This is a genomic window from Enterobacter sp. 4974935, assembly GCF_058661735.1.
In genome coordinates, this window is the sequence record NZ_JBZWGT010000003.1 from 452517 (window position 1) to 509536 (window position 57020).

Sequence of the window (57020 nt, forward strand, 5' to 3'; positions counted from 1 at the left end):
CGGTGTGACGCGCGGAATGGAGGAGGGTTTTCTCAGGGGTATAACAAAACTGGAGGGCAAGCGTGGCCTGCCAGCCTTTGTATGAATTATCAGTGACCTGAGTTGCTAACATGGTGCTTCCACTTCCGCACTATCGGGATACGTTTCAGTATGCCCTGGCGGAAATGAAGGCTGTCATATGAGTCGCTTATGGATAAAAAACCGGCTCATGTGAGCCGGTTTCAGTAGTGTAGGCCGGGTAAGCGCAGCGACACCCGGCAAGAAAGGCTAGCGATAATCCTCTGCATCCACATCATACCCCGACGGCTCCCAGCGGATCGCCAGCAGCGATACCAGGCCGATAAACGGCGCCAGCGCAATCACCCAGAACACGGCGGTATCCAGCGATGCGACCAGTAGCGGGAACAGAAACAGTGACAGCGTTGAACTGCTGCGCATCAGCGTCTGGTTAAGCCCCACGCCCACGCCGCGCAGCGAGGTCGGGTAGCTCAAGGAGGCAAACGTCATGGTATGCGCACCCGGACCAAAACCCTGGCCAAACAGGAACAGCGCCAGCATCGCGACGGCGACCACGCCTTCCGTGGCCCCGTCAGGGCGGCCAATCAGCGCCAGACCGAGCAGCGCCACCAGCTGGCAGGCGTAACCCGCCAGTGACATTCGCCACGCGCCGAAGCGCGGAACATAGCGCACTGCCAGCAGCCCGCCGACAAACGCAAACAGCAGGTTAAGCGCCAGCGAGATCAGAATGGTGGTCAGCATCGACTGCACAAAGAAGCTGGAGATGATCACCGGCAGGCCAAAGGCTACGGCGTTATAGGCGAACGAGGAGACGACCGACAGCATCGTGGCGAGCGTGGTACGCCGCAGATAGATACCGCGGAACAGGTTCAGGTAGTTCGACCATTTTGCCTTATTGACCACCGGCGCGGGCTGGTCAAGCGCATCCTGTGGCACGTGGGCATTAATGTTGTACGACTGCCGCAGGATGGACGCCGCCTCCTTCAGATTGCCCTGATTCGCCGCCCAGACCGGGGATTCGCTCATATAGCGGCTGCGGATGGCGATAATCACCAGCGCGGGCACCGCGCCGAAGCCAAGGATCAGACGCCAGAGCCAGTCGCTGTGGCCTTCCGGCAGCACGGCGTAGAAGAAGAGCACCAGAAGATAAGAGATGCTGATGGCCGCATACCAGGTGGGGCACCACATTGCCACGCTGGAGGCTTTATTCCCCGGGCCTTTCAGCCTGGCGAACTCGCTGAGAAACGCCATCGCCACGGGAAGGTCGATCCCGACGCCAAGACCCATCACAAAGCGTGCGCCCGCCAGCACATATTCGTTCGGAGCCAGCGCACAGGCGATGGCGGCGACGACAAAGAACACCATGTCGGCCATAAAGACGCGGTAGCGCCCGATTTTATCCGTAAGATAGCCGCCAAGCAGCGCCCCGACAATGGCACCAAAGGTAATGGCTGAAGCCACCATGCCGGTACCAGCGGGCGTCAGGTTAAATTCGCGGGTGATGTCTTTGATGCCGAATGCCAGCGCGCCGAGATCGTAGGCATCGAGAAAAATTCCCCCGAGCGCGATACCGACCACGATGCGGGCATTGGCCCGGCCCTGAGAGCCGTCATTAACGAGACGTGAAACGTCCGATGCGCTGCGTACCCACTTGATGTCGCCATCCGGGGTGTTTCCTGCCGTTGGGAGGGGAGTTGTGTCTGTGATTTCTGCCATTTTCTTTTATGTGGTTGTGTTGTGTACCTAACAGTTACCACAGGCAGAAGGGGACAAAAATCACATTTGGTTATAAGGCATAACGAACGGTTTACTGAGAGTCTTTCTTTTTACGCTTGAGCTTCGTCCAGATCTTGGTTTCCTGGCGACGCCACAGGCGCTGAATGTTGTCATGATGACGCAGCAGGATCAGGCACGAGAGCATCGATACCGGGAAGGTAAACTGCGGTTTAAACCACCAGACATAGAACGGGGCGATCAGCGCGCTGACGATGGCGCCCAGCGATGAATAGCCGCTCAGCAGGATGGTCAGCAGCCAGGTGCCCGCCATCACGCCAGTGAGATCCCAGCCGATCGGCGCAATCGCGCCAAACGCGGTTGCAACGCCTTTACCGCCTTTAAAACCAAAGAAAACGGGCCAGATATGGCCGACGCAGGCGGCGATAGCAATCAGCCCCAGCCAGAAGGGTGTGACGCCCAGCGCATACGCACCCCAGACGGGGAGCATTCCTTTCAGAACATCAAAAATCAAAACCGCTACGGCTGCTCCCTTGCCGCCAATTCGTAGTACATTGGTCGCCCCCGGATTCCCGGAACCACTTTCACGCGGGTCAGGCAACCCGGCGATGCGGCAGACCAGAATGGCGCTGGAGATTGAGCCGCAAAGGTAGGCGAGGATAATCATTCCAGGCGCGATTGCACTCATAACGCTGTTCCGTTTTGAAAATGTATCTGTATTCTCAGCATCTGTGGATAATACGCATAATTCGCCGGAAGTGGTATCCGGTTTAGCCAAAAAGCAGGCAGGTCGTGATGGATATTGTATTTATAGAGCAACTTTCGGTAATCACCACAATTGGTGTTTACGACTGGGAACAGACCATCGAGCAGAAACTGGTGTTCGATATCGAAATGGGCTGGGATAACCGCAAGTCAGCAAAAAGCGATGATGTGAATGACTGTCTGAGCTACGCCGACATCAGTGAAACGGTCATCGCCCATGTGGAAGGGCAACGATTTGCGCTGGTGGAACGCGTGGCGGAAGAGGTAGCGGACCTGCTACTGAGCAAATTTAACTCCCCGTGGGTGCGCATCAAACTAAGCAAGCCGGGCGCGGTGGCGCGCGCCGCCAATGTGGGCGTGATTATCGAGCGTGGCACAAATCTGAAAGGAAAGATTTAACGTCATAATTGCTAAACCATTTTAGGTTATATCGGTCTTAAAGCTGTATCTTTCACGGTTGTCCGCGTGGGACACCGTTTTTTTATATCTTTTTAGGGGTTTATAGATGAGCGATATGCACTCGCTGCTGGTGGCGGCAATTCTGGGTGTGGTCGAAGGATTGACGGAGTTTTTGCCGGTGTCCAGTACGGGCCATATGATTATCGTTGGCCATCTCCTGGGCTTTGAAGGCGATACCGCAAAGACGTTTGAGGTGGTGATTCAGCTGGGCTCTATTCTGGCGGTGGTCGTCATGTTCTGGCGTCGTCTGTTTGGTCTGATCGGCATCCACTTCGGGCGTTTACCGCAGCGTGAAGGAGAGGGCAAGGGGCGCCTGACGCTGATTCATATTCTGCTGGGGATGATCCCGGCGGTGGTGCTGGGGCTGGTGTTCCACGACACCATAAAATCGCTTTTCAACCCGATTAACGTGATGTACGCGCTGGTTGTCGGCGGCTTCCTGCTGATTGCCGCCGAAGTGCTGAAGCCAAAAACCCCGCGTGCAGAAGGTCTGGACGATATGACGTATCGCCAGGCGTTTATGATTGGCTGCTTCCAGTGTCTGGCGCTGTGGCCGGGCTTCTCCCGTTCAGGGGCAACCATTTCCGGCGGGATGCTGATGGGCGTGAGCCGTTACGCGGCGTCTGAGTTCTCGTTCCTGCTGGCGGTACCAATGATGATGGGCGCCACCGCACTGGATCTCTACAAAAGCATCGGCTTCCTGACCGTAGGCGACATTCCGATGTTCGCCGTGGGCTTTATCACCGCCTTTATCGTGGCGCTGATTGCCATCAAAACCTTCCTGCAACTGATTAAGCGTATCTCGTTTATTCCGTTCGCGATCTACCGCTTTATCGTCGCGGCTGCCGTGTACGTGGTCTTCTTCTGATGACCGACCGCCCTCAGTCTTTCGGCTGAGGGCAACGTTTTTCCTTCCACGCCGCAACCGCATCAATCCGCCGTTTCGTCAGCTCTTCGCGGATCTCCGGGCCTTTAAACCCTGCCTCCACCACCTCTTTCGTTGGCACCGCTTTTGCGATTTCCCACGCCTCGCGCAGCAAACGACCCTGCGGATAATCGGACGCTTCAAACCCGGTACGGCCGCGCACGTCCGCTTCGCTGGTCAGCGCAATTTGCTCCACGCGCTGCGGCTTGCGCCAGGCGTCGATGTTATCGAACAGCCTGACGATGGTGGCGGGTTTCAGGATCGGAAAGGTGTGGATCAGGTCGTGGAACTCGGCGACCAGTTTTGCCAGATCGCGAATGTCATTCGGCACGCGCAGGCGCTGGCAAAGCCCTTCAACCAGCTTTACGCCAGCCGGACCGTGCCCGTGGTGGCGTGGCCACAACTCCTTTGGCGTTAACCCCTTGCCGAGGTCATGGCAGAGGGTGGAAAAGCGCACGTCCACTTCAGGGCTGAGCATGGCGGCCATGCTCAGGGTCATCAGGGTGTGAATGCCGGTATCAATTTCCGGGTGCCATTTCGCCGGGGCGGGCACGCCAAACAGCGCGTCTATTTCCGGGAACAGCACTTTCAGCGCCCCGCAGTCGCGCAGAACCTGGAAAAAGACCTGTGGGTTGCGGGTGGTCAGGGCGTTTTCGGTCTCTTTCCAGACGCGTTCTGGCGTCAGGTGTTCCAGCTCGCCCGCGTCGGTCATGGCCGTCATCAGCGCCATCGTCTCGTCGGCGATACGGAAGCTCAGATGGGCATAACGGGCGGCAAAACGCGCCACGCGCAGTACGCGAAGCGGATCTTCAGAAAAGGCGGGGGAAATATGGCGTAAAAGACGATCTCGCAGATCGTTCTGGCCGCCGTAGGCGTCGATGATATGTCCGTTTTCGTCCTGCGCCAGGGCGTTAATGGTGAGATCGCGGCGCAGTAAGTCCTGCTCCAGCGTGACATCCGGCGCGGCATAGCAGGTGAAGCCGGTATAACCGGAACCCGATTTCCGTTCGGTACGCGCCAGGGCGTACTCTTCGCGGCTTTTCGGATGGAGGAACACAGGAAAATCGCGGCCTACCTGCTGGTAGCCCGCGTCAATCATCGCTTCGGGCGTGGCACCGACCACGACCCAATCTTTATCTTTGACCGGCAGACCTAATAACGCATCACGTACCGCACCACCGACCAGATAACTCTTCACGCCAACACTCCCGTTTTCTCTTTTCGCAAGATGATACGTAAGTGTGGCAGAGAAGACGAGTTAGTTCATCCAGCGGTCTTTACGTTTACGGCTTGGGATAAGGTGAGGAAGCACCAGACCCAGCACCAGACCGACGCCCAGTACGCCGCCGCCATACATAAACCACTGCATGATGATGGTGCGTTGTTTGTCATCCAGCTGTAGATTAGCGGCGTTTACTTTCTTCTGTGCGACGATCAGCTCATTTTTCAGCTTCTGATTTTCGTCTTTCAGACCGGCGATCACGCTGTCGCTTTGCGCCACTTTCTGCTGCATCTCTGCGGTGCGCTGGTTCCAGGTACCGTCAATGTTGTTCAGCTTATCGGTCAGGGTTTTCACCTGATTTTCCAGATCCGGCACGCGGGTGCGCAGGCTTGGCACTGTGCTTAGCTCTTTCAGCGGGATCCATGAGGTGCGGCCAGAGCTGTCACGAACCTGACCGTAATTGGTGTCTGCGTTAGTTTGCAGCAGAGTCACTTCCTCGCCGGCATTTACCGTACCCACGAGGCGATAATTGTCTCCAGGGCCGCTGCGTACCCAGGTATTCAGTTCATCAGAAACGTAACGTTTCTCTTCAGCGTGGACCGCGGTTGCGGCGCTAAAAGCAAGTAAAGTAAGTCCAATCAGGCGTAATTTAAGCATATCAGTCGTTATTTTCATAAAAAGTGGAACGATAGTAGTGGTATCAGTGTCGCTACGCAAAGGATTCATCATCAATCGGAATCATCTGTGTCATGATTTCCACCGCTTTAAACTTTTACGCCCGTCAAATTGCTCATTGCGTGGCAATTTGGCGCAAAATACTATGTACTGACAAACAAATGGCGAGGAAGTTCGCCTTCATCGACGCGTCTGTGACGCACGCAAAAGTACAAGGCTATGGCACAAGAGATCGAATTAAAGTTTATCGTCGAAAAAGACAGCGCTGACGCGCTCCGCCAGCATCTGAACACGCTGTCCGGCGAGCACCATGAACCCGTACAGCTGCTCAACATCTATTACGAAACGCCGGACAACTGGCTGCGCAACCACGATATGGGCCTGCGCATCCGTGGTGCGAACGGGCGCTACGAGATGACGATGAAAATCGCCGGTCGCGTGGTGGGCGGTTTGCACCAGCGTCCGGAATACAATATCGACATCAGTAAGCCAGAACTTGAGCTGGATCGTTTTCCGGCGGAAGTGTGGCCGGAAGGGACGCTGCCCGCAACGCTGTCGGCAGAGGCGCAACCGCTTTTCAGCACCGATTTCTGGCGCGAGAAATGGCTGGTGACGGAAGGCAAGAGCCGCATTGAGATTGCGTTTGATCGAGGTGAAATTAAGGCTGGTGAAGAGCAGGAGCCGATCTGCGAATTGGAACTCGAACTGCTGGAAGGTGAGGCGAGCGACGTGCTGAAGCTGGCGCACAAGCTGGTGAACCAGCCTGGCCTGCGTCAGGGCAGCCTGAGTAAAGCGGCACGCGGCTATCACCTGGCCGCCGGGAATGCGCCGCGCGTGCTGCGAGAAACCCCGATTCTGCGCGTTGTGCCGAAAGCCTCCGTTGAGCAGGGCATGGAAGCGGCGCTGGAGCTGGCGCTCTCTCAGTGGCAGTACCACGAGGAGCTGTGGGCGCGTAACGTGAAAAATGCCAAAAAACAGGTGCTCGCTGCTATGGGGCTGGTGCGTCACACCCTGGCACTGTTCGGCGGTATTGTACCGCGTAAAGCCAGTGCTCACTTACGTGATCTGCTCACTCAAACCGAAACGCTGATGCTTTCTGACGTGTCGGCACAAACGGCGATCTACAGCCCGCAAAACGCCAGCGCGAAACTGGCGTTGACCGAATTTCTGGTGACGCGCGGCTGGCGCATTTTCCTCGATGCGAAAGGGCAGACTAAAATCGCGGAAAACTTCAAACGTTTTGCGGATATCCACCTCTCCCGTCACGCGGCCGAGCTGCGAACCACCTTCGCGCATCCGCTGGGCGATCAGTATGGCGATCAGCTTCCCCGCCTGGCGCGTAACATCGACAGCATGTTGCTGCTGTCAGGTGCGTATGAGGGCGTGAAGGCGCAGGCCTGGCTGGAGAACTGGCAGGGGCTTAAGCATGCCATCGAGACCCGTCAGCAGATTGAGATCGAGCATTTCCGCAACGAGGCCATTTCGCAGGATCCGTACTGGCTGCACAGCGGAAAACGTTAATTCTGGCAAGGAACCCCTGATATGCCGCTTTCTTCGCAGTTACAGCAGCACTGGCAGACCGTTTGTGAACGCCTGCCTGAGTCGTTACCCGCGTCGTCGTTAAGCGAGCAGGCGAAAAGCGTGCTCACGTTCAGTGATTTTGTGCAGGAGAGCGTCAGCGCTAACCCGGACTGGCTGGCAGCGCTGGAAAGCGCGCCGCCGCAGGCTGACGAGTGGCGGCATTATGCTGGCTGGCTGCAAACCGCGCTGGCAGAGGTGGCAGATGAACCCACGCTGATGCGCGTTCTGCGTCAGTTCCGCCGCCGGGTGATGGTACGCATTGCCTGGGCGCAGGCGCTGGAGCTGGTGAGTGAAGAGAGCACCTTGCAGCAGTTGAGCGAGCTGGCGCAGACGCTGATCGTCGCCGCGCGGGATTGGCTCTACGCCGCCTGCTGTAAAGAGTGGGGCACGCCGTGCAGCGAAGACGGGGTTCCGCAACCGCTGTTGATACTGGGGATGGGCAAGCTGGGCGGCTGCGAGCTCAATTTTTCCTCAGACATCGATCTGATTTTTGCCTGGCCGGAAAACGGCTCCACGCGCGGCGGTCGTCGCGAGCTGGACAACGCCCAGTTCTTTACCCGCCTCGGCCAGCGGCTGATTAAGGCGCTGGATCAGCCCACCCAGGATGGTTTTGTCTACCGCGTGGACATGCGTCTGCGTCCGTTTGGCGACAGCGGGCCACTGGTGCTGAGCTTTGCCGCGCTGGAAGATTATTACCAGGAGCAGGGGCGCGACTGGGAGCGTTACGCGATGGTCAAAGCGCGGATCATGGGCGACAGCGACGATGCCTACGCCAACGAGCTGCGCGCCATGCTGCGCCCGTTCGTGTTCCGCCGCTACATCGACTTTAGCGTGATCCAGTCCCTGCGAAATATGAAAGGGATGATTGCCCGCGAGGTGCGTCGCCGTGGCCTGAAGGACAACATCAAGCTCGGCGCGGGCGGTATTCGTGAGATCGAATTTATCGTCCAGGTCTTCCAGCTGATACGCGGCGGGCGCGAACCTTCTCTGCAATCCCGCTCGCTGCTGCCAACGCTCAGCGCTATCGATCAGCTGCATCTGCTGCCGGAAGGCGACGCGCAAACGCTGCGTGACGCTTATCTCTTCCTGCGTCGTCTGGAAAATTTGCTGCAAAGTATCAACGACGAACAAACCCAGACGTTACCGGGCGATGAGCTGAACCGGGCGCGTCTGGCCTGGGGGATGCGGGTGGATGACTGGGCAGCGCTGACGGAACGGCTGGAAGCGCATATGGCGGGCGTGCGCCGCATCTTTAACGATCTGATCGGCGACGACGAAAGTGAATCGCAGGACGATGCGCTCTCCGAGCACTGGCGCGAACTGTGGCAGGACGCGCTTCAGGAAGATGACACCACGCCGGTGCTGGCGCACTTAAGCGACGATGCCCGCCATCGCGTGGTGGCGTTGATTGCTGATTTCCGTCTCGAACTGAACAAACGCGCCATTGGCCCGCGCGGTCGTCAGGTGCTGGATCAACTGATGCCGCATCTGCTAAGCGATGTCTGCTCCCGCGAGGATGCGCCGGTGCCGCTGTCGCGCATGATGCCGCTCCTGAGCGGGATCGTCACGCGTACCACCTACCTTGAACTGTTAAGTGAGTTTCCCGGCGCGCTGAAGCATCTGATTTCCCTTTGCGCCGCCTCCCCGATGGTGGCGAACAAGCTGGCGCGTTATCCGCTGCTGCTCGACGAACTGCTCGACCCGAATACGCTCTATCAGCCGACGGCGACGGATGCTTACCGCGACGAGCTGCGTCAGTATTTGCTGCGCGTGCCGGAAGAGGACGAAGAGCAACAGCTTGAGGCGCTGCGTCAGTTTAAGCAGGCACAGATGTTGCGCGTGGCGGCGGCAGATATCGCCGGTACTCTGCCGGTAATGAAAGTGAGCGATCACTTAACCTGGCTGGCGGAAGCGATCATCGACGCGGTGGTCCACCAGGCGTGGGTGCAGATGGTGGCCCGCTACGGGCAGCCGAAGCACCTTGCTGACCGTGAAGGCCGCGGTTTTGCGGTGGTGGGGTACGGCAAGCTGGGCGGCTGGGAGCTGGGCTACAGCTCCGATCTGGATCTGATTTTCCTGCACGACTGTCCGGTTGACGTGATGACCGACGGCGAGCGCGAAATCGACGGGCGGCAGTTCTACCTGCGCCTGGCCCAGCGCATCATGCACCTGTTCAGCACTCGCACCTCATCCGGCATTCTGTATGAAGTGGATGCGCGTCTGCGCCCGTCCGGCGCGGCAGGCATGCTGGTTACCTCCACGGAGGCTTTTGCCGACTATCAGAAGAACGAAGCCTGGACGTGGGAGCATCAGGCGCTGGTGCGCGCCCGCGTGGTGTACGGCGATCCGCAGCTCAAAACGCAGTTCGATGCGATCCGCAAGGCGGTCATGACGACCCCGCGCGAAGGCTGTACGCTGCAAACCGAAGTGCGGGAAATGCGTGAGAAAATGCGCGCGCACCTTGGCAACAAACATCGCGATCGCTTTGATATCAAAGCTGATGAGGGCGGGATTACCGATATTGAGTTTATCACTCAGTATCTGGTGCTGTTGCACGCGCACGATAAGCCGAAGCTGACCCGCTGGTCGGATAACGTGCGCATACTGGAACTGCTGGCGCAGAACGACATTATGGATGAGCAGGAGGCGCAGGCATTAACCCGCGCCTACACCACGCTGCGTGACGAGCTGCACCATCTGGCCTTACAGGAACAGCCGGGCCATGTGGCGCTGGACGGTTTCACCGATGAACGCGCGCAGGTGACCGCAAGCTGGCAGAAGTGGCTGGTGGAACCGTGCGTAACAAAACAAGTGTGATATTATCGCGCGCAAATTGTGAATCTTTCTGGAGTCAGGAATGAAAGTAACACTGCCAGAGTTTGAACGTGCTGGAGTTATGGTTGTCGGGGATGTGATGCTGGATCGCTACTGGTATGGGCCGACCAGCCGTATCTCTCCGGAAGCGCCGGTGCCGGTAGTTAAGGTCGACACCATTGAAGAACGTCCAGGCGGCGCGGCAAACGTGGCGATGAACATAGCCTCGCTGGGCGCGCATTCGCGTCTGGTGGGCCTGACCGGCATTGACGATGCGGCGCGTGCGCTGAGCCAGTCGCTGGCGGACGTGAACGTGAAGTGCGACTTCGTTTCTGTTCCGACCCACCCAACCATCACCAAGCTGCGCGTGCTGTCGCGTAACCAGCAGCTGATCCGCCTCGACTTTGAAGAAGGGTTCGAAGGCGTTGATCCTGAGCCGCTGCATGAGCGCATTAGCCAGGCGCTGGGCAATATCGGCGCGCTGGTGCTGTCTGATTATGCCAAAGGCGCGCTGGCGAGCGTACAGACCATGATCCAGCTGGCGCGCAAAGCCAGCGTTCCGGTGCTGATCGACCCGAAAGGCACCGATTTCGAGCGCTATCGCGGCGCAACCCTGCTGACGCCCAACCTCTCTGAGTTCGAAGCGGTGGCGGGCAAGTGCAAAACTGAAGAAGAGCTGGTTGAGCGCGGCATGAAAATCATCGCTGATTTCGAGCTGTCTGCGCTGCTGGTGACCCGTTCCGAACAGGGCATGACGCTGCTGCAACCGGGCAAGGCGCCGCTGCATATGCCAACCCAGGCGCAGGAAGTGTACGACGTGACCGGTGCCGGTGATACGGTGATCGGCGTGCTGGCGGCGACGCTGGCGGCGGGTAACACTCTGGAAGAAGCGTGCTACTTCGCGAACGCCGCGGCGGGCGTGGTCGTCGGTAAACTCGGAACCTCCACCGTTTCGCCAATCGAGCTGGAAAATGCGGTGCGTGGGCGTGCGGATACCGGCTTTGGCGTCATGACCGAACACGAGCTGAAAGTGGCCGTTGCCGCCGCGCGCAAACGCGGTGAAAAAGTGGTGATGACGAACGGCGTGTTCGACATCCTGCATGCGGGTCATGTCTCGTATCTGGCGAATGCGCGCAAGCTGGGCGACCGCCTGATTGTGGCGGTCAACAGCGATGCCTCAACCAAACGTCTGAAGGGTGAAACGCGTCCGGTGAACCCGCTGGAGCAGCGCATGATAGTGCTCGGCGCGCTGGAAGCGGTGGACTGGGTGGTCTCATTTGAAGAAGACACCCCGCAGCGCCTGATTGCCGGAATTCTGCCTGACCTGCTGGTGAAGGGCGGTGATTACAAACCAGAGCAAATCGCAGGTAGCGAAGAGGTCTGGGCGAATGGCGGTGAAGTGATGGTGCTCAACTTTGAGGACGGGTGTTCAACCACCAACATCATTAAGAAGATCCAGAAAGACAGTCAGTAAAAAACGGGCCAGTTGGCCCGTTTTTTTATGTCGGGTGGCGGCTGCGCCTTACCCGACCTACGCGTTCATGTAGGCCCGGTAAGGCGTAGCCGCCACCGGGCACAACAGGCCGCACTATGCCTGGTCATCCACCGGTGGAATAGCTGGCGCTGGCTTCACCTCTTCCGGCGCATTGCGGCTCTCCAGCTCGCTCAGACGCTGTTCCAGCAGCGCCAGCTTCTCGCGGGTGCGCAGCAGCACCTGCGTCTGCACGTCAAACTCTTCGCGGCTGACTAAATCAAGGCGAACCAACTGTGCCTGCAACGTCTGGCGAATTTTCTTCTCAACGTCATCACCAAACTCACGAATACCTTTCGGCATGGACTCATGAACCTGACGCGCGATCTGCTCAATTTTCTTTGGGTCAATCATTGTCGTTTCCCTTGATGAAAAGGTGTTAGTGCCTATTGTAGCGCGTCATGCCGCGGGTTAAACAAAATTGTTTGAAGCTTATGCATTGCCCAGGGTAATCAATAGCGTTATAGTTATCTCGCTTATTCTCAGGGCGGGGCGAAATTCCCCACCGGCGGTAAATCAGCTTAACGCTGAAAGCCCGCGAGCGCTTTGGGTGAATTCTCAAAGGTCAGCAGATCCGGTGTAATTCCGGGGCCGACGGTTAGAGTCCGGATGGGAGAGAGTAACGATCCAGTCGGGCAAGGCCCGCTCACGTTATTTTTTTGCCGCTTGTACGGCGCTCCTAAGACTGCCCTGATTCTGGTAACCATAAAGTTAATGAGGTTTTTTTACCATGAATCAGACGCTACTTTCCTCTTTTGGCACTTCAACTCAACGTGTTGAACATGCACTGGATGCACTGCGCGAAGGCCGCGGTGTGATGGTGCTTGACGATGAAAACCGTGAAAACGAAGGCGACATGATTTTTGCCGCCGAGAACATGACCGTTGAGCAGATGGCGCTGACCATCCGTCACGGTAGCGGCATCGTATGCCTGTGCATCACCGAAGACCGTCGCCAGCAGCTTGATCTGCCGATGATGGTTGAAAACAACACCAGCGCCTTTGGTACCGGCTTCACCGTGACCATTGAAGCGGCACATGGCGTCACCACCGGGGTGTCGGCGGCTGACCGCCTGACTACCGTGCGTGCAGCGATTGCTGATGGTGCAAAACCCTCCGATCTGCACCGCCCTGGTCATGTCTTCCCGCTGCGCGCGCAGCCGGGCGGCGTGCTGACCCGTGGTGGTCATACCGAAGCGACCATCGATCTGGTGACGCTGGCTGGCTTCAAACCCGCAGGCGTGCTGTGCGAACTGACCAACGATGATGGCACCATGGCGCGCGCGCCGGAGTGCATCACCTTTGCGCGTCTGCACAATATGCCAGTGGTGACGATTGAAGATCTGGTTGAATACCGCCGGGCGCATGAGCGTAAAGCCAGCTGAACATGCTGATGTGAAAAAGCCGGGGAAACCCGGCTTTTTTGTTTCTAGTGGTAGTTAATTTTGAACAGTACCACGGTTTCAAACGGCCCGGACTGAATCGCTTTTCCTTCATCCCGCGAAAGTTCAGCCGTGTAGTTTTGCTCAAGATTCATCATATCGCCCGTAAAATCGGCGTATTCCTTGTACTGGTTGAATGTGTAAGGCTCCGTTCCGTTAAGAATACGCAGCTTTAACCCATTCCCTATCAGTACCGCGGTGTCGTCTGCGCTGAGCGTTTCGGTTGTGTAAAATGACGAGTCCATCTTAAATCCGTCCGAGCACTGGGCATCCTGCACTTTGGTGGTTCGAATTGAAAACGTGCGAATACGCTTCTGCTGATTCACAATGTCGCGCGCACTGAAGGTGCCGAAGTCGATCTCCTGATTCTCAGGGTAAATGCTAAACGTCGCCCCGCAATCAAGGACCGTAATGTTTTGCAGCCCGTTGATGTGATACTTCAGGTTCTTCGCGTCGGCCATCTGATTAACGCCACCCTTACCGTCAAATTGCACAACGATGTAATCGCTGAGCGAACTGACATAGCCATGCGGCGGCACAGCCTTTATTCTCACGAAAAGTCGTAATCGGGCGACGAACGTGCGCGAAATATGGATATCATCCGGATTACCAGAGCAAATGCGATTCTCCCACCCCATCTGGCGGATTTGAGCAGGGGTGTAAATAGTGATGTTATTGTTGTCCAGACACTGGCGGGTATCCACGCCGTTGGGCTGACCTGTAGCATCGTAATCTATACCTTCATAGGTGACGCCCAGTTCATAGTAGGGATCGGTTGCGGCAGGATAAGGATTTACCCAGGCAAAGACATCTTCCGGCTTAAAATTGCTCGAGACGTTGTTATCACACGTCACCGGAATCTTAATGTCATCAGACTCCCATATTTTTTGGCCAATTTGGGCGTTGCTGGGTATGGCAAAGGGGGAGATCGTTTTTGTCTCCTCGACGGAACCGCCAGAGCCACCCAGATAACAGTTAAGCGCCATCGCATCTTCCAAAGGTAGCGCTGAAAGCAGCAATGTAAGCAGGACACTAGCGAGCTTTCGCATCTTTATCGATTTTCCGTTCGGTAAGTTTACATTGCGCCGTTCCGGTGCACTGCACGTCGACTTTTTTCAGGGCACCGTAATCGTCGATATAGCCGATGCTGTAATAACTACCGTGGTAATCGCCGGTAGACGCGGTTGCCGTGGCGAAAGGCGCAATCATCAGACTGTCAAAACCCGGCAGCATGGTTTTAGCATTTTTGCTCAGCCACGCCAGCGTGATGTAGTACGGCGTAGGGTTGTGGACCGTGAGCCCATTCGCGTTGGCGGAAATTTCCATTCGCATTTCAGTCAGTTCGCCGGATTTTTTGCTAATCGCTTCTGGACGCCAGAACAGCTTAATTCGGCTCTGCATTGCTACCTGCATCACGCTGCGCTCCTCGCTGGCGCTGGTGTTTTTTGGCGGTACTTCACGCAGGTTGAAATAAAACAGCGATTCCCTGTCTCCTGGCAGCTGGCGAGTAGCGGCTTGTTTAACAATCCTTATCTGCGACGAGGTGCCCGCTTCGATACGTTGAATGGGGGGAAGCGCCATAAAGTGCGTATCTTCTTTTTGTCCCTTTTCATCTTCAATCCAGGAGAGCGCCAGATAAGGCAGCACCTTGCTCTGATTGTCCACTTTCAGGCTGCTGGCCTTGTCGCTTTCTGGAAAAACAATGCGCGTGCGGTCCAGATTAATGGCTGCGTGGGTAGCAAATGCTGTGCTGGTTAGCATCAGGCACAGGCTTTTAAACGGCGTTAATTTCATGATGATTTCTTACTGACACGGCAGTATCAACTGCATACTGTTTTCTAAGTGAGAAGGTAACGAGAAGCGACACTGTTGGTTGTCGCCCCATGTCACGCGAAACTGCTGTTCTGGCTCAACGGCGGCCAGCCAGACGCGGCCTTCATCGGCCACCATCCCAACCTGCAAATTGCTTGCTTCCAGGCGAACAATCGCCCCGAGAGGTGGCGCTCCTGATGACATTCGCAGAACGCCTGTCACGTCCTTACCTGCGCGCGTGGCAATCTGACGATAACCAATGGCTCCCTCAGTCCAGGTTGAGGTCACGACGCGGTTGTCTACGTCCACGCCATCAGGGAGGTTGTTCAGATTGACCTGCACGCTGGAGGGGGAATAGCTGGAGAATGACGGTAAAACGCCGATGCCAAAACGGTTGGTCTCATCTCGCGACATGTTCAGCGGGATATTGCCTACCCCGTCGGTGCTGACCATCACACGAGGTTCATTACCGTAGCTGCGCCGGTGCAGCGCGGCGCCTTTCGCCGTTGAGGTGAAGGAACCACTCCAGCTCGCGCTGAGGGAGTTATATTCGTCAGCTTTATAGCTGCCTGAGAGATTGAGATCGCCGTACGTAGAATAATGCTGATAATTCCCGCTGACCTGCGCGCCGGAATCTGGCTTTCCGCTCTCCGCGCCTGCGGAAACGCCCCAGGTATTATTGCGATCCGACGTGTCATACCACGACACGTTATGACTCAGCGCTTCGCTGTTACGCAGGTCATAGTTAAGACGATGATCGGGATCGAGCGGTACGCTGAGCGAGAGATAGAACTGAGTATCGTCACTTTCGTCTTCCTCATCGTAATGCGTTTTACTCCAGGACAGGGTTACGCCGAGGTTCTTCCAGCGGCCCATATCAAAGTTGTAGCCCGCCGTGATGCTGCCGGTCGTGGAAGGTGAATCATTCCACCATGTCTGACGCAGCATGTTGACGTACAGGTTCAGGGATAACGCTGAAATGTACTGGCTTGCCGTCACGCTCAGGGTTTGTTTCTCCGACTGGCGGTCACCGTCGTCATAATCAAGGTAGCGGGCGTAGCTCAAAAACTGGGGGTCTGAGTAGCGGTAGCTGGCAAGCGTAAGCTGACTGCCGGTGGTATCGAAACGCTTGCTGTAGTTAATGCGATAGCTGTAACCCGTCTGACTGCGCTGGTGTGGCAGCTGGCTGGTGGCCTGCGTGACGTCAAAAGAGAGCGCCCCCAGCCAGGCCATATTCTGGCCGATCCCGGCAGCGACGGAACGATAACCGTCGCCATCAGTCAGCGTGCCGCCATACAGGGAGGTGTGTGACAGCATGCCCCAGGAAAATTCGCCGCTCATGAAGGCGTTATCTTCAACGTTATGGGAGGCACCCTGGCGCGCTTTACCCGCCGCGAACTTGTAGCGAACCTGACCCTTGCGCGTTAAAAACGGCACGGACTCGGCAGAGACCTGGAATGTGCTGACGCGGCCGTCCTCTTCCGTGACTTTGACGTCCAGCGTGCCCTGAACCGACTGGTTAAGATCCTGAATAACAAACGGGCCTGGTGGCACTTTACTTTGGTAAATCACGCGATCGGCAAGGCTTACGGTCACCGTGGCGTTGGTTTGCGCTATCCCGGTAATCTGCGGGGCATAGCCGCGCAGCGACCATGGCAGCATACGTTCTTCGCTGATTAGCGATGCGCCGGTATAGGTAAAGGCGTCAAAAATTGCGGACTGGAAATCCGTTTCACCCAGCGTTAGTTTCGCTCCGATTGAGGGCAGAGGGCGGAACATATATACGCGTGAAAAACGGCCATCCTGCTCTGAGCCTGCTTCAGTATCGCTTCGCGTGTACTGGTAATCGCTTCGCAGGCGCCACGCGCCCATGTTCGCACCGACGGTGCCATAGGTATTGGCGTTGTTATTGCTGCTGCCGCTATTGGGCTGATAATGGCTGGCAAAAAGATTGTAATCCAGCAGTACGCCCGGCACGCCGTTGTCCCAGGTGGATGGCGGCATCCAGTCCACCGCACGGTATTGCAGCCACGCCTGGGGGATCGTCACATTCAGGGATTGGCTATCTTGCTCAAACGTAAATCTGATGTCTGGTCTGGCGGCGAAATCAACGCATCCCTCTTTTTCTGGCAAAGCGTGACGAACCTCATCCTGTAACGCAAATGTATCGGCCAGTTCGGGAGGAATACACACTTGAACTGCATTATTTATTTCTCTCCAGCGAAGGAGCCAGCCATTTGCCAGCGGAATATCATTAACTGAAACCGTAACGAAATAGCTTCCCGGCGTAACCGATATTTGATCTTTAAAACGTGACAAATCGACGCTGCCGCGCTGATCTTTATCGATGGCGTTTATATTAAATTCAGTGGCAGAGGTAAGTCTCGTCATTAACAGGGATGCAATGATGATTATCCATTGTAATTTGTATGTCATCATCCTGTTACTCGAATATATATAGGATGCCGACCGGCATGAATTACCAGTCGGCTAATACTGTGACGTAACAGAACTATTTGTACAACAGGACGTAGTTAGCCGTGGCTTCAACCTGGCCTGCCGTCGCAGTTTTACCCGTGGGGACTTCCATAACCGCTTTGAAATGCAGCGTCTGGGTGGTTGATCCTGCCAGCAACTCAACCTCGTTGGATTCTCCCAGCGTGATAGCAGCCTCCGCATTATCCAGCAGACGTACACCCACGTTCTGCGCACCACTTGCATAGGTGTTACTCATCAGGCTGGTGTCTGTCGCGTCTGTCGCTGCGCTGGTGAAGGTGACATCCACTTTGGTAATTGGCGTGTCGGTTTCGTCTGCCGGATCGTCAAGCTGGCAGTTTTCCAGATTAATATCGACCGGAACCGGCGTGGATTTTTTGTTGGCGTTGATAACGGCCGTAGTCACTTCACCCAGATCGACTTCTTTATCAACGCTGTCTGGTGCGATGCTGCACGGTGCGTCAATAACAACACCTTTGAATTTGATTTTGCCAGAGCCTTGATCTTCAGCAAAAGCAGAACCCGACACAATGCCAGCCATAGCCGCTGCTAACAGTAATTTCTTACCCATATACATGGAAATATCCTTTTTCAGAGTGATTCATAATGTGAATATTAATTTCAGAATACTTGCAAAGTATACGGATTGGGGTGGGAATACGCGATTAACGTGACTTAAATATATTTGTAGGTGCTTTTAGTTAATATTTTCAGGCTATCTTAAGAGACGCCTTTTTTTGAAATTCTAATGGGTTTATATTTGGTGGGTTATTATAGGGTAAATATATAGGATTGTTATTTTGAATAGTATAATGCCTCCGTATGAAACGGAGGCATTAATTCTTAACCAATACCTGCCGTTTGTAGCAGAACCAGACTCATCCCCATCACTGACATTCCACACAGCACGCCGTAGCTTGGGTTATTGTTGGGATCGATCTCTTTTGCCAGCGGCATCAGCTCATCGACAGAGAGCGCGACCATAATTCCGGCCACGGCAGCCATAATTGCAGCCATTACAACCGGGGATACGAGGCTACCGAGGATCAGCCACGCCAGCACGCCGCCGAGAATTTCAGCCATCCCGGAGATACCCGCCCAAAAGACAGCTGTACGTTTTGAACCCGTGGCGGCATAAACGGGCCCGGCAACGGCAAGTCCTTCAGGAATATTGTGCAAAGCAACGGCCAGCGCGACACCAAAACCCATTTCCAGGTTGCTGCTGGCCGTGACATAGGTGGCGATACCTTCCGGAAAGTTATGCAGGCTGATACCCAGCGTCAGCAGAATGGCCGTGCGTTTGATATTGCCAGGGATGGGGGCAACGCTTTTTTGCATTAGATCCTGCGGGTGCGCGTGAGGAAGGATACGGTCGAGTGCAAAATAACCCAGCAGGCCAATGATAAACATGCCATAGCCCAGAACAGGCGACATCCCTTCGGCGTGAAGCGCGGCGGGCAGCATCTCCATCAGCGAGATAAGCAGCATGATCCCGGCGGCGAAACCCAGCGAGAAGGCCAGCAGGCGATTAGAGGGTTTTTGACCGAGTACCCCAAGGAACGCACCGATAAAGGTCGCGGCGCCCGCAAGTAAGGTCAAAATCAAAGGTACTGACATGCATTCTCCTTAAGCGATATCTGGCATTCAAATTTCCTGATGATGATCTTCACGGTTATCTACGTTCATCTTCACCTGAATGCGCGTAATGTAGGCCCATCACTTTGTCACTTCCTCTAAGGATATCACCATGTCTCCTTCTCGTATGCCAGCACTGTTTTTAGGCCATGGCAGCCCCATGAACGTTCTGGAAGATAACGTCTATACCCGCGCCTGGCGTCAACTGGGTAAGACGTTACCGCGTCCGAAGGCAATTGTGGTGGTCTCTGCGCACTGGTTTACCCGGGGTACCGGCGTGACGGCCATGGAAGCGCCAAAAACGATCCATGATTTTGGCGGTTTTCCGCAGGCGCTGTACGATACGCATTATCCGGCCCCCGGTTCGCCTGAGCTGGCGCAGCGGCTGGTTGATCTGCTCGCCCCTGTTCCGGTTGCGCTGGACAAAGAAGCCTGGGGCTTTGACCATGGCTCGTGGGGCGTGCTGATTAAGATGTATCCTGATGCGGATATCCCGATGGTGCAACTGAGTATCGACAGCACCAAACCGGCTGCCTGGCACATGGAGATGGGGCGTAAGCTGGCTTCGCTTCGTGATGAGGGCATCATGCTGATTGCCAGTGGCAACGTGGTGCATAACCTGCGTACGGTACGCTGGCACGGTGAAAATACGCCTTACCCCTGGGCAGCGGCCTTTAATGACTATGTAAAAGACAACCTGACCTGGCAAGGGCCGGTCGAACGGCACCCTTTGGTGAACTATCTGGATCACGACGGCGGTTCGCTCTCTAACCCGACGCCGGAACACTTCTTGCCATTGCTGTATGTATTAGGCGCATGGGACGGTCAGGAGGTTATCACAACACCGGTCGACGGTATTGAGATGGGGAGCTTAAGTATGCTGTCGGTGCAGGTGGGGTAAAACATGCCCGGTGGCGCTGCGCTTACCGGGCCTACGCTCAACATGTAGGCCGGGTAAGGCGAAGCCGCCACCCGGCAAGTCTTATTCAATAAAAATATGCGGGTAGAAACGCGACAGATCCTGCGTAATCAGCGCGCGATCTTCGCGAATACCAATCCCGGCAGGCTGATCGTTAATAAGCCAGCTGCCGATCAGCGTATAGCTGTCGCCAAACTTCGGCAGTTGATAAAACGCCTGGACGATCATCCCTTCCTCACCGTACGGCCCTTCAACCGCTTCCAGCGTTTTACCGTTTTCGATAATCGAGACGTTCGCGCCTTCACGGGAGAAGATTGGCTTAACGACGTATTTCTCCATCGGCGGGAAATCATCTTCGGCAAAGTAAGCAGGCAGCAGGTTCGGGTGGTTCGGGAACATCTCCCACAGCATTGGCAGCAGGGCTTTATTGGAGATAATGCTCTTCCAGGCTGGTTCCAGCCAGCGCACACCGGCGTCTTCCAGCTTGGTAGAAAACATTTCGCGCAGCATGTATTCCCACGGGTAGAGCTTGAACAGGTTGCTGATCACCTGATCCTGCGTGTCCGTAAACTGACCTTTTTCACCTAAACCGATCTCTTCGATATAGAGGAATTCCGTCGCCACTTCCGCTTCGGCTGCGCAGTCCTGCAAATACTGAACCGTACCGCGATCTTCTTCGGTATCGCGACAGCAGGCGAGGTGCAACAGGTTGAAACCGTGCTGTTCACGCAGTTCGGCGAAACGCTCAATCAGTTTTTCCTGAAGGCTGTTGAACTGGTCGCTGCCTTCCGGCAAGTTTCCGGCATTCGCCTGATCTTCCAGCCAGATCCACTGGAAGAACGCGGCTTCGTACAGGGAGGTTGGCGTATCTGCGTTGTTTTCTAAAAGCTTCGGTTCACCCACGCCATCCCATGCCAAATCGAGGCGAGAGTAGAGCGAAGGCTGGTTCGTTTTCCAGGACTGACGAACAAAGCTCCAGGTGTGCTTCGGAATGCGGAATTTGGTCATCAGCTCATCGCTGTCGATGACTTTCTCTACCACCTTCAGGCACATCTGGTGCAGTTCTGCGGTCACCTCTTCAAGCTTTTCGACCTGCGCGAGCGTGAGCTTATAGTAAGCGTCTTCACACCAGTACGGCTCGCCGTACATGGTGTGAAAGTTGAAACCGTATTCGGTGGCTTTTTCGCGCCAGTCCGGGCGCTCGACAATACTGACTCGTTCCATGATCAGCCGCCCATTGAGCGAGTCGAAGAGCCGGTCGCACTACGCTGCATGGTGGTTTGTTTCGCCACAGACTCACCGAAGCCGCCACGGGTAATGGTGCTGGTAGTGGCTGGTTTCGGTGCCATCGCGGTTTTCGGTACGGTCATCGTACGGCCAGGCGTTGCAGCACCGTAACCCTTGCCGGTGGCATCGGTGTATTTACCGTACGCCGGGCTGTTTGGGTTTTTAGAACTAAACAGCGGTTGCTGCTGGTAGCCCGCGCCGCCGCTCATCAGACGGCCCATCATATAACCCGCCATCAGAGGCATCCAGAAGCTACCGCTGGACTGTGCCTGCGCCTGGTTTTCCGGCGCCATACCTGCCTGAGCAGGAGCCTGCTGGCACTGGCCTTCGCCGAATTCGGCTACACAGTCTTCGCGTGAGGCATATTTCGGCGCGGTACGTTCTGCCTCTTTCAGGGCGTTGTTATAGGCCGTCGTACACTCGGCGGCTTTACCGGTTGCGCTCGCACAATCGTCAGCGTTTTGATAGAGCGACACCGTTTCGTCGCTTTGCTCACAGCCTGCCAGCATAAAGACGGCGGTGACCGCCAGCGCGACAGGTGTCAGGTGGCGTGCGTTCCAGCTTTTGCGGAACGACGCGTGATTCATCGTTTTTGTCCGTTTCATATTTGTCTTCCAGGACCCAGGGGTATTAACGCTCAGGATAGAGGATGAGTGGTTGAAAATGAAGCGAAGAGGGGCGAAATCCGGGGGATCTTTACGTTGGCTTACGTTCGGGGGGGATTAATGTGCTCCCTCTCCCTGTGGGAGAGGGCTGGGGTGAGGGCATCAGGCCGCATTGGGCCTGATGACACACTTAGTTACGGAACGGATTCGTGCCGCTGCTCGCAGGTGAGGTGCTGCGCGCTGCCGCTGGCTGTGCAACCGGGGCGCTGCCGTTAGCGTTGAAGTTATCAACCGCGGCATCCTGCTCTGGATTTTCCGGCGCCACGCTGTCAGGCGACGTGGATACCGGTTTACCCAGCGTACTGTTCAGCATTTGCAGATCCTGCTCGTTCAGCGTACCCAGCGCCTGCTTGATGTTCAGCTGGTTAATCAGGTACTGGTAACGTGCGCTGGAGAGCTGCTGTTTCGCGTTATACAGTGTGGTCGTTGCGTCTAACACGTCAACGATGGTACGCGTACCGACGGAGTAGCCTGCTTCCATCGCGTCCAGAGAGCTTTGCGCAGAGACAACGGCCTGTTTGTAGGCGTTGATGCTACTGATAGAGGCATTGACGTTGTTAAAGGAAGAACGCACGGTCTGCACCACGTTGCGGTGCGCGCTTTCCAGCTGCTCGCTGGCACCCACAAAGTTGTACTGCGCCTGTTTCACCTGAGAGTTAACCATCCCGCCCTGGTACAGCGGCAGAGAGAAGCTGAGGCCCACTTTGTTCTGGCCAACGTTGCTGTCGTCATAGGCCTGAGACGTCGTTTTAGACCCGCTGTAGCTGGTATCCGATACGCCGGTAGAGGCGCTCAGGCTCAGGGTTGGCAGGTGACCATCCTGTGCAAGGCGGATCTGCTCGCGTGCCAGATCCTGGCTCAGGCGCGCCTGCAATAAGGTCAGGTTACGGTTTTCCGCTTCTTTCAGCAGAGCATTAACCGCCTGCGGTTTGTCCGTTTTGAAACTGTCCACGTTCAGAGAGGCCAGCTCAGGATAGTAGTTACCGGTGACCTGACGCAGTGCTTCCAGTGCGTTGTCGAGGTTGTTACGTGCGGTCACTTCGTTAGCCAGTACGGTATCGTACTGTGAACGGGCGTTCTGCACGTCCGTGATCGCGACCAGGCCTACGTTAAAACGCTGGGTGGTTTGATCTAACTGGCGGTAAATCGCCTGTTTCTGCGCTTCGGTATAGGAGAGCGCGTCAATCGCGCTCAGTACCTGGAAATAGGCGGTCGCGGTATTCAGGATCAGCGTTTGCTGATCGGTCTGATAGGTGACATCCTGAATGCCTGCGCTCTTTTCCTGCAAACTCAGTTCACGCCATTTGGACATGTCGAACAGGGTCTGTGTAAGCTGTAAAGAGGCGCTGGTGGCATTCGAGTCGATGCCATTGTTATCGCGAAAACCGTTAGTGTAGGTATAATCTGCACCTAAGCCTAACTGCGGCAGCAGTGGACTACGTGCTTCGTTAATCTTTTCAAACGCAGCATCACGATCGGCCGCTGATTTACGTAAATCAGGGTTGCCCAGACGTGCCTGCTGGTAGACCTGTAACAGGTTCTCTGCCTGGCTCATTGCACTGAAGCCCGTCAGGCTCAGGCCGATAAGGATGGGGAGCAATTTCTTCATTTGCATTCCTTGTTGTGAAGCAGTATTAGCGCTGATCTAATTAAAAATAATTGCCGATTCTAACAGAATCATCCACACCAAAAGGTTGGCGTAACGTGCCATCTGGCGGTAATTTGCTCCAATCTACCATATAGCCATACAAACGGCAGCCAAACAGCCTTGAAATTCACAATTTCATCACCATTGCTACCAGGACTCGACCGATGCAAAAACCAGAAAACGTGCCTGTCACCTTCGCCAAAAACGATGTAGAAATTATTGCACGAGAAACGCTTTATAGCGGTTTTTTTTCAATGGAACTTTACCGTTTCAGGCATCGCCTGTTTAACGGTGAAATGAGCGGTGAAATCAAACGCGAAATTTTTGAGCGCGGGCATGCGGCAGTCTTGCTACCCTTTGACCCAGTGCGTGATGAAGTCGTGCTGGTCGAGCAGGTCCGTATTGCGGCGTATGATACCAGCGAAACGCCGTGGTTGCTGGAGATGGTGGCCGGGATGATCGAGGAGGGTGAGTCGGTCGAAGACGTCGCTCGCCGCGAGGCGCTGGAAGAGGCAGGCCTGGCGATCGGTCGGACGAAACCGGTGTTGAGCTACCTGGCAAGTCCGGGGGGAACAACGGAACGCTCATCTATTATGGTGGGCGAAGTGGACGCCACGACAGCGAAAGGGATCCACGGTCTGGCAGATGAAAACGAAGATATTCGGGTTCATGTGGTGAGTCGGGAGCAGGCTTACCAATGGGTAGAAGAGGGTTTAATCGACAACGCAGCGTCTGTCATCGCCTTGCAATGGCTGCAACTGCATCATCAGAATTTACGAAACGAGTGGAAAAAATGAAGCGCTATACACCTGACTTCCTAGAAATGATGCGCCTGTGCGAAACCAATTTCGCCCAGCTGCGCCGCCTGCTGCCGCGAAACGACGCGCCCGGCGAAACGGTAAGCTATCAGGTGAGCAACGCGCAGTATCGGTTAACGATAACAGAATCAACGCGCTACACTACGCTGGTGGAGATTGAGCAAACGGCGCCGAGCATCAGCTACTGGAGCCTGCCGTCAATGACGGTACGTCTTTATCATGATGCGATGGTCGCTGAAGTGTGTTCAAGCCAGCAGATCTTTCGCTTCAAAGCGCGGTATGATTATCCGAATAAAAAGTTGCATCAACGCGACGAAAAGCATCAAATTAACCAGTTTTTAGCCGACTGGCTAAGATATTGTTTAGCACATGGAGCAATGGCGATTCCGGTTTGTTAGCGTCATAAACCTACCTAAGGACACCATTTGGAAAGCCTGTTGAACCTGACTGTTGCTGGTGGGGCGCCAGTCAGGATATTACAAATCACCGACACCCACCTTTTTGCCGAAAAGCATGAGACGCTTCTGGGCGTGAACACCTGGGAGAGTTATCAGGCGGTTCTTGACGCGATCCATGCTGAAAAGCGGCCATGCGATCTGATCGTCGCGACAGGCGATCTGGCGCAGGATCAATCCTCCGCAGCCTATCAGCATTTCGCCGAAGGAATTGCGAGCTTTAGTGTGCCTTGCGTCTGGCTACCGGGCAATCACGATTTTCAGCCCGCCATGTACAGTTCGCTTCAGGAGGCGGGGATTTCGCCGGCAAAATGTGTCTTTACGGGGGACCAGTGGCAAATTCTGCTCCTCGACAGTCAGGTGTTTGGCGTTCCGCACGGTGAGTTGAGCGACTATCAGCTTGACTGGCTGGAGACAAAACTGGCCGCCGAACCGAATCGTAATACGCTGCTGTTACTGCATCATCATCCGCTGCCGGCGGGCTGTAGCTGGCTTGATCAGCACAGCTTACGCAACTCTGCGGCGCTGGATAGCGTGCTGGCGAAATTCCCGCGCGTGAAAAATTTGCTGTGTGGGCACATTCACCAGGAACAGGATCTCGACTGGAACGGTCGCCGCCTGCTCGCGACGCCGTCCACCTGCGTGCAGTTCAAGCCCCATTGCGCTAACTTCACGCTGGACACCATCGCACCGGGCTGGCGCTGGCTGGACCTGCATGCCGACGGCTCGCTGACCACCGAAGTGTGCCGTCTGGCTGGCGCGCAGTTCCGCCCGGATACCGCTTCAGAAGGCTATTGATGTCGACGCTCCTCTATCTGCACGGGTTCAACAGTTCTCCGCGTTCCGCAAAGGCGACGCAGTTTCGCCAGTGGCTGAGCGAACATCATCCGCACGTGGAGATGATTATTCCGCAGCTGCCCCCTTATCCGGCGGACGCGGCAGAAATGCTGGAATCGATTGTGCTTGAACACGGCGGCGAATCGTTTGGCGTTGTTGGCTCGTCCCTCGGCGGCTACTACGCCACCTGGCTGTCGCAATGCTTTATGGTGCCCGCTGTCGTCGTTAACCCGGCGGTCCGGCCATTTGAGCTATTAAGGGACTTTCTTGGCGAAAACGAGAACCCCTACACCGGCCAACAATATGTGCTAGAGTCACGCCATATTTACGATCTCAAAGTTATGCAGGTCGACCCGCTTGAAGCGCCCGATCTTATCTGGCTGCTGCAACAGACGGGAGATGAAGTGCTGGATTACCGCCAGGCAGTGGCGTATTACGCATCCTGCCGCCAGACTGTAGAAGAGGGCGGAAACCATGCTTTCACGGGCTTTGAAGATCATTTCACCCAGATTGTCGATTTTCTTGGACTGCACAGCCACTGACAATCAATGCGAATTGCTAGCTTAAATCATGACGCAAACCTATAACGCTGATGCCATTGAGGTACTCACCGGGCTTGAGCCGGTTCGCCGCCGCCCGGGGATGTACACCGATACGACGCGCCCAAACCACCTGGGCCAGGAAGTAATTGATAACAGTGTGGACGAAGCGCTGGCAGGTCATGCCAAACGCGTGGACGTTATCCTGCACGCCGATCAGTCGCTGGAAGTCATCGACGATGGCCGCGGCATGCCGGTGGATATTCACCCGGAAGAGGGGGTTCCTGCCGTTGAGCTGATCCTCTGCCGTCTGCATGCGGGCGGTAAGTTCTCCAACAAAAACTACCAGTTCTCTGGCGGCTTGCACGGCGTGGGGATCTCTGTGGTTAACGCCCTGTCAAAGCGCGTGGAAGTGAACGTCCGTCGCGACGGCCAGGTGTATAACATCGCGTTTGAAAACGGCGAAAAAGTGCAGGATTTGCAGGTCGTCGGGACGTGCGGTAAACGCAACACCGGCACCAGCGTCCATTTCTGGCCTGACGAAAGCTTCTTCGACAGCCCACGCTTTTCTGTTTCCCGCCTGACGCACCTGCTGAAAGCCAAAGCGGTGCTGTGCCCAGGCGTAGAAATCACCTTTAAAGATCACGTTAACAACACCGAACAGAGCTGGCGCTACGAAAAGGGTCTGAACGATTACCTATGCGAAGCGGTTAACGGCCTGCCGACCCTGCCGGAAAAACCGTTCGTCGGGAATTTCGAAGGTGATACCGAGGCGGTGGACTGGGCGCTGCTGTGGCTACCTGAAGGCGGTGAGCTGCTGACGGAAAGCTACGTCAACCTGATCCCAACGCTGCTCGGTGGGACGCACGTCAACGGCCTGCGTCAGGGTCTGCTGGATGCGATGCGCGAGTTCTGCGAATACCGCAACATTCTGCCGCGCGGCGTGAAGCTTTCCGCAGAAGATATCTGGGACCGCTGCGCCTACGTGCTTTCCGTGAAAATGCAGGATCCGCAGTTTGCCGGTCAGACTAAAGAGCGCCTGTCGTCACGCCAGTGTGCGGCGTTTGTTTCCGGCGTGGTGAAAGATGCGTTTACCCTGTGGCTGAACCAGAACGTTCAGGCCGCAGAAATGCTGGCTGAAATGGCGATCTCCAGCGCCCAGCGTCGTCTGCGCGCGGCGAAGAAAGTGGTGCGTAAAAAACTGACCAGCGGCCCCGCGCTGCCGGGCAAGCTGGCGGATTGTACCGCGCAGGATCTCAACCGCACCGAGCTTTTCCTGGTGGAAGGGGACTCGGCGGGCGGATCGGCCAAGCAGGCGCGCGATCGTGAGTATCAGGCGATCATGCCGCTCAAGGGTAAGATCCTGAATACCTGGGAAGTCTCGTCTGATGAAGTGCTGGCCTCGCAGGAAGTACACGACATCTCCGTGGCGATCGGCATCGATCCGGACAGCGACGATCTGAGCCAGCTGCGCTACGGCAAGATCTGTATCCTCGCGGATGCGGACTCCGATGGCCTGCACATCGCCACGCTGCTGTGCGCGCTGTTCGTGAAGCACTTCCGCGCGCTGGTGAAAAACGGTCACGTCCACGTGGCGCTGCCGCCGCTGTACCGTATCGACCTTGGCAAAGAAGTCTACTATGCGCTGACGGAAGAAGAGAAAGCGGGCGTGCTGGAACAGCTGAAGCGCAAGAAGGGCAAACCGAACGTGCAGCGCTTTAAGGGGCTGGGCGAGATGAACCCGATGCAGCTTCGCGAAACGACGTTGGATCCGAACACGCGCCGTCTGGTGCAGCTGACGATCAGCGACGAAGACGAACAGCAAACCAACGCCATGATGGATATGCTCCTTGCCAAGAAACGTTCGGAAGACCGACGTAACTGGCTGCAGGAGAAAGGCGATATGGCGGATATTGAGGCCTGATGCTGAAAAAGCCCTGCGATGCAGGGCTTTTTTTTGCCCGGTGGCGCTGCGCTTACCGGGCCTACGATCGATCCCCTCGCCCCTCTGGGGAGAGGGTTAGGGTGAGGGGAACGCCTCGCACTGACGTCAAAACTCCATCTTCACCGTAAACTGCACTTCACGCGGGTCGCCAATCTGGTTGCCCAGGTTATTGGTCGCAATCGACGACGTGTAGTAGGTCTTATCAAACAAATTCTTCACGTTCACCTGTAGCGTCAGCGGATATTGCAGCTTCATTTTGTACGCCGCAAATGCATCCGCCACGAAATAGCCCGGCAGATAATAATCCGCACCGTTAGTCGCTGAACGACGGCTCACGCCGTGCCCGCCGCCGCCAATTGTCAGCGTATTCCCGGCAAACGCATTGTGAATATCGTACGTCAGGAACAGGGAGCCGGTATGGCGCGGCACGTTCGGCAGCGGTTTGCCCGCGTAGTCCGGGTCTTCCAGCACCTTCGCATCGGTATAGCCGTAGCTGGCGATAATGTTGGTGTTCTCGGTCAGCGATCCGGCGAGATCCACTTCGACACCCTGCGAGCGCACGCGGCCCGCGGTTTTGGCGACGGTTTCATCACCGATGCTCTCGGTGTACAGCACGTTGCGCTTGTGGATATCAAACAGCGCGATGTTGGCAGTAATGCCGTCGAACAGGTCGAATTTAGCGCCTATTTCATACGCGTTCGACGTTTCCGGCGGCAGGTCGCCGATGTAGCTCGCAATGGACGACTGCGGCATAAACGTCTGGGAATAGTTAGCAAACAGGGAGACTGCCGGCGTGAGCTTGTATACCAGGCCCAGCTTCGGCGTCCACTGGTCGTCGCGGCTGTCGGTGTTGACGTTAAACGGACGGCCTTTGCCCGCGTACTGGGTGTAATACTGGTAGCGCAGTCCGGCAACGGCGATCCATTTATCGGTCAGGTACAGCGCGTCCTGCGCGTAGGCGGAGTAGCTCTCCTGCTTGATGGTTTGATCGCTGTCGGATGCCGAGACGGTGGTGCACTTGCCGAGGCTGCCGTAGCTCGGGTTGTAAATATTGAAATCCTTAACGTTCTTACAACGGATCATGTCCGTACGCAGCAGATCGTAATTCTCATACGACACGCCGGTCAGGATCTCATTGTAAAAGCCCGCGATGTCCACGTTCCCCTGCAAATCTGCCCGCGTTGTGTGCATACGCTGGGTCGAACCCTGGGTCGCATCCACGCGGCGGGTCAGGTTGCCGGTTTTTGAATCGTAGGCCATCACGCGAGCCTGGTTATCGCTGTACTTATCCTGGCTGTAGCTGTAGTCGAACTTCGCGGTCCACTGGCTGTTAAGGCGATACTCCGCGTTAAGCTGAGCGAGGTCGGACTGACCGTCGGTCACGTTAAATGGCTCATCAAAGCGGGTTTTGCGATCGACGTCGACGGCCTTTTTGGTGTTGAGATCGAAGATCGTTCCGCGATCGAACGGCGTTTTATAGTCGCGATGCGAATAGAGCACGGTCACGGTGGCATCATCGCCGAACCAGGTCAAAGACGGGGCGATAAAGGTGCTGCGTTCGGTGCCGTAATTACGCCAGTAATCCTCGTCCTGATACTCCCCCGTCAGGCGATAGGCCAGACGCGTACCTTCAATCGGACCGGTGACGTCAAACTGTCCGGTACCGCCGCCAAAGCTGGTTGATGTGGCAGAAATCGAGCCGCCGAAGGTTTTCTCCGGGCGTTTGGTCACTACGTTAATCAGGCCGCCGGGGTCGAGAATACCGTAAAGGGTCGAGGCCGGGCCTTTTAGCACCTCCACGCGCTCGGTTGCGGCATTGAAGCTGCGCGGCAGCACGGTGCGCAGGCCGTTGGTCATGATCGAGCCATCGCGGTTTGCGCCGAAGCCACGGCGCACGAAGGCATCCTGCGTGCCGCCCAGGGTGTTGGTCTGCACCACGTTGCTGACGTTATACAGCGCCTCGTCGAGCGTGGTCGCGTTTTGGTCTTCCAGCACTTTATCGCTGACGGTATTGACCACCTGCGGGATGTCCAGCATCGGCATGTTGGTCAGCGTGGCGGTGGAGGTGTTCAGGGGCTGATAGCCGCTGGTGGCGTCGGTGGAAGCGTAAGGGTCGGCAGTGACGGTAAGCGTCTCACCGTCTTTTGCTGCTGCGTGCACCAGAGGCGCCATGAACAGGAGTGAAAAGAGCGCGCGCCCTTTTACCCCGGCGAATGAAGGTGTGAACTTGGCCATTACATCTGTTTTCCCAAAATATCCTGCGATGAAATGCTCGCGGAAGAATGTGTGAGTCATTGCCCTTACGGTCTGTCCGTTAGCCTCTACGGCATCGGACTTGTAATTGAGAATCATTCAAGCATGAGGGGGTGTAGTAGTAAATGGAATAAATAAAAATTTCGCTACAGAGGTTTCTCTCTGGCTAATACGCGTTGGTTTCTTGTTTAAGGCATTGAAAATAGTTGATAAAAATGAATTTTAATTTGTGCAGAGATGCTCAATTATCCCTGGGGTTTACAGGGTGTATCTTCGCTTGACTACTACATGGCGCGGCGGCAAACTCACAAAAGAGAATGAGTTTTATTTTTATTTGTTGGTTTTTTTTCTTACGTTGGCGTTCACGTGGCTCACTACATCAAAAAGCCGGGACTGGTTCTTGAGAACCTCTCCGCGGGTTACCAGAAAAAAATCATCGTTGATGATATCTCCCTTGCGATCCCCCAGCAGAAAATGACTGTTCTGGTGGGCGCAAACGGCTGCGGAAAATCGACGCTGTTAAGTACCCTCGCGCGGCTGCTTCAGCCGCTCGGCGGCAGCGCGGTGCTGGACGGCAAAGCCATCCACTCGCAGCCAACCAAAGCGGTCGCCCGCCAGCTCGGGATCCTGCCGCAGTCTCCGCTGCTTCCAGAAGGGTTAACCGTATTTGAGCTGGTCTCGCGCGGACGTTTCCCCTGGCAGAACGTGATGCGCCAGTGGAGCGAAGAAGACGAGCGGGCCGTGGAAGAGGCGTTACGCCTGACCGGAACGGCAGAGTTTGCCCATCATCTGGTTGAAAGCCTGTCCGGCGGCCAGCGCCAGCGCTGCTGGATCGCCATGGTACTGGCGCAACAAACGCCCTATATCCTGCTGGATGAACCCACGACGTACCTCGATCTTCGCTACCAGGTGGAGATCCTCGAACTGCTGCACACGCTGACGCGCCGGCACGGGCGCACCGTGGTGGTGGTTCTGCACGATCTCAACTTCGCCGTGAACTACGGTGATTCGCTGGTCTTTTTACGTCAGGGAAAGGTTGAGGGGGTACTGCATGAGGGCGACGCCTGCACGCCGGAGCTGATCAAAGCGGTGTTTGATGTCGACGTGCATATGTCGGTTAACCCGTTGACCGGCAAGCCGTTCTTTATGCCGTTCCGTCAGGCTGTCGACAAACCATGATGCGCACGTCTGTGGCCTTTATTCTCTTTACGCTGCTGCTTCTGGCAGGCGCGATTGCGCACCTGAGCATCGGGGCGCGCGTTATCGCCCCCCGGACGGTAGTAGACGCATTTTTCCACTTCGACCCGCGCAATTTTGAGCATAGCGTGATCGTCAGGCTGCGCTTGATGCGACTGTGCGCCGCCCTGGTGACGGGCGCGGCGCTCGGCGTCGCGGGCGTGCTGCTGCAGTCAGTGATCCGCAACCCGCTCGGCGAGCCGCATATCCTGGGGCTAAATGCAGGGGCGGCGCTGGCGGTGGTGCTGACGAGTGCCCTCGGGCTGTCGCTGCCGTTTGGCCGCCCTCTGATAGCCGCAGCCGGCGCCGCCGCGCTCTTTTTGCTGGTGCTAACGTTCTCCTCATCCGGGCGTACCGGTCTCACGCCGATGAAAGTCACGCTGTGCGGCGTGGCGATGTCGGCATTTGCCTCATCGATAACCGCCACGGTGTTGATTCTGGATGAACAGACGCTGCTGGCCATGCGGACCTGGCTTGCGGGGGATGTGGCGGGAGTCATCGGCGAGACGACCGCTAGCGCCGCGGGGGCCGCTGCCGTGGGTTTTGCGCTGGCGCTCTGGCTGTCGCCGTCGCTGAACATGCTGGCGCTGGGGGACAGAATGGCGCAGGGGCTTGGCGTGTCGCTGATGAAAACGCGCCTGCTCGCGCTGCTGGCCATCGCCCTGCTGTGCGGCGCGGCGGTTTCAGTTGCCGGACCGATCGGGTTTATCGGACTCGTGGTGCCGCAGCTGATTCGCCGTCTGGTATCGGTGGACCTGCGCGTGATGGTGCCGCTCTCAGCCCTGTGCGGGGCGCTGGTTCTGCTGATGGCGGATATCGCCGCCCGCACGCTGTTTACGCCGTATGAGCTGGCAACCGGCGTGATGACTGCGCTGGTCGGCGCGCCGGTCTTTATCCTTATGGCGTCAAGGATGTTCAAATGAACCGGGCTGGATTGAGGGCAGTACGATTTTCCTCCTTCTCGGCGCTGGTTCGCCCGAGGGCGCTGCTGTATCTGACCGTTTTAACCCTTGCCGTTTTACTGCTGCTAAGTTTTGGCCTGACGCACGGCTCGCTGCCCATTCCTGCTTCCGCCATCGGACGTGCGCTGTTTTATCCTGAACGTCTGACGGCGGATGCGCATTACATTGTGATGGATATCCGCCTGCCGCGCCTGCTGATGGCGGTGCTGTGCGGCGCGATGCTCGGCATGGCGGGGGCGGCCATGCAGTCCATTACCCGCAACGGCCTTGCTGACCCCGGACTTATCGGCGTGAAAGAGGGCTGTAGCGCGGCGGTGCTGCTGCTGATTTTTCAGTTTCCGGGATTGGGGCCGTACTGGCGTCCACTTATCGGCATGGCCGGTGGGCTGCTGACCGCGCTGCTGGTAGTGGCGCTGGCGCGTGATATCTCGCGCCCGCGATTCATCCTGATCGGCATCGGCGTGTCATGGGCGTTTGCCGCCGCGATGGGGGTCTTTATGACGACCGCCGACGTGCGCGACGTCCAGACGGCGATGCTGTGGCTGGCGGGGAGTCTGCATGCGGCAAGCTGGACGCTGGTCAGCATCGCTGCTGCCTGGACAGTGCCGGCGTTTGCGCTGCTGCTCTTTACCGCGCGCGCCGCAGACGTAGCCTTGCTCGGCAACCACATTGCGACGGGGCTGGGCGTGCGGACTTCACGCCTCGCGCTGCTGCGCGTGTTTGCCCCCGTGGTGCTCACCGCGGCCTGCGTCTCCTGCGTGGGGAGTATCGGCTTTGTCGGGCTGATTGCCCCGCACATGGCGCGCCTGCTGCTGCGCGGAGGGCAAACGGCACTGCTGACGGGAAGTGCCGTACTGGGCGCGCTGCTGGTGCTGCTGGCGGATAACGTCGGGCGGCTGGCATTTCTCCCGTTGCAGCTGCCGGCGGGAATTGTCATTTCACTGATTGGCGGACCGTTTTTCCTGCTGCTGCTCTGGCAGCGTCGGGATCGATTTTAGGGGATAGAAATGCGCGTATTTTTTGCAATGCTGGTGCTGGTGGGTTTTGCTGCAGGAGCCGCAGAGCCAACGCAGACGTTTACTGACGACCTGAACCGCAAAGTGGTGGTGCCGGTTAACCCGAAGCGGATTGTGTCCCTGCACGACCTGGATATCACCATTCCGCTGATCGAGCTTGGCGTACCGCCGGTTGCCAGCCATGGCCGCACCCGACCGGACGGCAGCCATTTTCTGCGCTCCAGCGGCATGCTGACGGGCATCGATTTTGATAATTCCGACATCACATTCATCGGCACCGCCGATATCGATATTGAAGCCATCGCCGCGGCGAAGCCGGATCTTATCATCACCGAGCCGACCCGCAACACGCCGGTCGAACAGCTGGAAAAAATTGCCCCGACGGTGAGTATCGATCACCTCGACGGCGGCGCGCCGGAGATCTACCGCAAGCTGGCGCAGCTTACCGGGACAGAGGCGCGGCTGAAGATTCTGGAGCGTCGCTATCAGGAGCAGATCGAGGCGCTAAAGGCGACCATCGATACGAGCAAACTGACCGTCTCGGTGATTCAGGCCAATCAGGGCAAAATCAACGCCATGCACAGCTACCACTCGCTTGGGCGCGTGCTGCGCGACGCAGGGTTCAGGTTCCCGCCGCTGATTGAGAGCATCCCGGAGGGCGGGCGCATCGACGTCAGCGCCGAGCGCCTGCCGGAGCTGGATGCTGATTTTGTCTTTGCAACCTGGCGCGGGGACACCGGCGGAAAACCGCAGGACGAGCTGGCGGCGATGGATGCGGTGATGCCGGGCTGGTGTCAGTTTCTCAACGCCTGCCGAACCGGGCATTACGTGCTCATCTCCCGCGAGGAAGCGATCTCAAATTCATTTGCCTCGCTGGGGCTGATGGCCGCGCAGGTGCAGTCGCAGATAGCGGGCCGTCCGCTGCCGGAGGCCGCACGATGATCCGAAAAATTGATGTCTACGGCGACCGCCTCCGCTCGCGGGCGCACCAGCTGACGCCGCGCCTGCTGCAGGTGGCGAGCTATATCAATGAAAATCGTGAAGCGGTTATGGAGCAGACGGCAATGGAGATTGCCGCTGTGCTACACACCTCGGACGCCACCGTGGTGCGTGCCATTCAGGCGCTTGGGTTTGGCGGGCTGCGGGATCTCAAGCAGACCCTGGAGCAGTGGTTTGGCCCGGTGGTCACCTCCAGCGAGAAGATGTCCACGACGGTAAACACGCTTACCAGCGACGTCGACGCGAGCATCGATTTTGTACTGGAAGGCCATCAACACACCTGCGCGGTGTTGTCCGAACCGGGCAACCGCTACGCGATGGCGCAGGCGGTGTCGCTGCTGGCGCAGGCGAGACAGGTCGCTATTTTTGGCATTGGCGCATCCGGCATTCTGGCTGAGTACACCTCGCGACTGTTTAGCCGTATAGGCCTGCCTGCGATCCCGCTCAACCGCACCGGTATTGGCCTCGCCGAACAGCTGATTGCCCTACAGCGCGGTGACGTGCTGGTAATGATGGCGCAAAAATCCGCGCACCGGGAGGGACAGACCACGCTGCGCGAAGCGAAGCGCCTGGGTATTCCCACCATTTTGCTGACCAACGCCACTGACTCGCGCTTTAGCAAAGAGGCAAGCGTAGTGATCCACGTCCCGCGCGGCGGCGAGAAGGGCAAAATCCCGCTGCACGGCACGGTGCTGCTGTGCCTGGAGATGATTATTCTGTCCGTCGCCTCCACCGAGCCGCAGCGCACCATCAAGTCGATGAAGCGCATCAACGAGTTACACCGCGGATTAAAGCCGGGCAAGAAGAGCGGTTGATTTTCCCCCTCTCCCTGTGGGAGAGGGCTGGCGTGAGGGCGTCAAACCGCACGATGGTTCTTCCTGTACTGCAGCGGCGTCTCGCCAATCCCTTTTTTAAACGCGCTGATAAACCACGTCACGTCGGAAAAACCCGTCTGTGCGGCAATGTCACGCACGCTCGAATCAGTGTGGAGTAAACACTCACACGCCTTACGCAACCTTAGCGTATTCAGGTAGTCGTGAATTTTTTCGCCCGTTTCCGCATGGAATTTTCGCGATACGTAGCTGCGGGATTTACCCAGCTCATTGGCCAGCGCATCCAGACGAAATTTCTCCTGATAATGCTCGTCGAGCCAAAACATCACCTGGCTGGCGATCCCCTGGCTGTTTCCCGGCTCGCCGTCGCGATCGTCGGGCAGCATCGCGAACAGGCCTATCAGCAGGCTGGCGATGCTCTCGCCGTTCATCGGCGGTTTATAGCAGCTAAACAGATGGTCGATATGATGATGGAAGTGGGCTAAATCGGCGACCCACGCTTCGCCGCCACGGCGTGACAGCCGCTCCAGACGCTGCCGGGTCTGGGGAAAATCCCGCAGGATCTTCAGCACCGCGTGCTGGTCGAGATGAATAATGGTGCGGCGGTAAATTGCCTCCGCCTGTTCGTCCACCATGACCTTGTGCAGCGTAAAAGGCGGGAAGAAAAACAGCCGTCCGGGGCGCATGGTGTAGTGACGATTATCGACAATCGCTACGCCAAAGCCCTCTTCCACATAGAGGATCTCCAGACACTGGTGCCAGTGATGGTAGCGCACGGTATTGGCAAACAGGCGGCTGAACGAGGCCACGGTATCGTTCAGGGCGATCAGTTCCAGAAGATCGGATGTCGGCGTGTCGCGCATAGTGCAATAAAACTCAACTTTTTCCCGTCTGACCGTCTTTATAAACCACCTTTTTAAATTTTCTCAACTGGAGGTTTATTCATCGTTCATGCCTGTGACACGGCTAACATTTCTGCCCCTTGCGGATTCACTATGCTTTGCCGCAGTTGATTACGAGGGCGAACCGATGTGGGCGGCAAACAAAGAAAAATCAAATCCGTTGTCTTCACGCCAGGATGTAGTGGCGTCGTTGAATGCACTTTTACAGGCGCTGGACACGCAATTTCCGGCGAACCGTTCACGATTCTCGCTGGGTGATACCTGCGCCCATTACACAGCGGATATTGCGCAGATGGAGGGACTTTCCCGCGCGCTGTGGGGGCTGTTTCCGCTGATGGCATCCGGCGAAAGCACGCCGTTCAGCGAGAAGTACCTTACTGCCATTAAGCTTGGTACCGACCCGCAAAGCACCGGCTACTGGGGTGAAACCGGCCCGTACGATCAGCGTCTGGTAGAGATGGCGGCCTACGGTCTGGGGCTCGCTCTGCTGGGAGATAAACTCACCGCGCACTTTACCGGGCGCGAGGTGATGAACCTGCACGCGTGGCTCAACCAAATCACCGACGCGCAGATGCCAGACAGCAACTGGAACTATTTTGCCATTATGGTCCAGCTCGGCTTTAAGCGCGCCGGCCTGCCGTACGATCAGGCCGCCATTGACCACCGCTTTGCGCTGATGGATGCCTACTATCTCGGCGACGGCTGGTACTCCGACGGTCCCGGCCGCCCGAAAGACTATTACATCTCCATGGCTTTCCATTTTTACGGCCTGATTTACGCCACCCTGAGTGACGACGAGGCGAGGGCGAAGGTGCTGCGCGAGCGCTCGCGTCTGTTCGCGGAAGACTTAATCTACTGGTCCGCCGCCGATGGTGCCTCGGTGCCGTTTGGCCGCAGCCTGACCTACCGCTTTGCCATGGTTGCCTTCTGGAGCGCGGTGGCTTTTTCTCAGCTGGACGTCTTCACCCCGGGTATCGTGAAGGGCATTGTGCTGCGGCATCTGCGCTGGTGGCAGCAGCAGTCGATTGTCGATCGCGACGGTATTCTTACCCTGGGGTTTGCGTATCCGAACCTGGCGATGTGCGAGGATTACAACTCCCCCGGTTCACCGTACTGGGCGCTGAAAACCTACCTGATCCTGGCGCTGCCGGAGGCGCATCCGTTCTGGCAGGCCGACGAGCAGCCGCTGCCCGCGCTTGCTGAAAAACATGTGATCCCGCATGCGCAGCAGATCCTGATGCATTCGAAAGCTTCGCAGCACGTCGTCATGCTCACCGCTGGTCAGCTGGAGCTGAATAACTACGTCAACACCGAAGCGAAATACACCAAATTTGCCTACTCCAGCCGCTTCGGATTCACCATTGAGCGCGGGCGTTTTGGCCTGAAGCATGCCGCCTGCGATTCGATGCTGCTGCTGGCGGACGAAGATGACTATTTCCGCGGTCGTCGCGAGTGCGAAGAGGTTCGGGTGGATGAACATTACATTTTCTCGCGCTGGTCGCCGTGGCGCGACGTGCAGATTGCGACCTGGCAGATCCCGTTCGGGGAGTGGCACCTGCGCCTGCACCGCATCAACAGCGCGCGCACTCTGCAAACCGTCGAGGGCGGCTTTGCGGTGATGAAAACCGCCCACCAGGTGCGCGATCGCGGTTGTTATCTGATGGCTGAAAACGGCAGCAGCGTCATTGTCGATCTTTCGCCGGTCATTCACCGCCAGCCAGACAGCATCGTCACGCCGCCGAACAGCAGCATTATGTTTGCGGAGTGCGCTTCCATTCCGTTGTTAAAGGCCGACCTCCCGCAAGGGGAAAGCTGGCTCTGTTGCGCCGTTCTGGCTGACGGAAAACAGCCCGTTGCGGCGACGCCGCAGCTGAATATAACCCATAGCCGGGTCGTCATTAGCGAACCCGGAAGCGAACGTAAGCTGTCGTTCACATTATAAAAATCTGGCCCTACACGTCGGCGAGGATGATATGAAAAGCACATCGACAACTAACAGAACTGAATATTACAAAATCAGTAGCTTTATCTTTCTCTATTTCTTTACCTGGTCTGCCAGTATTGGACTGCTGGCGATCTGGCTTGGCCAGAAAGCCAATCTCAGCGGCTCGGTGATTGGAACCGTTTTTGCGGTGAACGGGATATTCTCCGTTATTCTTAAACCGATCTACGGCTATATTCTCGATAAGATCGGCATGAGCAAATACCTGCTCTATTTTGTGGTGATCATGTCGGCCCTGATGGCGCCGTTCTTTATTTACGTATACCAGCCGCTGTTAATGTCTAATACCCTGCTGGGGATTATTATCGGCGCGCTCTATTTAAGCTTTGCCTGGTACGCGGGTGTGGCGGCGTGCGAATCGTATTCTGACCGCTTTAGCCGCTTAAACGGCATGGAGTTCGGGCAAATTCGCATGTGGGGTTCGCTCGGCTGGGCGGTGGCATCGTCCTTCTCCGGCCTGCTGTTTAACCTCTCACCGGCGTATAACTTTATTCTCGGCAGCGTGGCGTCGGTGGTGATGCTGATCGTCCTGCTGAGCCTGAAAGTGAACACTAACTCCATTCACGCGGGCGAGGTGCTGACGAAAGAGAAAATCGCCCCGTCAGACGTTTACGCCCTGCTGCGAAACCGCAAATTCTGGGCCTTCTGCCTGTACGTGGCGGGCGTGGCGTGGATGATGTTTATCGCCGAACAGCAGTTCTCGCGCTATTTCGTCACCTTCTTCGATGATATTCATGAGGGCAACGCGGTATTCGGTTATCTCGGGACCGTGCAGTCGGGCATGGAATTTGTCATGTATATGGTGGTCCCGCTGTTTGTGAACTTTATTGGCGCCAAACGCGGGCTATTAATTGTCGGGCTGGTGGTCGGGGCGCGTCTGATTATTTCCGGCATGTGTGATTCTCACCTGTTAATTTCAGTGCTTAAGCCGCTGTACGGTCTGGAAATTTGTCTCCTGCTGGTGTCGGTATTTAAATATATCGCCGAGCATTTCGACAAGCGCGTCAATGCCACCATGTATTTACTCGGCTATCAGGCAATGCTCTACGTTGGCAACGTGGTGGTCTCTTCCCCAGCCGGGTATATGTATGACCGTATTGGCTTTGAGCACACCTATATCATCATGGGCGCAACGGCGCTGACCTTTACCCTTATTTCTGCTTTTACGTTATCCGCCTGTCAGAGCAAATGGCGCGGGGCTCGTGCGCTGAACGTAGCAGAAACGTCAACACGATAAATTACGCCGTCAAAGAAGGAACCGAAATATGTTAAGTCGTATCAAAGAAGAACGTCTGCCTGTTATCGCTGCGCCCGTTGACTCCCGCGCATTCAGCGATGAACTGAATTCGGCGCGCAGCCACGTTCTGGACCTGATTAGCCGTCATTTAACGGAGTTCGGCGACAAATTCCCGGCGGAAACCTGCCAGAACGGTTTTTATCCGCTGACTGACAACGTGGAGTGGACCACCAGCTTCTGGACCGGGCAGCTATGGCTGGCATGGGAGATGAGCGGCGAGGAAAAATTCCGCGCGATGGCGGAAAAACACGTGCGCTCGTTTGGCCTGCGCATCGCCGGGCGCAACGACACCAACACCCACGATTTAGGCTTCCTCTACACGCTCTCCTGCGTAGCCGCGTGGCGGCTGACCGGAAACCGCGAGGCGCGCGGCTTCTCGCTGCTGGCGGCGGAAGCTCTGCTGGAACGCTTCCACGAGAAGGCGAAGATCATCCAGGCGTGGGGCGATCTCTCCGATCCGGACCAGGCCGGGCGGATGATCATCGACTGCAACATGAACCTGCCGCTGCTCTACTGGGCAACGGAGCAGACGGGCGATCCGCGTTTTGCCGACGCCGCAAAAGCGCACGTCATGCAGGCGGCGACGTACCTCATTCGTGACGATGCCTCCACCTTCCACACCTACTATATGGATGTGACAACCGGCGCACCGCGCTACGGCAACACCCAGCAGGGCTACGCCGACGACTCCTGCTGGTCACGCGGGCAGGCGTGGGGAATTTACGGCTTCCTGCTGAGCTATATCTATACCGGCGACGAGACGATGATCGCCCTGTCAAAACGGCTGGCGAACTACTTCCTCAATCGCCTGCCCGACGACTACGTCTGCCACTGGGATCTGGCGCTGGTGGGCACCGACGCGCTGCGTGACTCTTCCTCGGCGGCGATTGCGGTATGTGGGCTGCTGGAGCTGGTGAAACACCTGCCGGTCACGGATCCGGATCGCGAGCGCTATATGGAGTGGGCTAAAGGGATTATGTCGTCACTGACGAAACACTATCTGATGGGGAGAGAAGAAAAGGGCAACGGGCTGCTTAAACACTCGGTTTACCACCTCGGGAGCAACAAAGGCGTGGATGAGTGCGCAAGCTGGGGAGATTACTTCTACGTTGAGGCGCTGGTGCGTTTCACCCGGAGCTGGAAACTGTACTGGTAACTGGCCGGGGGATTACCATCCAAGCACGTCTTTAATGACGCGCCGGTAGGGCGTATCAAGCTGGGCAGGCACGCGGCAAATATAGTCCCGCGCATGGCTGCGGGTCTCTCCGCTGAGGCCGTCGAGATAAGCGATGGCTTCGTCCACGGCAGGAACCCTGCCTTCCTGTGACGCGCTTCTCGGCGGGAGCCCGGTCCAGATGATCGCTTCAATACCTTTCTCCCTGGCCCATGTTGACAGGATACCCGTGTCGCGTCCGGTGATTAGCAGCGAGCCAATGCCATCGCAGCGATCCTCGGGAATGGCTTCGCGCTCACGCAAAGCGCGGCAGGCCACGCTCAACGTTGTGGCCTCCAGCCATGCCCAAAGCACCGGCACGGCAGGGGCATTCATACAGATGGCGGTCGCCAGTTCACCGCCATCGCTGACCCGACAGAACTCGACGGGCAAAGAAGGCCCGTCGGTCTGCCACTCACCGGCTACCGGTAACGCGCCGCTTTTCCAGATTAACGAACCCCAGCCAAGACAAGCTATTTTCATTCTGTTCCTCTGCGCGACGTGAACCGACTGTTTTAGACGTTATGCTTTAGGAATACGCAGCGTCTGGCCGGGATAGATTTTATCGGGGCTGGAGAGCATAGGGCGGTTAGCCTCAAAAATCTTGTTGTACTGGTTAGCATCGCCGTACACGGTTTTAGAGATCGCGCTCAGGGTATCGCCGGATTTCACCGTATAGTAAGTAGCTTCATCTTTGGCATCTGTCGCGGTGATGTTGTTCTCCACCTCGCTGACGCCTGCGATGTTGCCGACGGCGACCTGGATTTTTTCTTTCTGCTCCTGCGTCAGCCCGTCGCCCGTCACGCTGGCTTTGCCGTCGGTGACGTCAACCTGAACCTTATCGGAACCGGGAATGTTGAGTTTCTTGAGGTGTTCGGTGATTTTGTCGCTCTGACCCTTATGATCGGTCAGATTGTCCCACAGCTTTTCGCCTGCTTCTTTTACGAAATTAAAAAGACCCATTCCATCCTCCTGTTTAACATGAAGTCAGAATAAGCATAGCAGTTGAGTGTTAAGGTGATAAAAAAAGCCCGGTGGCGTTAACGCTTACCGGGCCTGGGAGGGAAGTTGTAGGCCGGGTAAACGCAGTGCCACCCGGTAAATTTCACAGAACTTAAACCCCTTGCTCCAGAATACGAATATGGGTTTCCAGAACGTCCCCTTTCACCGCGTCGCTCCACGCTTTCATATGCGCGGTCTGCAAATGCGCTTCAAGGTGCGCGACGGTTTCCCACTGCTCAACCATGATGATCGAGTCTGGCGCGGTCGCCTGGAAGCTTGCGCTGGTGGCGGCGTCCACCATTGGCGCGTAGCCGTGGCAGCCTTCTTCTTTCAGTACGGTCGGGATGATCTTTGCGAACTCATCCAGCACCGCCTGGCGGTGATGTTGGCCAGGACGCGTACGGATTTCAGCAATAACGGTAAGCATAATTAACTCCTTCTAATTCCAGGCTACCAGTTAAGCAAAAATTTCCGCGAGATGCTTGCGATATTCTGCGATATAGCGTGGGACGTCCGGCATTTTAATTACGTCATTGACGATAAAGGTCGGCAGCGGCTCCATAGCCAGGAACTGATTCGCCTTGTGGAATGGCAGATACGCGCCGTCTACGCCTACGCCTTCAAAGAACTGATCTTGCTCGGTGAACGCTTCAAGCGGGGCATTCCAGGTCAGGGAGAGCATGTATTTCTTGCCCTGCAACAGGCCGCCGGAACCGTATTTTTTAGACGCGTCTGAGCGGGTGCGGCCGTCGCTGGCATACAGCGAACCGTGACCTTCGGTAAACACATCGTCCATGTATTTTTTCACGGTCCACGGTGCGCCCATCCACCAGCCCGGCATCTGCCAGATAACCACGTCGGCCCACAGGAAGTTCTGCACTTCGGCCTTCACGTCGTAATCGCTGTCCGCGCGCACGACCTTAACATCATGTCCGGCGTCGCGCAGGAAACCATCCGCGACCTCGGTCAGGGTGTCATTGAGCTGGCCTTTAGAGTGCGCAAATTCTTTCGCGCCGTTGATAATCAGAATGTTGCTCATTATTTGTCCTCGATGCTGAGAGTATGCCAGGTATTCTACGCGCGAGGACGGAGCGGAAAAATAAGCAAAATGTGCAAAGTCTTTTGCGCTCAGCGCAATAATGGCTACCAGCTGACGGTCACCTCAAAGCCCCCTTCAGGCGCATTGCCCAGCGAGACGCGCATCCCGTGTAACGCCGCGATGCGCTTCACAATAGACAACCCCAGACCGCTGCCGGTGGCGTCCTGGCCCGGTGGACGATAAAAGCGCTCGCCGAGACGCGCCAGCGCATCGGTTGAAATGCCCGGGCCGTTGTCGCGCACGGTAAAGCTTTGGGTGTTCAGCGTCACGTCCACCACGCTGCCGCGCGGGCTATAACGAACGGCGTTGTCCAGCAGGTTACGCGCCAGCAGGCTCAGCAATAGCGGCTGTCCGTGACGCATCACCTCGGGCGCGTTGACGTTGAGCCGAATATCAATGCCCGCCTGCTGCGCCGGATGCCAGATATCCAGCACCGCGGATTGCAGCAAATCGGCCATCATCACGGGTTCGACGTCATCAAGATTATCCAGTGAATCCAGGCGCGACAGGGTGAGAAGCTGATCCACCAGCCGGGAGGCGCGGTCGATGCCCGCATGCAATTGCCCCAGCGCTTTAGACTGCGCCCCGGGATCGTCAAGGGAAAGCTGCGCCACGTCGGTTTGCACCTTCAGCGCGGCAAGCGGGCTGCGCAACTCATGAGCGGCATCCGAGGTGAAGCGGCGCTCGCGGGCCATCATCTCCTGCGTACGGGCGAAAAGATGGTTAAGCGCATCAAGCAGCGGGCGAACCTCCGTCGGCACGCCGTGGGTGGGCAGCGTATCGGTCGCATCCGGCGAGCGTGAACGCAGGGTCTGCGCCAGGTTTTTCAGCGGTTTCAGTTCCCGGCTCAGCAGGACAATCAGCAACAGCAGCATTACGGGCAGCGCCACCAGCCACGGCGTCAGCTGCGAGCTGACCACGTCCAGCGCCATATCCTGTCGGTACTCCCACTCCTGGCCAACCACCACGCGGTATTTCCCGTCCGGGGAGGTCAGCCACAGGAAACGCCATTCGTCGTTGTCATCCTGCAACCGACCGTCATCAAATCCGTCCCGGCGGTAGTGATAAGGTATGTCACGCCCGTTCTCACCGTCGTTAAGCACCATGCTGCCGTCTGCGGTGAAGATTGCGAAGGCCAGCGCATCGTCGTCAAGATGGCCGTGTTTGGCTTTTTTCGGCACCTCGCGCATGCGTTCCGGGGCGCGGAGTTCGTCCACGTCCATCGTCAGCAGCCGTTTGGCAAACAGCATCTGCTGGGTATCGAACAGCTTATCGAGCTTGTCGGTCGTCTGGTGCCAGGCCACCACGCTTGCGGCAAACCAGGCCGCCAGGGACAGCAGCAAAAAGAGGAGCGTCAGGCGCAGCTTCAGGCTCAGGCGTTGGGTCAGTTTCATGCGTCACCCAGGGTATAACCGATGCCGTGCACGGTGCGGATAAATTCGCTGCCGAGCTTGCGGCGTAAATGATGAACGTGGACTTCGACGGCGTTGCTGGAGACGTCATCATCCCAGTTGTAGAGTTTCTCTTCGATGGCCTTGCGCGGCAGCACGCGGCCCGCGTTGCGCATCAGCAGTTCCAGCAGGGCGAACTCTTTGGGTTTGAGCACCAGCGTTTCGCCCTCCAGCGTGGCGACGAGACTTGCCGGATCGAGCGTGACCTTGCCGTGACGCAGCTCGCTGCGCGCCTGCCCGTGGCTGCGGCGCACCAGCGCTTCGAGGCGGGCTGCCACTTCAATCAGCGCGAACGGCTTACACAGGTAATCATCCGCCCCCAGGCGTAACCCTTCGACGCGCTGATTCAGCGCATCCCGCGCGGTGAGGATCAGCACCGGTTCGCTCTTACCGCTTTCGCGCCAGGCGCGCAGGATCGCAAGCCCGTCGATTTCCGGCAGCGTCAGGTCCAGCACCACGGCATCGTACGGCGCGGTGTACAGGGCCGCCTGCCCGGTTTTACCGTCGGTAAACCAGTCCACGTTAAAGCCCATTTTGCTTAAGCCCGCTTTGATGCCATCGCCGATGAGCTTGTCGTCTTCTACCAGTAAAATGCGCATATTTCCTCCTTGATGCCGTCAGTAAACCTTCTGCAAGCGACTGCTGTACAGTAAAAATAAATAAATTTTCCCCTTAAGAAGTTGTTAAGGTTTACCCTGTTTAATGGATTGTGAAACGACATTAAAGGGAGAGATTAAGATGAAAAAATACGCTGCAATTGCTGCCATCATGATGATGACCACTGCCCCTGTTTTTGCTGCACAGGGTGGCTTCTCTGGCCCATCTGCGACACAGACCCAGACGCAAACCCAGCAGGGTGGCTTTGTCGATAATAACGCCAACCTCACTACCGCGGCTAAAGTCAAAGATATGAAGGACGACAGCTGGGTGAAGCTGCGCGGTAATATTACCGAGCGCCTGTCCGATGACCGTTACACCTTCCGCGATGAAAGCGGCACGGTGGTGGTGGAGATCGACCACAAGCGCTGGAACGGCGTGACGGTGACGCCACAGGATAAAGTCGAACTCCAGGGTAAAATCGATAAAGACTGGAACGAGTTTGAAATCGACGTGAAGCAGGTTATCAAGCTGAACAAATAACCCGGAAAGGGCCGCATGAGCGGCCCTTTTTCTTTGTGACTCAACTCGCCAGATGAGGTAGTATCTGCGGCAATATTGCCTGAAACCCATCGGTTTCTGAGTTGAGGAATCACACGTAATGAGCGATATGGCAGAGCGCCTCGCGCTACATGAATTCACGGAAAACGCCTACCTGAACTACTCCATGTACGTCATCATGGACAGGGCGTTGCCGTTTATCGGGGATGGCCTGAAGCCCGTTCAGCGCCGCATCGTCTATGCGATGTCCGAACTGGGGCTGAATGCGACCGCCAAGTTCAAGAAATCCGCCCGTACCGTCGGTGACGTGCTGGGGAAATACCATCCGCACGGTGACAGCGCCTGCTATGAAGCGATGGTGCTGATGGCCCAGCCGTTCTCTTACCGCTATCCGCTGGTGGATGGCCAGGGGAACTGGGGGGCGCCGGACGATCCGAAATCCTTCGCGGCGATGCGTTATACCGAATCCCGCCTGTCTAAATATGCCGAAGTGCTGTTGGGCGAGCTGGGGCAGGGTACGGTCGACTGGGTGCCAAACTTCGACGGTACGATGCAGGAGCCGAAAATGCTGCCTGCGCGTCTGCCGAACATCCTGCTGAACGGCACGACCGGTATCGCCGTGGGCATGGCGACGGACATTCCGCCGCACAACCTGCGTGAAGTGGCGAAAGCCGCCATCACCCTGATTGAGCAGCCAAAAACCTCGCTGGACGATCTGCTGGATATCGTGCAGGGGCCGGACTATCCGACCGAAGCCGAGATCATCACCTCGCGTGCGGAAATCCGTAAAATCTACCAGAACGGCCGCGGCTCCGTGCGCATGCGCGCGGTATGGACCAAAGAGGATGGCGCCGTGGTGATCACCGCGCTGCCGCACCAGGTCTCCGGCGCGAAGGTGCTGGAGCAGATTGCCTCCCAGATGCGCAATAAAAAGCTGCCGATGGTGGACGACCTGCGTGACGAATCGGACCACGAAAACCCGACCCGTCTGGTGATTGTGCCGCGTTCTAACCGCGTGGATATGGAGCAGGTGATGAACCACCTGTTCGCCACTACCGATCTGGAAAAAAGCTACCGCATCAACCTGAACATGATTGGTCTGGACGGTCGCCCGGCGGTGAAAAACCTGCTGGAGATCCTCACCGAATGGCTGGCCTTCCGCCGCGATACGGTGCGCCGCCGTCTGAACCATCGGCTGGAGAAAGTGCTTAAGCGCCTGCATATCCTCGAAGGTTTGCTGGTGGCGTTCCTCAACATTGACGAAGTGATTGAGATCATTCGTACCGAGGACGAACCTAAGCCTGCCCTGATGTCGCGCTTTGGCATCAGCGAAACCCAGGCTGAAGCGATCCTCGAACTGAAGCTGCGCCATCTCGCTAAGCTGGAAGAGATGAAGATCCGCGGCGAGCAGAACGAGCTGGAAAAAGAGCGCGATCAGCTTCAGGCGATTCTGGCGTCCGAGCGCAAGATGAACACCCTGCTGAAGAAAGAGTTGCAGGCCGATGCCGACGCCTTTGGCGACGACCGTCGTTCTCCGCTGCATGAGCGCGAAGAAGCGAAGGCGATGAACGAGCACGACATGCTGCCGTCCGAGCCGGTGACCATCGTGCTTTCCCAGAGCGGCTGGGTGCGTAGCGCCAAAGGCCACGATATCGACGCGCCGGGTCTGAGCTACAAATCCGGTGACAGCTTCAAGGCGGCGGTGAAGGGCAAGAGCAACCAGCCGGTGGCGTTTATCGACTCCACGGGCCGCAGCTACGCTATTGATCCGATCACGCTGCCATCCGCGCGCGGGCAGGGCGAACCGCTGACCGGCAAGCTGACGCTGCCGCCGGGCGCCACGGTTGACCATATGCTGATGGAAGCCGACGATCAAAAACTGCTGATGGCGTCTGATGCTGGCTACGGCTTTATCTGCACCTTTAACGATCTGGTGTCGCGTAACCGCGCCGGTAAAGCGCTGATCAGCCTGCCGGATAACGCCCACGTCATGCCGCCGCTGATCATCGAGAACGAAAGCGATATGCTGCTGGCGATCACCGCTGCCGGACGCATGCTGATGTTCCCGGTCAGCGATCTGCCGGAGCTGTCGAAAGGGAAGGGCAACAAGATCATCAGTATCCCGTCAGCGGAAGCGGCAAAAGGCGAAGATAGCCTGGCGCATCTCTTCCTGCTGCCGCCGCAGAGCACGCTGACCATTCATGTCGGCAAACGTAAGATCAAACTGCGTCCGGAAGAGTTGCAGAAGGTGGTTGGCGAGCGCGGACGTCGCGGCTCACTGATGCGTGGCCTGCAGCGCATCGACCGCGTGGAGATCGACTCGCCGGCGCGCAGCAAAGCGGACGACAGCGAAGAGTAACCTGTTTCATCCCCCCCTCTTTCCGGAGGGGGATTACCATAAAATTTCCCGTAAAAACGTTGTTAATTCGTGCGTTGCGATTAACAATACGCGCTCGTAATAAAGTCCTTACCTGGCCACAGGTGAAGTATAATTGTCAGCTGTCAGGGCTTCAGAGGTCGCTATGCTATACATTGTTCGTCTTATTCTTACCGTTATTTACTGCATTCTGGTCTGTATTTTCGGATCGATTTATTGCCTGTTCAGCCCGCGTAACCCAAAACATGTCGCGACGTTCGGGCACATGTTTGGTCGCCTTGCGCCATTGTTCGGCCTGAAGGTTGAAAAGCGTCTGCCTGAAGGGGCGGAGAATTTCGGTAACGCCATCTATATCGCTAACCATCAAAACAACTACGATATGGTGACGGCCTCAAATATTGTTATTCCGCCGACCGTAACCGTCGGGAAAAAGAGCCTGCTGTGGATCCCGCTTTTCGGCCAACTGTACTGGCTCACCGGTAACTTGCTGATTGACCGCAACAACCGTGCGAAAGCGCATGGCACCATTGCGGAAGTGGTGGATCAGTTTAAAAAGCGCCGGATCTCAATCTGGATGTTCCCGGAAGGGACGCGCAGCCGCGGTCGCGGCCTGCTGCCGTTCAAGACCGGCGCGTTTCATGCTGCAATTGCGGCAGGCGTTCCAATTATTCCCGTGTGCGTTTCCAATACATCGAATAAGATTAATCTTAACCGTCTGAAAAACGGACTGGTCATTGTCGAAATGCTACCGCCGGTGGATACCTCCAAATACGGTAAAGACCAGGTGCGCGAGCTGGCCACGCACTGCCGCGAGCTGATGGCTCAGCACATTGCACAGCTCGATAAAGAAGTTGCAGAGCGAGAAGCCGCCGGTAAGATTTAACCCGGTTTCGTTCAAGGGAAAACGAATTCCCGCGTTGTTAGTCGTTTCAGATGGAGCTTATATGTCACTCAGTCGGCGTCAGTTTATTCAGGCTTCGGGTATCGCCCTTTGTGCGGGTGCGATGCCGCGGACAGCCAGCGCCGCCGGGCAGCAACAGCCGCTGCCTATTCCGCCGTTGATTGAATCCCGTCGCGGACAGCCGCTATTCCTCACGCTTCAGCGTAGCCACTGGTCCTTTACCCAGGGAACGCGCGCGCAGGTATGGGGCATTAACGGACGCTACCTCGGGCCGACCATTCGCGTGTGGAATGGGGATGACGTCAAGCTCATCTACAGTAACCGGACGACGGAAAATGTCGCAATGACCGTCAGTGGGTTGCAGGTGCCGGGGCCGCTGATGGGCGGCGCGGCGCGCATGATGTCGCCGAATGCCGACTGGGCGCCCGTCCTCCCGATTCGTCAGAGCGCGGCGACATTGTGGTATCACGCCAACACCCCGAACCGCACCGCCCAGCAGGTCTATAACGGCCTGGCCGGGATGTGGCTGATTGAAGATGAGGTCAGTAAAACGCTGCCGATCCCGAATCACTACGGTGTTGATGATTTCCCGATCATTATTCAGGACAAGCGTCTGGATAACTTCGGTACGCCGGAGTACAGCGAGCCGGGCAGCGGTGGCTTTGTGGGCGATACGCTGCTGGTTAACGGCGCGCAAAGCCCGTATGTCGAAGTGTCTCGTGGCTGGGTGCGTCTGCGTCTGTTGAATGCCTCTAACTCGCGCCGCTACCTGCTGCAAATGAGCGACGGCCGCGCCCTGCATGTGATTTCAGGCGATCAGGGGTTATTACCTGCGCCGGTGTCGGTGAAACAGCTGGCGCTTGCGCCGGGCGAACGTCGTGAAATCCTCGTGGATATGACCAACGGGGATGAAGTGTCCGTGACCTGCGGCGAAGCGGCAAGCATTGTTGACCGCATTCGCGGCTTCTTTGAACCGTCGAGCGTTCTGGTCTCCACGCTGGTGCTGACGCTGCGCCCGACCGGCCTGTTGCCGCTGGTGACCGACAGTCTGCCGATGCGCCTGCTGCCGCAGGAAATTGTGACCGGCCCTGCAGTACGCAGTCGCGATATCAGCCTTGGCGACGATCCGGGCATCAACGGCGCGCTGTGGGACGTAAACCGTATTGATATCACCGCCCAGCAGGGAACCTGGGAGCGCTGGACCGTCCGCTCGGAGATGCCGCAGTCGTTCCATATTGAAGGGGTGTCATTCCTGATCCGCAACGTCAACGGGGCGATGCCGTTCCCGGAAGACAGGGGCTGGAAAGATACCGTTTGGGTGGATGGGCAGGTAGAACTGCTCGTCTACTATGGACAGCCGTCATGGCCGCACTTCCCGTTCCTGTTCCACAGCCAGACGCTGGAGATGATGGACAGGGGGTCGGTAGGGCAGATGCTGGTGAATCCGGCACCGTAAAACGAGTCGGGTGGCGGCTTCGCCTTACCCGACCTACAGGCCCGTAGGCCCGGTAAGCGTAGCGTCACCGGGCAATAAATACCCCTTCATTTCCCCCGATAAACCAGCGTATAATCCCGCTCCTTTTGTCTATTTTTTCTTCGGAAGCATTATGAGCGCAATTTCCCTGATCCAGCCGGATCGCGACCTCTTCTCCTGGCCCCAGTATTGGGCAGCCTGCTTTGGACCGGCGCCGTTCCTGCCGATGTCCCGGGAAGAGATGGATCAACTGGGCTGGGACAGCTGCGATATCATTCTGGTGACGGGTGATGCGTATGTCGATCACCCGAGCTTTGGCATGGCGATCTGCGGCCGTATGCTGGAAGCTCAGGGTTTCCGCGTGGGGATTATTTCTCAGCCTGACTGGAACAGCAAAGACGACTTTATGCGTCTGGGTAAACCTAACCTGTTCTTTGGCGTGACCGCGGGCAACATGGACTCGATGATCAACCGCTATACCGCGGACCGTAAGCTGCGCCATGACGACGCTTATACGGCTGACAACGTGGCGGGTAAACGTCCCGATCGCGCGACCCTCGTCTACACCCAGCGATGCAAAGAAGCATGGAAAGACGTGCCGGTGATCCTGGGCGGCATCGAGGCGAGCCTGCGCCGCACCGCGCACTACGACTACTGGTCTGACACCGTGCGCCGTTCGGTGCTGGTGGATTCGAAAGCCGACATGCTGATCTTCGGCAACGGCGAGCGTCCGCTGGTGGAAGTGGCGCATCGCCTGGCGCAGGGTGAAGCGGTCAGCGAGATCCGCGACGTGCGCAACACCGCGATCATGGTGAAAGAGGCGCTGCCGGGCTGGAGCGGGGTGGATTCCCGCATTATCGATATGCCGGGCAAAATCGACCCTATCCCGCACCCGTACGGTGACGATCTGCCGTGCGCGGATAACAAACCAGTTGAGCCGAAGAAAGCGGAAGCAAAGGCCGTGGTGGTGCAGCCGCCGCGTCCGAAGCCGTGGGAAAAGACCTATGTGCTGCTGCCGTCATATGAGAAGGTCAAAGCTGACAAGGTGCTCTACGCACACGCCTCCCGTATTCTGCACCATGAAACCAACCCGGGCTGTGCCCGCGCGTTGATGCAAAAGCACGGCGAGCGTTATATCTGGGTTAACCCGCCGGCGATCCCGCTCTCTACCGAAGAGATGGACAGCGTTTTTGCCCTGCCGTACAAGCGTGTGCCGCATCCGTCATATGGCAACAGCCGTATTCCGGCGTACGAGATGATCCGCTTCTCGGTCAACATCATGCGCGGCTGCTTCGGCGGGTGCTCCTTCTGTTCGATCACCGAACACGAAGGTCGTATTATTCAGAGCCGTTCCGAAGAGTCGATTGTTAACGAGATCGAAGCGATTCGCGACTCGGTCCCGGGCTTTACCGGCGTAATCTCCGATCTGGGTGGTCCAACGGCTAACATGTACATGCTGCGCTGCAAATCGCCGCGCGCTGAGCAGACCTGTCGTCGTCTCTCCTGCGTCTATCCGAGCATTTGCGAGCATATGGACACCAACCACGAGCCGACGATCAACCTTTACCGTCGCGCCCGTGACCTGAAAGGCATCAAGAAGATCCTGATCGCCTCCGGCGTGCGTTACGACATTGCGGTGGAAGATCCGCGCTACATCAAAGAGCTGGCGACGCACCACGTTGGCGGTTATCTGAAGATCGCCCCGGAGCACACCGAAGAGGGCCCGCTGTCCAAAATGATGAAGCCGGGCATGGGCAGCTATGACCGCTTTAAACAGCTGTTTGATACCTTTTCAAAACAGGCGGGGAAAGAGCAGTATCTGATCCCATACTTCATCTCCGCGCACCCCGGCACCCGTGATGAAGACATGGTGAATCTGGCGCTGTGGCTGAAGCAGCGTCGATTCCGTCTGGATCAGGTGCAGAACTTCTACCCGTCGCCGCTCGCTAACTCGACGACCATGTATTACACCGGTAAAAACCCGCTAAGTAAGATTGGCTATAAGAGTGAAGACGTGGTGGTGCCGAAAGGGGATAAACAGCGCCGTCTGCACAAAGCGCTGCTGCGCTATCACGACCCGAAAAACTGGCCGCTGATCCGTCAGGCGCTGGAAGAGATGGGGAAAAAGCACCTGATCGGCTCGCGTCGTGATTGTCTGGTGCCAGCGCCAACGCTGGAAGAGATGCGCGAAGCGCGTCGCCAGAACCGCAATACGCGCCCGGCGCTGACCAAGCACACGCCAATTGTGCATCAGCGTTCGAACGGTGGGGCTTCGGGGACGAAAAAAACGGGAAAACGTAAGATCGGATAACGATGATGCCCTCACCCCGGCCCTCTCCCACAGGGAGAGGGTGGAAAGCATTCCCTCTCCCTGTGGGAGAGGGTTAGGGTGAGGGGAAACTACCCGCCAAACTGATCCGGGTCCGGCCCAAGCCGCTTGCCCTGATCCAGCTTCGCAATCTCACCCAGCTCGTCTTTATCCAGGCGGAAATCCCAGACGTCGAAGTTCTCGGCGATACGCGATGGCGTGACCGATTTCGGGATCACCACCAGACCGCTATCCAGATGCCAGCGAATGACGATCTGCGCCGGCGTTTTGCCGTACTTATCCGCCAGTTCACGAATGATTTTCTGGTCAAACACCCCTTCGCCGCCCTGAGCCAGCGGGCTCCAGGATTCGGTCTGGATCTTGTGCGTGGCGTTCCACGAATGAAGCTGGCGCTGCTGCATCAGCGGGTGTAGCTCAATCTGGTTAATCACCGGCGCGACGCCCGTTTCATCAATCAGGCGTTGCAGATGATGAACCTGGAAATTACAGACGCCGATGCTTTTTATCAGCCCCTCTTTTTGCAGCTCAATCATCCCTTTCCAGGCATCAACGTAATGGTCGATAGCCGGTACCGGCCAGTGCATGAGATAAAGATCGACGAAATCGAGCTGGAGTTTCTCCAGGCTCTCCTGCAACGCTTCGCGGGGACGCTTTTGATCGTCGTTCCACAGCTTGGTGGTGATGAATAACTCATCGCGGGGAATGCCAGCGCTGGCAAGCGCGGTCCCCACGCCGTCCTCGTTTTTATAGGCGGCGGCGGTATCAATGGACCGATAGCCGACTTCCAGGGCTTTATGAATGGCGGAGACGACCTCGTCGTTACCGGCTTTCCATACACCTAGCCCCAGCTGGGGCATCACGTTGCCGTCCTGTAGCTTGATTACGGTTTGGTTTGCCATTTTTCCTCCTTCAGGTGCTCATCGCCGGAGGGAACCTCCGACGATGTGATGTGCATTAAGTCTGGACGAAATGTCAAAAAACGAAAGTCAGGATCCTAAAAACGCTTAGCGTGCCGCTTCGTAAATACGACGGCTGACGTCCAGGGTGATGTCGCCGTGCTCGCCGATCTGCGTCATACCGTGTGCTTCCAGCTTCGCCAGCAGGGCAGGGATGGAGCTGCCGTCCAGGTCGTAGTCAGAGAGACGCGTTGGCACACCCAGGCTTTCAAAGAAGTGACGGGTGGCTTCAATCGCGGCATCAATACGCGCATCGTCGGAACCCTCGGTGATGTTCCAGACGCGTTCGGCGTACTGGAGCAGTTTGGCGCGTTTAGCGTCACGTTTTTCATTCCACAGCGCAGGCAGAACCACCGCCAGCGTCTGGGCGTGATCCAGGCCGTGCATCGCCGTCAGCTCGTGGCCGAGCATATGGGTAGCCCAGTCCTGTGGCACGCCTGCACCGATAAGGCCATTCAGTGCCTGTGTTGCAGCCCACATCACGTTAGCACGCACGTCATAGTTTTCAGGCTCTTTCAGCGCTTTCGGACCTTCTTCAATCAGCGTCAGCAGAATGCCTTCCGCGAAACGATCCTGAATTTTGGCGTTTACCGGGTAAGTGACGTACTGCTCAACGGTGTGAACAAAGGCGTCGACCACGCCGTTCGCCACCTGACGCGCAGGCAGGGTATAGGTGTAAACCGGATCGAGGATCGCGAACACGGGCTGAACGTGTTCGTTCATAAAGGCCTGCTTGTCACCGGTGGTTTTACGGGAGATGACCGCGCCTTTGTTGGACTCAGAGCCGGTGGCCGGCAGCGTCAGCACGGAGCCCATCGGGATCGCACTGCTGATGTCGCTGCCGCCCGTTTCCAGAATATGCCACGGGTCGATGCCGTCAGCGTAATGCGCTGCCGCCGCGATGAATTTGGTGCCGTCCAGCACGGAACCGCCGCCCACCGCCAGCAGGAAAGTGATCTGCTCGTCACGGGCGATTTTTACCGCGTTCATCAGCGTTTCATAAGACGGGTTAGGCTCGATACCGCCGAACTCGCGTACGTCCAGCCCTTCCAGAGCGCTGTAAACCTGATCCAGTACGCCGGTTTTTTTCACGCTGCCGCCGCCGTAGGTAATCAGGACGCGGGCGTCCGTCGGGATTTGCGCGCGCAGGTCAGCGATAGCGTCTTTACCAAACAGAATGCGGGTTGGGGTGTGAAGATTAAAGTTGTTCATGGCTTGTTCCCTGTAGTGGGTAAAAAATCGTGGTGGCGCAGAAGGCAACCTGATGCTGCACATTGTGGCGGGCAGGCGCTATCCTCTCAATGCACATTCCTGCCGATGTCTTGCCCATTTCTACAGCGCTCTGGAGAAACGGTAAGAAAATGCGCACACTGTCAGCGTCGGAAACCGTACCCGGAGTAACTGAAAATGAACCGTGATGCCATCTGCCGCCAGCTAACGTCGCAGATTAAAAGACTGATAGATAACGGAAATGATTCGGCTGAGCTGTTGCCGGATATCCGATTGCTCTACGGTACCCAGCCCGGAACGCGCACCCCGGTGATGTATCAGCCCGGCATCGTGTTTCTCTTTTCTGGCCATAAGATTGGCTATATCAATGAGCGCGTGTTCCGTTACGACACCAATGAATATCTGCTTCTGACTGTACCTTTACCCTTCGAATGTGAAACTTTCGCGACAGAGGAGGTACCGCTGGCCGGGATCCGCGTCAACGTCGACATTCTCCAGTTGCAGGAGTTGCTGATGGAGATTGGGGAGGACAAACTTTTCCGGCCGTCGATGGCGGCAAGCGGTATCAACTCCGCGACCTTATCGGAGGAAATTCTCTGCGCGATTGAACGCCTGTTAGACGTGATGGAAAGGCCTCTGGATGCGCGTATTCTCGGAAAGCAGATTATCCGCGAAATTCTTTACCATGTGCTGCTGGGACCGGGCGGCGGGGCGCTGCTGGCGCTGGTAAGCCGGCAAACGCACTTCAGCCTCATTAGTCGCGTGCTGAAGCGCATCGAGAGCCAGTACACGGAAAACCTCAGCGTTGATCAGCTGGCGGCGGAAGCCAATATGAGCGTCTCGGCGTTTCACCATAACTTTAAATCCGTCACCAGCACGTCGCCGTTGCAGTACCTCAAAACTTACCGTCTGCATAAGGCGCGGATGCTGATGATCCACGATGGCATGAAGGCCAGCGCCGCGGCGATGCGGGTCGGGTATGAAAGCGCTTCGCAGTTTAGTCGGGAATTTAAGCGTTACTTCGGCGTCACGCCGGGGGAAGATGCGTCACGTATCAGAACCATGCAGGGAGCGTGAGGGGAAACGGAGGCCGGGTAAGCGGTAGCGCCACCCGGCTTTTATTTATGCGCTGCAATACTTTTTCTTGATCACCACCGCAATGGTACCCACCAGCCCTGCAACCAGCAGGAAAATCGGCAGGATCATCAGGAAGGTCATCACCTGGTCTTCATGGCGCTTAACAAAGGGGATCATATTCAGCGCGTAGCCGAGCGTGGTAACCACGCCCACCCAGAGCAGGGCGCTCAGCCAGTTGAAGAACTGGAAGCGGCGGTTAGAGAGGCCTGAAATACCCGCCATGGTAGGCAACAGGGTGCGAACGAACGCCAGAAAACGCCCGGCAAGCAACGCCAGCAGGCCGTGACGGTCAAACATGCAGGTCGCGCGCTGATGATATTTATGCGGCAGCTGCGCCAGCCAGCCTTTCACCACGCGGGTGTTTCCAAGCCAGCGCCCTTGCAGGTAGCTCAGCCAACAGCCGAGACTGGCCGCAGAGGTGAGGATCACCATTGTCGGTGCGAAGTCCATCACGCCCTTGCCGATTAACGCCCCTGCGAGCAGGAGCAGGCTGTCACCGGGTAAAAATGAGGCTGGCAGTAATCCATTTTCCAGAAACAGCGTCGCGAACATCACGAAATAGACAATCCCGACGACATGTGGGTCCGCCAGCGCGGCAAAATCGTGTTGCCAGAGCGCCGTGATGATATTTTGAATAACAGCCATGGACTTTCCTGTGGAACAGCAGATATAACGCTATTGTACTCCCAATTTTGCCTGTCGGGGTTGATCGCAGGCGCATCTCATACAGACTTTTCTGCTTGCGGTGTTCAGAATAGCGTCCAGGGAGTACATGTCAGCCAGCACTTTACACGATGCGCTCAAATCCTGCCGATAAATCCGCAATTAAATCGTCCACATTTTCCAGCCCGATATGCAGGCGGATTAAGGTCCCCTCGAAGTCCACCTCGCCGCCCGGGCGCAGGGCCGCAATCTGCTCCGGCTGATTGGGCAGGATCAACGATTCAAACCCACCCCATGAATAGGCCATGC

The 57020-nt window shown here is 56.9% G+C and carries 52 protein-coding genes and 1 riboswitch (2 of these 53 cut by a window edge); of the genes, 26 read left to right on the forward strand and 26 right to left on the reverse strand.

The window, feature by feature from the left end:
- From AC4OVS_RS03355 to plsY, 3 genes are all read right to left on the reverse strand, one after another.
- On the reverse strand, positions 1 to 112 hold the 5' end (the start) of the coding sequence (locus AC4OVS_RS03355) for an urease accessory protein UreD (protein ID WP_491922176.1). 716 nt of this gene lie to the left of the window's left edge; only the first 112 of its 828 coding nucleotides appear in the window; the start codon lies at positions 110 to 112; its stop codon lies off the left edge, out of view.
- Positions 113 to 267: 155 nt separating this feature from the next.
- Positions 268 to 1734, reverse strand: coding sequence for an MFS transporter (locus AC4OVS_RS03360; protein WP_491922177.1), 1467 nt, complete (start codon positions 1732 to 1734; stop codon positions 268 to 270).
- A gap of 91 nt (positions 1735 to 1825) precedes the next feature.
- Positions 1826 to 2440 carry a glycerol-3-phosphate 1-O-acyltransferase PlsY gene (plsY, locus tag AC4OVS_RS03365; protein ID WP_491922178.1) on the reverse strand — a complete coding sequence of 205 codons (615 nt, stop codon included), beginning with the start codon at positions 2438 to 2440 and terminating at the stop codon, positions 1826 to 1828.
- A 107-nt stretch (positions 2441 to 2547) separates the two neighbouring features.
- Here plsY and folB point away from each other — a divergent pair, with 107 nt between their 5' ends.
- Positions 2548 to 2916 carry a bifunctional dihydroneopterin aldolase/7,8-dihydroneopterin epimerase gene (gene folB / locus AC4OVS_RS03370; RefSeq protein ID WP_015571902.1) on the forward strand — a complete coding sequence of 123 codons (369 nt, stop codon included), beginning with the start codon at positions 2548 to 2550 and terminating at the stop codon, positions 2914 to 2916.
- A gap of 106 nt (positions 2917 to 3022) precedes the next feature.
- A complete protein-coding gene (bacA, locus tag AC4OVS_RS03375) occupies positions 3023 to 3844 on the forward strand; it encodes an undecaprenyl-diphosphate phosphatase (RefSeq protein WP_003862545.1) in 822 nt (273 codons plus the stop codon).
- 13 nt (positions 3845 to 3857) lie between these two features.
- On the opposite strand, the gene AC4OVS_RS03380 is transcribed toward bacA, so the two are convergent.
- Both AC4OVS_RS03380 and AC4OVS_RS03385 read right to left on the reverse strand, forming a co-directional pair.
- Positions 3858 to 5099 (reverse strand): multifunctional CCA addition/repair protein, encoded by a 1242-nt coding sequence (locus AC4OVS_RS03380; protein ID WP_023298627.1) that lies wholly within the window; start codon positions 5097 to 5099, stop codon positions 3858 to 3860.
- Positions 5100 to 5159: 60 nt separating this feature from the next.
- On the reverse strand, positions 5160 to 5780 hold the full coding sequence (locus AC4OVS_RS03385; RefSeq protein WP_001303390.1) for a TIGR04211 family SH3 domain-containing protein: 621 nt from the start codon (positions 5778 to 5780) through the stop codon (positions 5160 to 5162).
- Between the two features lie 237 nt (positions 5781 to 6017).
- On the opposite strand from AC4OVS_RS03385, the gene AC4OVS_RS03390 reads away from it, so the two are divergent.
- Genes AC4OVS_RS03390 through hldE form a run of 3 tightly spaced genes read left to right on the forward strand, consistent with a single transcriptional unit; the run spans position 6018 to position 11667 of the window.
- Positions 6018 to 7319 (forward strand): CYTH domain-containing protein, encoded by a 1302-nt coding sequence (locus AC4OVS_RS03390; RefSeq protein WP_045622945.1) that lies wholly within the window; start codon positions 6018 to 6020, stop codon positions 7317 to 7319.
- A 21-nt stretch (positions 7320 to 7340) separates the two neighbouring features.
- Entirely contained in the window at positions 7341 to 10196 is a 2856-nt protein-coding gene (glnE, locus tag AC4OVS_RS03395; RefSeq protein ID WP_154051798.1) for a bifunctional [glutamate--ammonia ligase]-adenylyl-L-tyrosine phosphorylase/[glutamate--ammonia-ligase] adenylyltransferase, read from the forward strand.
- A 40-nt stretch (positions 10197 to 10236) separates the two neighbouring features.
- On the forward strand, positions 10237 to 11667 hold the full coding sequence (gene hldE / locus AC4OVS_RS03400) for a bifunctional D-glycero-beta-D-manno-heptose-7-phosphate kinase/D-glycero-beta-D-manno-heptose 1-phosphate adenylyltransferase HldE (protein ID WP_165715838.1): 1431 nt from the start codon (positions 10237 to 10239) through the stop codon (positions 11665 to 11667).
- A 114-nt stretch (positions 11668 to 11781) separates the two neighbouring features.
- On the opposite strand, the gene ubiK is transcribed toward hldE, so the two are convergent.
- Complete coding sequence (ubiK, locus tag AC4OVS_RS03405; RefSeq protein ID WP_000566823.1) at positions 11782 to 12078, reverse strand: ubiquinone biosynthesis accessory factor UbiK; 297 nt, start codon at positions 12076 to 12078, stop codon at positions 11782 to 11784.
- 120 nt (positions 12079 to 12198) lie between these two features.
- Positions 12199 to 12349, forward strand: a riboswitch (FMN riboswitch).
- 105 nt (positions 12350 to 12454) lie between these two features.
- On the opposite strand from ubiK, the gene ribB reads away from it, so the two are divergent.
- Positions 12455 to 13108: a 3,4-dihydroxy-2-butanone-4-phosphate synthase gene (gene ribB, locus AC4OVS_RS03410; RefSeq protein WP_003862538.1), complete on the forward strand. Its 654-nt coding sequence runs from the start codon at positions 12455 to 12457 to the stop codon at positions 13106 to 13108.
- A 44-nt stretch (positions 13109 to 13152) separates the two neighbouring features.
- On the opposite strand, the gene AC4OVS_RS03415 is transcribed toward ribB, so the two are convergent.
- From AC4OVS_RS03415 to zupT, 5 genes are all read right to left on the reverse strand, one after another.
- Entirely contained in the window at positions 13153 to 14214 is a 1062-nt protein-coding gene (locus tag AC4OVS_RS03415) for a type 1 fimbrial protein (RefSeq protein ID WP_063149088.1), read from the reverse strand.
- Positions 14198 to 14959: a fimbrial biogenesis chaperone gene (locus tag AC4OVS_RS03420; protein WP_023298622.1), complete on the reverse strand. Its 762-nt coding sequence runs from the start codon at positions 14957 to 14959 to the stop codon at positions 14198 to 14200. The genes AC4OVS_RS03415 and AC4OVS_RS03420 overlap by 17 nt, the downstream gene beginning before the upstream one ends.
- Before the next feature lie 9 nt (positions 14960 to 14968).
- Complete coding sequence (locus AC4OVS_RS03425) at positions 14969 to 17413, reverse strand: fimbria/pilus outer membrane usher protein (RefSeq protein WP_491922752.1); 2445 nt, start codon at positions 17411 to 17413, stop codon at positions 14969 to 14971.
- Between the two features lie 76 nt (positions 17414 to 17489).
- Positions 17490 to 18050 (reverse strand): fimbrial protein, encoded by a 561-nt coding sequence (locus AC4OVS_RS03430; RefSeq protein ID WP_022649431.1) that lies wholly within the window; start codon positions 18048 to 18050, stop codon positions 17490 to 17492.
- Positions 18051 to 18316: 266 nt separating this feature from the next.
- Positions 18317 to 19090: a zinc transporter ZupT gene (gene zupT / locus AC4OVS_RS03435; RefSeq protein WP_022649430.1), complete on the reverse strand. Its 774-nt coding sequence runs from the start codon at positions 19088 to 19090 to the stop codon at positions 18317 to 18319.
- 130 nt (positions 19091 to 19220) lie between these two features.
- Here zupT and ygiD point away from each other — a divergent pair, with 130 nt between their 5' ends.
- The gene (gene ygiD / locus AC4OVS_RS03440; protein WP_180243880.1) at positions 19221 to 20009 is read left to right on the forward strand and encodes a 4,5-DOPA-extradiol-dioxygenase; all 789 of its coding nucleotides are present in this window, start codon (positions 19221 to 19223) and stop codon (positions 20007 to 20009) included.
- Between the two features lie 81 nt (positions 20010 to 20090).
- Here ygiD and AC4OVS_RS03445 read toward each other — a convergent pair whose 3' ends face one another.
- The 3 genes from AC4OVS_RS03445 to tolC form a co-directional block, all read right to left on the reverse strand.
- Positions 20091 to 21251, reverse strand: coding sequence for a glutathionylspermidine synthase family protein (locus tag AC4OVS_RS03445; RefSeq protein WP_022649428.1), 1161 nt, complete (start codon positions 21249 to 21251; stop codon positions 20091 to 20093).
- A gap of 2 nt (positions 21252 to 21253) precedes the next feature.
- The gene (locus AC4OVS_RS03450; protein ID WP_006811983.1) at positions 21254 to 21919 is read right to left on the reverse strand and encodes a DUF1190 family protein; all 666 of its coding nucleotides are present in this window, start codon (positions 21917 to 21919) and stop codon (positions 21254 to 21256) included.
- A 190-nt stretch (positions 21920 to 22109) separates the two neighbouring features.
- Positions 22110 to 23588, reverse strand: coding sequence for an outer membrane channel protein TolC (gene tolC, locus AC4OVS_RS03455; RefSeq protein ID WP_022649426.1), 1479 nt, complete (start codon positions 23586 to 23588; stop codon positions 22110 to 22112).
- 203 nt (positions 23589 to 23791) lie between these two features.
- On the opposite strand from tolC, the gene nudF reads away from it, so the two are divergent.
- From nudF to parE, 5 genes are read left to right on the forward strand one after another with little or no spacing between them, the layout of a single operon-like run.
- Complete coding sequence (gene nudF / locus AC4OVS_RS03460; protein ID WP_022649425.1) at positions 23792 to 24424, forward strand: ADP-ribose diphosphatase; 633 nt, start codon at positions 23792 to 23794, stop codon at positions 24422 to 24424.
- Positions 24421 to 24843, forward strand: a complete 423-nt coding sequence (locus AC4OVS_RS03465) for a DUF1249 family protein (protein ID WP_491922179.1) — start codon at positions 24421 to 24423, stop codon at positions 24841 to 24843. The genes nudF and AC4OVS_RS03465 overlap by 4 nt, the downstream gene beginning before the upstream one ends.
- A 27-nt stretch (positions 24844 to 24870) precedes the next feature.
- Positions 24871 to 25698 (forward strand): 3',5'-cyclic-AMP phosphodiesterase, encoded by an 828-nt coding sequence (cpdA, locus tag AC4OVS_RS03470; protein ID WP_023298619.1) that lies wholly within the window; start codon positions 24871 to 24873, stop codon positions 25696 to 25698.
- A complete protein-coding gene (gene yqiA, locus AC4OVS_RS03475) occupies positions 25698 to 26279 on the forward strand; it encodes an esterase YqiA (RefSeq protein WP_022649423.1) in 582 nt (193 codons plus the stop codon). The genes cpdA and yqiA overlap by 1 nt, the downstream gene beginning before the upstream one ends.
- 28 nt (positions 26280 to 26307) lie before the next feature.
- A complete protein-coding gene (gene parE / locus AC4OVS_RS03480) occupies positions 26308 to 28200 on the forward strand; it encodes a DNA topoisomerase IV subunit B (protein ID WP_022649422.1) in 1893 nt (630 codons plus the stop codon).
- Positions 28201 to 28326: 126 nt separating this feature from the next.
- On the opposite strand, the gene AC4OVS_RS03485 is transcribed toward parE, so the two are convergent.
- Complete coding sequence (locus tag AC4OVS_RS03485; RefSeq protein ID WP_323633680.1) at positions 28327 to 30456, reverse strand: TonB-dependent siderophore receptor; 2130 nt, start codon at positions 30454 to 30456, stop codon at positions 28327 to 28329.
- A gap of 384 nt (positions 30457 to 30840) precedes the next feature.
- Here AC4OVS_RS03485 and AC4OVS_RS03490 point away from each other — a divergent pair, with 384 nt between their 5' ends.
- From AC4OVS_RS03490 to AC4OVS_RS03510, 5 genes are read left to right on the forward strand one after another with little or no spacing between them, the layout of a single operon-like run.
- Positions 30841 to 31653 carry an ABC transporter ATP-binding protein gene (locus tag AC4OVS_RS03490; protein ID WP_023306964.1) on the forward strand — a complete coding sequence of 271 codons (813 nt, stop codon included), beginning with the start codon at positions 30841 to 30843 and terminating at the stop codon, positions 31651 to 31653.
- Positions 31650 to 32633: a FecCD family ABC transporter permease gene (locus tag AC4OVS_RS03495; protein ID WP_045307988.1), complete on the forward strand. Its 984-nt coding sequence runs from the start codon at positions 31650 to 31652 to the stop codon at positions 32631 to 32633. The genes AC4OVS_RS03490 and AC4OVS_RS03495 overlap by 4 nt, the downstream gene beginning before the upstream one ends.
- Positions 32630 to 33670, forward strand: a complete 1041-nt coding sequence (locus AC4OVS_RS03500) for a FecCD family ABC transporter permease (RefSeq protein ID WP_023306963.1) — start codon at positions 32630 to 32632, stop codon at positions 33668 to 33670. The genes AC4OVS_RS03495 and AC4OVS_RS03500 overlap by 4 nt, the downstream gene beginning before the upstream one ends.
- A gap of 9 nt (positions 33671 to 33679) precedes the next feature.
- On the forward strand, positions 33680 to 34630 hold the full coding sequence (locus tag AC4OVS_RS03505; RefSeq protein ID WP_023306962.1) for an iron-siderophore ABC transporter substrate-binding protein: 951 nt from the start codon (positions 33680 to 33682) through the stop codon (positions 34628 to 34630).
- Positions 34627 to 35502: a MurR/RpiR family transcriptional regulator gene (locus tag AC4OVS_RS03510; protein WP_015571883.1), complete on the forward strand. Its 876-nt coding sequence runs from the start codon at positions 34627 to 34629 to the stop codon at positions 35500 to 35502. Before AC4OVS_RS03505 ends, AC4OVS_RS03510 begins: the two co-directional genes overlap by 4 nt.
- A gap of 41 nt (positions 35503 to 35543) precedes the next feature.
- Here AC4OVS_RS03510 and AC4OVS_RS03515 read toward each other — a convergent pair whose 3' ends face one another.
- Complete coding sequence (locus AC4OVS_RS03515; protein ID WP_022649417.1) at positions 35544 to 36383, reverse strand: AraC family transcriptional regulator; 840 nt, start codon at positions 36381 to 36383, stop codon at positions 35544 to 35546.
- 166 nt (positions 36384 to 36549) lie between these two features.
- Between AC4OVS_RS03515 and AC4OVS_RS03520 the strand changes: the two genes are divergently transcribed.
- From AC4OVS_RS03520 to AC4OVS_RS03530, 3 genes are read left to right on the forward strand one after another with little or no spacing between them, the layout of a single operon-like run.
- A complete protein-coding gene (locus AC4OVS_RS03520; RefSeq protein WP_491922180.1) occupies positions 36550 to 38364 on the forward strand; it encodes a DUF2264 domain-containing protein in 1815 nt (604 codons plus the stop codon).
- Between the two features lie 31 nt (positions 38365 to 38395).
- Positions 38396 to 39661, forward strand: a complete 1266-nt coding sequence (locus AC4OVS_RS03525; protein WP_022649415.1) for an oligosaccharide MFS transporter — start codon at positions 38396 to 38398, stop codon at positions 39659 to 39661.
- A gap of 28 nt (positions 39662 to 39689) precedes the next feature.
- Complete coding sequence (locus tag AC4OVS_RS03530) at positions 39690 to 40877, forward strand: glycoside hydrolase family 88 protein (protein WP_045622724.1); 1188 nt, start codon at positions 39690 to 39692, stop codon at positions 40875 to 40877.
- A 12-nt stretch (positions 40878 to 40889) separates the two neighbouring features.
- On the opposite strand, the gene AC4OVS_RS03535 is transcribed toward AC4OVS_RS03530, so the two are convergent.
- From AC4OVS_RS03535 to qseB, 6 genes are all read right to left on the reverse strand, one after another.
- Positions 40890 to 41417, reverse strand: a complete 528-nt coding sequence (locus AC4OVS_RS03535) for a hypothetical protein (RefSeq protein WP_048966582.1) — start codon at positions 41415 to 41417, stop codon at positions 40890 to 40892.
- A gap of 39 nt (positions 41418 to 41456) precedes the next feature.
- Entirely contained in the window at positions 41457 to 41897 is a 441-nt protein-coding gene (gene lysM, locus AC4OVS_RS03540; RefSeq protein ID WP_022649412.1) for a peptidoglycan-binding protein LysM, read from the reverse strand.
- A 151-nt stretch (positions 41898 to 42048) separates the two neighbouring features.
- A complete protein-coding gene (locus AC4OVS_RS03545; protein WP_003862506.1) occupies positions 42049 to 42363 on the reverse strand; it encodes a putative quinol monooxygenase in 315 nt (104 codons plus the stop codon).
- Between the two features lie 30 nt (positions 42364 to 42393).
- A complete protein-coding gene (locus tag AC4OVS_RS03550; RefSeq protein WP_022649411.1) occupies positions 42394 to 42975 on the reverse strand; it encodes an NAD(P)H-dependent oxidoreductase in 582 nt (193 codons plus the stop codon).
- 104 nt (positions 42976 to 43079) lie between these two features.
- Positions 43080 to 44429 carry a quorum sensing histidine kinase QseC gene (gene qseC / locus AC4OVS_RS03555; protein WP_023306956.1) on the reverse strand — a complete coding sequence of 450 codons (1350 nt, stop codon included), beginning with the start codon at positions 44427 to 44429 and terminating at the stop codon, positions 43080 to 43082.
- Positions 44426 to 45085 carry a quorum sensing response regulator transcription factor QseB gene (qseB, locus tag AC4OVS_RS03560; protein ID WP_063854385.1) on the reverse strand — a complete coding sequence of 220 codons (660 nt, stop codon included), beginning with the start codon at positions 45083 to 45085 and terminating at the stop codon, positions 44426 to 44428. The genes qseC and qseB overlap by 4 nt, the downstream gene beginning before the upstream one ends.
- A 139-nt stretch (positions 45086 to 45224) precedes the next feature.
- Here qseB and AC4OVS_RS03565 point away from each other — a divergent pair, with 139 nt between their 5' ends.
- From AC4OVS_RS03565 to AC4OVS_RS03585, 5 genes are all read left to right on the forward strand, one after another.
- Positions 45225 to 45626: a YgiW/YdeI family stress tolerance OB fold protein gene (locus AC4OVS_RS03565; RefSeq protein WP_022649408.1), complete on the forward strand. Its 402-nt coding sequence runs from the start codon at positions 45225 to 45227 to the stop codon at positions 45624 to 45626.
- 118 nt (positions 45627 to 45744) lie between these two features.
- Entirely contained in the window at positions 45745 to 48003 is a 2259-nt protein-coding gene (parC, locus tag AC4OVS_RS03570; protein WP_023298608.1) for a DNA topoisomerase IV subunit A, read from the forward strand.
- A gap of 163 nt (positions 48004 to 48166) precedes the next feature.
- Complete coding sequence (plsC, locus tag AC4OVS_RS03575; protein WP_022649406.1) at positions 48167 to 48904, forward strand: 1-acylglycerol-3-phosphate O-acyltransferase; 738 nt, start codon at positions 48167 to 48169, stop codon at positions 48902 to 48904.
- A 61-nt stretch (positions 48905 to 48965) separates the two neighbouring features.
- Positions 48966 to 50378, forward strand: coding sequence for a cell division protein FtsP (ftsP, locus tag AC4OVS_RS03580; protein ID WP_023298607.1), 1413 nt, complete (start codon positions 48966 to 48968; stop codon positions 50376 to 50378).
- Between the two features lie 151 nt (positions 50379 to 50529).
- Entirely contained in the window at positions 50530 to 52707 is a 2178-nt protein-coding gene (locus AC4OVS_RS03585; RefSeq protein WP_023298606.1) for a YgiQ family radical SAM protein, read from the forward strand.
- Positions 52708 to 52796: 89 nt separating this feature from the next.
- Here the strand turns inward: AC4OVS_RS03585 and dkgA are convergent, their stop codons facing one another.
- Complete coding sequence (gene dkgA / locus AC4OVS_RS03590; protein ID WP_023306942.1) at positions 52797 to 53624, reverse strand: 2,5-didehydrogluconate reductase DkgA; 828 nt, start codon at positions 53622 to 53624, stop codon at positions 52797 to 52799.
- Positions 53625 to 53729: 105 nt separating this feature from the next.
- Positions 53730 to 54893: an alcohol dehydrogenase gene (gene yqhD / locus AC4OVS_RS03595; RefSeq protein ID WP_032626276.1), complete on the reverse strand. Its 1164-nt coding sequence runs from the start codon at positions 54891 to 54893 to the stop codon at positions 53730 to 53732.
- Between the two features lie 195 nt (positions 54894 to 55088).
- Between yqhD and AC4OVS_RS03600 the strand changes: the two genes are divergently transcribed.
- Positions 55089 to 55988 carry an AraC family transcriptional regulator gene (locus tag AC4OVS_RS03600; RefSeq protein WP_491922181.1) on the forward strand — a complete coding sequence of 300 codons (900 nt, stop codon included), beginning with the start codon at positions 55089 to 55091 and terminating at the stop codon, positions 55986 to 55988.
- Positions 55989 to 56033: 45 nt separating this feature from the next.
- On the opposite strand, the gene yghB is transcribed toward AC4OVS_RS03600, so the two are convergent.
- Complete coding sequence (yghB, locus tag AC4OVS_RS03605; RefSeq protein ID WP_015571869.1) at positions 56034 to 56693, reverse strand: DedA family general envelope maintenance protein YghB; 660 nt, start codon at positions 56691 to 56693, stop codon at positions 56034 to 56036.
- 142 nt (positions 56694 to 56835) lie between these two features.
- On the reverse strand, positions 56836 to 57020 hold the 3' end of the coding sequence (metC, locus tag AC4OVS_RS03610; RefSeq protein WP_023306940.1) for a cystathionine beta-lyase. The gene runs 1003 nt beyond the window's last position; only the last 185 of its 1188 coding nucleotides appear in the window; its start codon lies off the right edge, out of view — the gene reads right to left on this strand; it ends in the stop codon at positions 56836 to 56838.

Excerpts from the sequence above, each read along its gene's own strand:
- qseC (WP_023306956.1), bottom strand. The coding sequence starts at position 44,429 with ATGAAACTGACCCAACGCCTGAGCCTGAAGCTGCGCCTGACGCTCCTC.
- plsC (WP_022649406.1), top strand. The coding sequence starts at position 48,167 with ATGCTATACATTGTTCGTCTTATTCTTACCGTTATTTACTGCATTCTG.
- AC4OVS_RS03415 (WP_063149088.1), bottom strand. The coding sequence starts at position 14,214 with ATGCGAAAGCTCGCTAGTGTCCTGCTTACATTGCTGCTTTCAGCGCTA.
- yqiA (WP_022649423.1), top strand. The coding sequence starts at position 25,698 with ATGTCGACGCTCCTCTATCTGCACGGGTTCAACAGTTCTCCGCGTTCC.
- parC (WP_023298608.1), top strand. The coding sequence starts at position 45,745 with ATGAGCGATATGGCAGAGCGCCTCGCGCTACATGAATTCACGGAAAAC.
- AC4OVS_RS03495 (WP_045307988.1), top strand. The coding sequence starts at position 31,650 with ATGATGCGCACGTCTGTGGCCTTTATTCTCTTTACGCTGCTGCTTCTG.
- qseB (WP_063854385.1), bottom strand. The coding sequence starts at position 45,085 with ATGCGCATTTTACTGGTAGAAGACGACAAGCTCATCGGCGATGGCATC.
- AC4OVS_RS03525 (WP_022649415.1), top strand. The coding sequence starts at position 38,396 with ATGAAAAGCACATCGACAACTAACAGAACTGAATATTACAAAATCAGT.
- lysM (WP_022649412.1), bottom strand. The coding sequence starts at position 41,897 with ATGGGTCTTTTTAATTTCGTAAAAGAAGCAGGCGAAAAGCTGTGGGAC.
- ubiK (WP_000566823.1), bottom strand. The coding sequence starts at position 12,078 with ATGATTGACCCAAAGAAAATTGAGCAGATCGCGCGTCAGGTTCATGAG.
- ygiD (WP_180243880.1), top strand. The coding sequence starts at position 19,221 with ATGTCTCCTTCTCGTATGCCAGCACTGTTTTTAGGCCATGGCAGCCCC.
- AC4OVS_RS03425 (WP_491922752.1), bottom strand. The coding sequence starts at position 17,413 with ATGACATACAAATTACAATGGATAATCATCATTGCATCCCTGTTAATG.
- AC4OVS_RS03360 (WP_491922177.1), bottom strand. The coding sequence starts at position 1,734 with ATGGCAGAAATCACAGACACAACTCCCCTCCCAACGGCAGGAAACACC.
- AC4OVS_RS03385 (WP_001303390.1), bottom strand. The coding sequence starts at position 5,780 with ATGCTTAAATTACGCCTGATTGGACTTACTTTACTTGCTTTTAGCGCC.
- dkgA (WP_023306942.1), bottom strand. The coding sequence starts at position 53,624 with ATGGCAAACCAAACCGTAATCAAGCTACAGGACGGCAACGTGATGCCC.
- AC4OVS_RS03535 (WP_048966582.1), bottom strand. The coding sequence starts at position 41,417 with ATGAAAATAGCTTGTCTTGGCTGGGGTTCGTTAATCTGGAAAAGCGGC.
- hldE (WP_165715838.1), top strand. The coding sequence starts at position 10,237 with ATGAAAGTAACACTGCCAGAGTTTGAACGTGCTGGAGTTATGGTTGTC.
- AC4OVS_RS03390 (WP_045622945.1), top strand. The coding sequence starts at position 6,018 with ATGGCACAAGAGATCGAATTAAAGTTTATCGTCGAAAAAGACAGCGCT.
- AC4OVS_RS03465 (WP_491922179.1), top strand. The coding sequence starts at position 24,421 with ATGAAGCGCTATACACCTGACTTCCTAGAAATGATGCGCCTGTGCGAA.
- AC4OVS_RS03430 (WP_022649431.1), bottom strand. The coding sequence starts at position 18,050 with ATGTATATGGGTAAGAAATTACTGTTAGCAGCGGCTATGGCTGGCATT.
- parE (WP_022649422.1), top strand. The coding sequence starts at position 26,308 with ATGACGCAAACCTATAACGCTGATGCCATTGAGGTACTCACCGGGCTT.
- AC4OVS_RS03485 (WP_323633680.1), bottom strand. The coding sequence starts at position 30,456 with ATGGCCAAGTTCACACCTTCATTCGCCGGGGTAAAAGGGCGCGCGCTC.
- ftsP (WP_023298607.1), top strand. The coding sequence starts at position 48,966 with ATGTCACTCAGTCGGCGTCAGTTTATTCAGGCTTCGGGTATCGCCCTT.
- ribB (WP_003862538.1), top strand. The coding sequence starts at position 12,455 with ATGAATCAGACGCTACTTTCCTCTTTTGGCACTTCAACTCAACGTGTT.
- plsY (WP_491922178.1), bottom strand. The coding sequence starts at position 2,440 with ATGAGTGCAATCGCGCCTGGAATGATTATCCTCGCCTACCTTTGCGGC.
- zupT (WP_022649430.1), bottom strand. The coding sequence starts at position 19,090 with ATGTCAGTACCTTTGATTTTGACCTTACTTGCGGGCGCCGCGACCTTT.
- AC4OVS_RS03510 (WP_015571883.1), top strand. The coding sequence starts at position 34,627 with ATGATCCGAAAAATTGATGTCTACGGCGACCGCCTCCGCTCGCGGGCG.
- AC4OVS_RS03450 (WP_006811983.1), bottom strand. The coding sequence starts at position 21,919 with ATGAAACGGACAAAAACGATGAATCACGCGTCGTTCCGCAAAAGCTGG.
- AC4OVS_RS03530 (WP_045622724.1), top strand. The coding sequence starts at position 39,690 with ATGTTAAGTCGTATCAAAGAAGAACGTCTGCCTGTTATCGCTGCGCCC.
- tolC (WP_022649426.1), bottom strand. The coding sequence starts at position 23,588 with ATGAAGAAATTGCTCCCCATCCTTATCGGCCTGAGCCTGACGGGCTTC.
- AC4OVS_RS03550 (WP_022649411.1), bottom strand. The coding sequence starts at position 42,975 with ATGAGCAACATTCTGATTATCAACGGCGCGAAAGAATTTGCGCACTCT.
- glnE (WP_154051798.1), top strand. The coding sequence starts at position 7,341 with ATGCCGCTTTCTTCGCAGTTACAGCAGCACTGGCAGACCGTTTGTGAA.
- AC4OVS_RS03505 (WP_023306962.1), top strand. The coding sequence starts at position 33,680 with ATGCGCGTATTTTTTGCAATGCTGGTGCTGGTGGGTTTTGCTGCAGGA.
- nudF (WP_022649425.1), top strand. The coding sequence starts at position 23,792 with ATGCAAAAACCAGAAAACGTGCCTGTCACCTTCGCCAAAAACGATGTA.
- folB (WP_015571902.1), top strand. The coding sequence starts at position 2,548 with ATGGATATTGTATTTATAGAGCAACTTTCGGTAATCACCACAATTGGT.
- yghB (WP_015571869.1), bottom strand. The coding sequence starts at position 56,693 with ATGGCTGTTATTCAAAATATCATCACGGCGCTCTGGCAACACGATTTT.
- AC4OVS_RS03565 (WP_022649408.1), top strand. The coding sequence starts at position 45,225 with ATGAAAAAATACGCTGCAATTGCTGCCATCATGATGATGACCACTGCC.
- AC4OVS_RS03600 (WP_491922181.1), top strand. The coding sequence starts at position 55,089 with ATGAACCGTGATGCCATCTGCCGCCAGCTAACGTCGCAGATTAAAAGA.
- yqhD (WP_032626276.1), bottom strand. The coding sequence starts at position 54,893 with ATGAACAACTTTAATCTTCACACCCCAACCCGCATTCTGTTTGGTAAA.
- AC4OVS_RS03545 (WP_003862506.1), bottom strand. The coding sequence starts at position 42,363 with ATGCTTACCGTTATTGCTGAAATCCGTACGCGTCCTGGCCAACATCAC.
- AC4OVS_RS03445 (WP_022649428.1), bottom strand. The coding sequence starts at position 21,251 with ATGGAACGAGTCAGTATTGTCGAGCGCCCGGACTGGCGCGAAAAAGCC.
- AC4OVS_RS03585 (WP_023298606.1), top strand. The coding sequence starts at position 50,530 with ATGAGCGCAATTTCCCTGATCCAGCCGGATCGCGACCTCTTCTCCTGG.
- AC4OVS_RS03420 (WP_023298622.1), bottom strand. The coding sequence starts at position 14,959 with ATGAAATTAACGCCGTTTAAAAGCCTGTGCCTGATGCTAACCAGCACA.
- AC4OVS_RS03515 (WP_022649417.1), bottom strand. The coding sequence starts at position 36,383 with ATGCGCGACACGCCGACATCCGATCTTCTGGAACTGATCGCCCTGAAC.
- AC4OVS_RS03500 (WP_023306963.1), top strand. The coding sequence starts at position 32,630 with ATGAACCGGGCTGGATTGAGGGCAGTACGATTTTCCTCCTTCTCGGCG.
- bacA (WP_003862545.1), top strand. The coding sequence starts at position 3,023 with ATGAGCGATATGCACTCGCTGCTGGTGGCGGCAATTCTGGGTGTGGTC.
- AC4OVS_RS03520 (WP_491922180.1), top strand. The coding sequence starts at position 36,550 with ATGTGGGCGGCAAACAAAGAAAAATCAAATCCGTTGTCTTCACGCCAG.